The sequence below is a fragment of the Microbacterium sp. SLBN-154 genome (genome assembly GCF_006715565.1).
In the GTDB taxonomy this organism is placed as follows: Bacteria; Actinomycetota; Actinomycetes; order Actinomycetales; family Microbacteriaceae; genus Microbacterium.
Window position 1 is genome coordinate 279286 of record NZ_VFNL01000001.1, and the last position, 56551, is coordinate 335836.

At 70.6% G+C, this 56551-nt stretch carries 50 protein-coding genes and 3 tRNA genes (1 of these 53 cut by a window edge); 28 read left to right on the forward strand and 25 right to left on the reverse strand.

All coding sequences use genetic code 11. From position 1 onward, the window contains the following. Together FBY40_RS01430 and FBY40_RS01435 are read right to left on the reverse strand one after the other, a co-directional pair. A protein-coding gene (locus FBY40_RS01430; protein ID WP_141935827.1) for a cytochrome P450 crosses the window boundary here: on the reverse strand, positions 1-760 show its 5' portion. It extends 521 nt beyond the left edge of the window; the window shows 760 of its 1281 coding nt (coding positions 1-760); its start codon is at positions 758-760; its stop codon lies off the left edge, out of view. A 127-nt stretch (positions 761-887) separates the two neighbouring features. After that, positions 888-1697: an IclR family transcriptional regulator gene (locus FBY40_RS01435; protein WP_235014418.1), complete on the reverse strand. Its 810-nt coding sequence runs from the start codon at positions 1695-1697 to the stop codon at positions 888-890. Between the two features lie 76 nt (positions 1698-1773). On the opposite strand from FBY40_RS01435, the gene FBY40_RS01440 reads away from it, so the two are divergent. Then, entirely contained in the window at positions 1774-2448 is a 675-nt protein-coding gene (locus FBY40_RS01440; protein WP_141935829.1) for an HD domain-containing protein, read from the forward strand. A gap of 4 nt (positions 2449-2452) precedes the next feature. Here the strand turns inward: FBY40_RS01440 and hpt are convergent, their stop codons facing one another. Then, positions 2453-3004, reverse strand: a complete 552-nt coding sequence (gene hpt, locus FBY40_RS01445) for a hypoxanthine phosphoribosyltransferase (protein WP_141935830.1) — start codon at positions 3002-3004, stop codon at positions 2453-2455. A gap of 56 nt (positions 3005-3060) precedes the next feature. Next, on the reverse strand, positions 3061-4053 hold the full coding sequence (gene tilS, locus FBY40_RS01450; RefSeq protein WP_141935832.1) for a tRNA lysidine(34) synthetase TilS: 993 nt from the start codon (positions 4051-4053) through the stop codon (positions 3061-3063). A gap of 69 nt (positions 4054-4122) precedes the next feature. Here tilS and FBY40_RS01455 point away from each other — a divergent pair, with 69 nt between their 5' ends. The 3 genes from FBY40_RS01455 to FBY40_RS01465 all read left to right on the forward strand — a co-directional run bounded on the left by FBY40_RS01455 (position 4123) and on the right by FBY40_RS01465 (position 6262). Further along, a complete protein-coding gene (locus tag FBY40_RS01455) occupies positions 4123-4317 on the forward strand; it encodes a hypothetical protein (protein ID WP_141935835.1) in 195 nt (64 codons plus the stop codon). Between the two features lie 62 nt (positions 4318-4379). After that, the gene (gene ppa, locus FBY40_RS01460; protein WP_141935837.1) at positions 4380-4916 is read left to right on the forward strand and encodes an inorganic diphosphatase; all 537 of its coding nucleotides are present in this window, start codon (positions 4380-4382) and stop codon (positions 4914-4916) included. 14 nt (positions 4917-4930) lie between these two features. Continuing rightward, positions 4931-6262, forward strand: coding sequence for a DUF2254 domain-containing protein (locus tag FBY40_RS01465; RefSeq protein ID WP_160141325.1), 1332 nt, complete (start codon positions 4931-4933; stop codon positions 6260-6262). A 25-nt stretch (positions 6263-6287) separates the two neighbouring features. On the opposite strand, the gene FBY40_RS01470 is transcribed toward FBY40_RS01465, so the two are convergent. After that, positions 6288-7709, reverse strand: coding sequence for a M23 family metallopeptidase (locus FBY40_RS01470; protein ID WP_200830022.1), 1422 nt, complete (start codon positions 7707-7709; stop codon positions 6288-6290). Positions 7710-7976: 267 nt separating this feature from the next. On the opposite strand from FBY40_RS01470, the gene FBY40_RS01475 reads away from it, so the two are divergent. From FBY40_RS01475 to FBY40_RS01490, 4 genes are all read left to right on the forward strand, one after another. Next, positions 7977-8049: transfer RNA gene (locus tag FBY40_RS01475), tRNA-Glu, on the forward strand. Between the two features lie 27 nt (positions 8050-8076). Next, positions 8077-8150: transfer RNA gene (locus tag FBY40_RS01480), tRNA-Asp, on the forward strand. 80 nt (positions 8151-8230) lie between these two features. Beyond that, a tRNA-Phe gene (locus tag FBY40_RS01485) sits at positions 8231-8303 on the forward strand. Between the two features lie 189 nt (positions 8304-8492). Further along, positions 8493-8843 (forward strand): hypothetical protein, encoded by a 351-nt coding sequence (locus tag FBY40_RS01490; RefSeq protein ID WP_141935843.1) that lies wholly within the window; start codon positions 8493-8495, stop codon positions 8841-8843. A gap of 16 nt (positions 8844-8859) precedes the next feature. On the opposite strand, the gene FBY40_RS01495 is transcribed toward FBY40_RS01490, so the two are convergent. Beyond that, positions 8860-9294, reverse strand: a complete 435-nt coding sequence (locus tag FBY40_RS01495; protein ID WP_235014421.1) for a MarR family winged helix-turn-helix transcriptional regulator — start codon at positions 9292-9294, stop codon at positions 8860-8862. A gap of 172 nt (positions 9295-9466) precedes the next feature. On the opposite strand from FBY40_RS01495, the gene FBY40_RS01500 reads away from it, so the two are divergent. The 3 genes from FBY40_RS01500 to FBY40_RS01510 all read left to right on the forward strand — a co-directional run bounded on the left by FBY40_RS01500 (position 9467) and on the right by FBY40_RS01510 (position 11592). Next, positions 9467-9820 (forward strand): DUF7882 family protein, encoded by a 354-nt coding sequence (locus FBY40_RS01500; protein ID WP_141935847.1) that lies wholly within the window; start codon positions 9467-9469, stop codon positions 9818-9820. Between the two features lie 63 nt (positions 9821-9883). Next, the gene (locus FBY40_RS01505; protein WP_141935849.1) at positions 9884-10726 is read left to right on the forward strand and encodes a hypothetical protein; all 843 of its coding nucleotides are present in this window, start codon (positions 9884-9886) and stop codon (positions 10724-10726) included. Continuing rightward, complete coding sequence (locus FBY40_RS01510; protein ID WP_141935851.1) at positions 10723-11592, forward strand: hypothetical protein; 870 nt, start codon at positions 10723-10725, stop codon at positions 11590-11592. Before FBY40_RS01505 ends, FBY40_RS01510 begins: the two co-directional genes overlap by 4 nt. On the opposite strand, the gene FBY40_RS01515 is transcribed toward FBY40_RS01510, so the two are convergent. Genes FBY40_RS01515 through FBY40_RS01525 form a run of 3 tightly spaced genes read right to left on the reverse strand, consistent with a single transcriptional unit; the run spans position 11550 to position 14157 of the window. After that, positions 11550-12467, reverse strand: coding sequence for a metal ABC transporter permease (locus FBY40_RS01515; protein ID WP_141935854.1), 918 nt, complete (start codon positions 12465-12467; stop codon positions 11550-11552). The genes FBY40_RS01510 and FBY40_RS01515 overlap by 43 nt on opposite strands. Beyond that, positions 12464-13225 carry a metal ABC transporter ATP-binding protein gene (locus tag FBY40_RS01520; protein ID WP_141935856.1) on the reverse strand — a complete coding sequence of 254 codons (762 nt, stop codon included), beginning with the start codon at positions 13223-13225 and terminating at the stop codon, positions 12464-12466. The genes FBY40_RS01515 and FBY40_RS01520 overlap by 4 nt, the downstream gene beginning before the upstream one ends. After that, on the reverse strand, positions 13222-14157 hold the full coding sequence (locus FBY40_RS01525) for a metal ABC transporter substrate-binding protein (RefSeq protein ID WP_160141326.1): 936 nt from the start codon (positions 14155-14157) through the stop codon (positions 13222-13224). The genes FBY40_RS01520 and FBY40_RS01525 overlap by 4 nt, the downstream gene beginning before the upstream one ends. A 131-nt stretch (positions 14158-14288) precedes the next feature. Between FBY40_RS01525 and FBY40_RS01530 the strand changes: the two genes are divergently transcribed. Further along, entirely contained in the window at positions 14289-15455 is a 1167-nt protein-coding gene (locus FBY40_RS01530; RefSeq protein WP_141935858.1) for a polysaccharide deacetylase family protein, read from the forward strand. A gap of 299 nt (positions 15456-15754) precedes the next feature. Here the strand turns inward: FBY40_RS01530 and FBY40_RS01535 are convergent, their stop codons facing one another. Further along, complete coding sequence (locus tag FBY40_RS01535) at positions 15755-16897, reverse strand: glycosyltransferase (RefSeq protein WP_141935860.1); 1143 nt, start codon at positions 16895-16897, stop codon at positions 15755-15757. 102 nt (positions 16898-16999) lie between these two features. On the opposite strand from FBY40_RS01535, the gene FBY40_RS01540 reads away from it, so the two are divergent. The 6 genes from FBY40_RS01540 to FBY40_RS01565 all read left to right on the forward strand — a co-directional run bounded on the left by FBY40_RS01540 (position 17000) and on the right by FBY40_RS01565 (position 24609). Next, positions 17000-17260 (forward strand): glutaredoxin family protein, encoded by a 261-nt coding sequence (locus FBY40_RS01540; protein WP_141935865.1) that lies wholly within the window; start codon positions 17000-17002, stop codon positions 17258-17260. 783 nt (positions 17261-18043) lie between these two features. Next, a complete protein-coding gene (locus tag FBY40_RS01545) occupies positions 18044-19654 on the forward strand; it encodes a molybdopterin-dependent oxidoreductase (RefSeq protein ID WP_141935867.1) in 1611 nt (536 codons plus the stop codon). Positions 19655-19720: 66 nt separating this feature from the next. After that, on the forward strand, positions 19721-20584 hold the full coding sequence (gene kynA / locus FBY40_RS01550; RefSeq protein ID WP_141935870.1) for a tryptophan 2,3-dioxygenase: 864 nt from the start codon (positions 19721-19723) through the stop codon (positions 20582-20584). After that, positions 20571-21596 carry an amidohydrolase family protein gene (locus tag FBY40_RS01555; protein WP_141935873.1) on the forward strand — a complete coding sequence of 342 codons (1026 nt, stop codon included), beginning with the start codon at positions 20571-20573 and terminating at the stop codon, positions 21594-21596. The genes kynA and FBY40_RS01555 overlap by 14 nt, the downstream gene beginning before the upstream one ends. Then, positions 21583-22893 carry an aminotransferase class V-fold PLP-dependent enzyme gene (locus FBY40_RS01560; RefSeq protein WP_141935875.1) on the forward strand — a complete coding sequence of 437 codons (1311 nt, stop codon included), beginning with the start codon at positions 21583-21585 and terminating at the stop codon, positions 22891-22893. The genes FBY40_RS01555 and FBY40_RS01560 overlap by 14 nt, the downstream gene beginning before the upstream one ends. Positions 22894-22902: 9 nt before the next feature. Beyond that, positions 22903-24609, forward strand: coding sequence for an aldehyde dehydrogenase family protein (locus FBY40_RS01565; RefSeq protein WP_141935878.1), 1707 nt, complete (start codon positions 22903-22905; stop codon positions 24607-24609). Between the two features lie 36 nt (positions 24610-24645). On the opposite strand, the gene FBY40_RS01570 is transcribed toward FBY40_RS01565, so the two are convergent. The 5 genes from FBY40_RS01570 to FBY40_RS01590 form a co-directional block, all read right to left on the reverse strand. Further along, entirely contained in the window at positions 24646-25356 is a 711-nt protein-coding gene (locus tag FBY40_RS01570; protein ID WP_141935880.1) for a hypothetical protein, read from the reverse strand. A 687-nt stretch (positions 25357-26043) separates the two neighbouring features. Further along, positions 26044-27375 (reverse strand): ABC transporter substrate-binding protein, encoded by a 1332-nt coding sequence (locus FBY40_RS01575; protein ID WP_141935882.1) that lies wholly within the window; start codon positions 27373-27375, stop codon positions 26044-26046. A gap of 53 nt (positions 27376-27428) precedes the next feature. Further along, entirely contained in the window at positions 27429-28355 is a 927-nt protein-coding gene (locus FBY40_RS01580) for a carbohydrate ABC transporter permease (RefSeq protein WP_235014425.1), read from the reverse strand. Beyond that, the gene (locus tag FBY40_RS01585; protein ID WP_141935884.1) at positions 28352-29299 is read right to left on the reverse strand and encodes a carbohydrate ABC transporter permease; all 948 of its coding nucleotides are present in this window, start codon (positions 29297-29299) and stop codon (positions 28352-28354) included. The genes FBY40_RS01580 and FBY40_RS01585 overlap by 4 nt, the downstream gene beginning before the upstream one ends. Beyond that, complete coding sequence (locus FBY40_RS01590; protein WP_235015024.1) at positions 29296-31326, reverse strand: beta-galactosidase; 2031 nt, start codon at positions 31324-31326, stop codon at positions 29296-29298. Before FBY40_RS01590 ends, FBY40_RS01585 begins: the two co-directional genes overlap by 4 nt. Before the next feature lie 217 nt (positions 31327-31543). Here FBY40_RS01590 and FBY40_RS01595 point away from each other — a divergent pair, with 217 nt between their 5' ends. Together FBY40_RS01595 and FBY40_RS01600 are read left to right on the forward strand one after the other, a co-directional pair. Beyond that, positions 31544-32563 (forward strand): LacI family DNA-binding transcriptional regulator, encoded by a 1020-nt coding sequence (locus FBY40_RS01595; protein WP_141935889.1) that lies wholly within the window; start codon positions 31544-31546, stop codon positions 32561-32563. Then, positions 32560-32871, forward strand: coding sequence for a hypothetical protein (locus tag FBY40_RS01600; RefSeq protein WP_124292171.1), 312 nt, complete (start codon positions 32560-32562; stop codon positions 32869-32871). The genes FBY40_RS01595 and FBY40_RS01600 overlap by 4 nt, the downstream gene beginning before the upstream one ends. A 114-nt stretch (positions 32872-32985) precedes the next feature. On the opposite strand, the gene FBY40_RS01605 is transcribed toward FBY40_RS01600, so the two are convergent. Further along, a complete protein-coding gene (locus FBY40_RS01605) occupies positions 32986-33795 on the reverse strand; it encodes a helix-turn-helix domain-containing protein (protein ID WP_141939954.1) in 810 nt (269 codons plus the stop codon). Positions 33796-33861: 66 nt separating this feature from the next. Between FBY40_RS01605 and FBY40_RS17245 the strand changes: the two genes are divergently transcribed. Beyond that, positions 33862-34803 carry a phytanoyl-CoA dioxygenase family protein gene (locus FBY40_RS17245; protein ID WP_160141327.1) on the forward strand — a complete coding sequence of 314 codons (942 nt, stop codon included), beginning with the start codon at positions 33862-33864 and terminating at the stop codon, positions 34801-34803. A 3-nt stretch (positions 34804-34806) separates the two neighbouring features. On the opposite strand, the gene pip is transcribed toward FBY40_RS17245, so the two are convergent. Together pip and ypfJ are read right to left on the reverse strand one after the other, a co-directional pair. Next, positions 34807-35820, reverse strand: a complete 1014-nt coding sequence (pip, locus tag FBY40_RS01615; protein ID WP_200829907.1) for a prolyl aminopeptidase — start codon at positions 35818-35820, stop codon at positions 34807-34809. Beyond that, positions 35817-36692 (reverse strand): KPN_02809 family neutral zinc metallopeptidase, encoded by an 876-nt coding sequence (gene ypfJ / locus FBY40_RS01620; protein ID WP_141935892.1) that lies wholly within the window; start codon positions 36690-36692, stop codon positions 35817-35819. Before ypfJ ends, pip begins: the two co-directional genes overlap by 4 nt. Positions 36693-36759: 67 nt before the next feature. Between ypfJ and FBY40_RS01625 the strand changes: the two genes are divergently transcribed. The 4 genes from FBY40_RS01625 (at position 36760) to FBY40_RS01640 (ending at position 40594) form a co-directional block, all read left to right on the forward strand. Continuing rightward, positions 36760-37761, forward strand: coding sequence for a malate dehydrogenase (locus FBY40_RS01625; protein ID WP_141935894.1), 1002 nt, complete (start codon positions 36760-36762; stop codon positions 37759-37761). Beyond that, a complete protein-coding gene (locus FBY40_RS01630; RefSeq protein ID WP_235014427.1) occupies positions 37758-39425 on the forward strand; it encodes a cation:proton antiporter in 1668 nt (555 codons plus the stop codon). Before FBY40_RS01625 ends, FBY40_RS01630 begins: the two co-directional genes overlap by 4 nt. Positions 39426-39478: 53 nt before the next feature. Next, the gene (locus FBY40_RS01635; protein ID WP_235014429.1) at positions 39479-39925 is read left to right on the forward strand and encodes a recombinase family protein; all 447 of its coding nucleotides are present in this window, start codon (positions 39479-39481) and stop codon (positions 39923-39925) included. 111 nt (positions 39926-40036) lie between these two features. After that, complete coding sequence (locus FBY40_RS01640) at positions 40037-40594, forward strand: flavin reductase family protein (RefSeq protein ID WP_141935898.1); 558 nt, start codon at positions 40037-40039, stop codon at positions 40592-40594. A 922-nt stretch (positions 40595-41516) separates the two neighbouring features. Here FBY40_RS01640 and FBY40_RS01645 read toward each other — a convergent pair. The 6 genes from FBY40_RS01645 to FBY40_RS01670 all read right to left on the reverse strand — a co-directional run bounded on the left by FBY40_RS01645 (position 41517) and on the right by FBY40_RS01670 (position 51139). Next, entirely contained in the window at positions 41517-43790 is a 2274-nt protein-coding gene (locus FBY40_RS01645; RefSeq protein ID WP_141935900.1) for an ATP-binding cassette domain-containing protein, read from the reverse strand. A gap of 73 nt (positions 43791-43863) precedes the next feature. Beyond that, complete coding sequence (locus FBY40_RS01650; protein WP_141935902.1) at positions 43864-44448, reverse strand: DNA-3-methyladenine glycosylase I; 585 nt, start codon at positions 44446-44448, stop codon at positions 43864-43866. A gap of 39 nt (positions 44449-44487) precedes the next feature. Further along, entirely contained in the window at positions 44488-46611 is a 2124-nt protein-coding gene (locus FBY40_RS01655; RefSeq protein ID WP_141935904.1) for an acyl-CoA dehydrogenase family protein, read from the reverse strand. 163 nt (positions 46612-46774) lie between these two features. Next, the gene (locus tag FBY40_RS01660) at positions 46775-48442 is read right to left on the reverse strand and encodes a formate--tetrahydrofolate ligase (RefSeq protein WP_141935907.1); all 1668 of its coding nucleotides are present in this window, start codon (positions 48440-48442) and stop codon (positions 46775-46777) included. A 149-nt stretch (positions 48443-48591) separates the two neighbouring features. Next, complete coding sequence (recQ, locus tag FBY40_RS01665; RefSeq protein ID WP_141935909.1) at positions 48592-50568, reverse strand: DNA helicase RecQ; 1977 nt, start codon at positions 50566-50568, stop codon at positions 48592-48594. Between the two features lie 34 nt (positions 50569-50602). Beyond that, positions 50603-51139, reverse strand: a complete 537-nt coding sequence (locus FBY40_RS01670; protein ID WP_141935911.1) for a DUF1697 domain-containing protein — start codon at positions 51137-51139, stop codon at positions 50603-50605. A 188-nt stretch (positions 51140-51327) separates the two neighbouring features. On the opposite strand from FBY40_RS01670, the gene FBY40_RS01675 reads away from it, so the two are divergent. Then, positions 51328-51849, forward strand: a complete 522-nt coding sequence (locus tag FBY40_RS01675) for a DUF4262 domain-containing protein (RefSeq protein ID WP_141935913.1) — start codon at positions 51328-51330, stop codon at positions 51847-51849. Between the two features lie 13 nt (positions 51850-51862). On the opposite strand, the gene FBY40_RS01680 is transcribed toward FBY40_RS01675, so the two are convergent. Continuing rightward, a complete protein-coding gene (locus FBY40_RS01680) occupies positions 51863-54421 on the reverse strand; it encodes a DEAD/DEAH box helicase (RefSeq protein ID WP_141935914.1) in 2559 nt (852 codons plus the stop codon). A 110-nt stretch (positions 54422-54531) separates the two neighbouring features. On the opposite strand from FBY40_RS01680, the gene FBY40_RS01685 reads away from it, so the two are divergent. Continuing rightward, a complete protein-coding gene (locus FBY40_RS01685) occupies positions 54532-54852 on the forward strand; it encodes a GNAT family N-acetyltransferase (RefSeq protein ID WP_141935916.1) in 321 nt (106 codons plus the stop codon). Next, positions 54849-55877 (forward strand): pirin family protein, encoded by a 1029-nt coding sequence (locus tag FBY40_RS01690; protein WP_141935919.1) that lies wholly within the window; start codon positions 54849-54851, stop codon positions 55875-55877. Before FBY40_RS01685 ends, FBY40_RS01690 begins: the two co-directional genes overlap by 4 nt. The last annotated feature ends 674 nt before the right edge of the window (positions 55878-56551 follow it).

Consider the following 56551-nt stretch of genomic DNA (forward strand, 5'->3'; position numbering starts at 1 on the left):
CGATCTCGTGGTCGGTGATCTCGGCCCCGGCGCCCTGCGCCTCGACGAGGTCGGCGATGAGGTGATCGCCGCCCTTCTCGTGGGCCTCGGCGACGAGACGCTGACACTCCTGCCAGTACTCGACGAGGTTGTGCGCGTGCGGCACCTGCTCATCGTCGTCGAGGTCACCCCAGGTCATCGCCGCCCGCGAATCGGACCACCTCTTGTACGTCGGCACCATCGAGGGGTCGACGCCGAGCAGCGTCAGGATCGTGACGGTCGGGATGTCGTAGGCGACGTCGCGGAGGAAGTCACCGGTGTGATCGGCCGAGGCGAGCATCGCGCGGAGGGCAGCTCGGGTGTTCTCGCGGATGGTCGGCTCGAGGGCCTTGAAGCGGCGCGGGGTGAAGGCCCGCTGTGCGATGGCGCGGATGCGGGTGTGATCGGGCGGGATACGCGCCGACAGCCCCGAGTAGGCGGTGAACCCGCCATCCTTCATGATCCTCGTCGCCGCCGGACCGCGCTGACGCACCGGCGCCTGTGCATTCTCGCTCGAGAAGGTCTCCCAGTCCTCGAACACGGCGCGGACGTCCGCCCATCGCGACACGACCCAGTAGCCGATGCGCTCGTCGTACATGACCGGCTCGTCTCGGCGCAGTCGCGCATACGCGTCGAACGGATCATCCATCTCGAAGGGCTGGTACCCGTGGTGATCGACCGGGCAGCCGACCGCCGTCGATGCGGCGTCGCTCTCGGTCAGTTCGGTCGGCGTCGGACCCATGCCCACTCCTTCGTCAGCGGGTGCCGTGACGGCTTCGTCATCAGGCACCGGAACTGGGATCATTCAAACCCCGGATGCCGCGGACCTGCGCCAGAACTTCCACTGGACGGAAGTGACTTCCCAGTCCTCAGCCCGGCGGGCCGCTGGCCCTCACCCGCGCCGAGGGCCGGAGAGTGCGGAGCGGGAAGGGGCCGACGCTGGCCTCGATGCGGCGGGAGATTCCTCGCATCGCCGGCAGGTGACGTTCGAGCGCCCCGGCATCCTCCGCCGGCGCCACCAGCCCCAGGGCGGCGCCGATGCCGCCCTCCCGCTGGAAGATCGGCACGGCGATCGATGACGCTCCCAGACGTGCCTCATTCAAAGCGAGTGCGAAACCGCGCTCGCGGATCCTCGTCAGCTCCGCCCGCAGCGCGTCGGGGTCGACGTGCGTCTGACTGGTGCGGCTCTCCAGAGGTTGAGCGAGCACGGCGTCGCGCACCCACGATTCCTCGAAGGCCAGGAGCACCTTGCCCACCGCCGTCGCGTGCAGCGGGAGGCGGCCACCCACCCGGGATGCCTGCGGCACCCGCCGCGTGCCGTAAACGCGATCGATGTACAGCGCGTCGGTGTCTTCGCGGATGGCGATGTGAACGGTCTCCTGGGTCAGGCTGTAGAGGTCCTGCAGGAGCGGCCGCGCGATGTCGCGGACTTGGCGGCCGGCGTGCTGCCCGAGCTCCCACAGCCGGATCCCGATCTGGTAGCGGCCCTGATCATCCCGCTGCAACGCCTCCCACGCCTCGAGCTCGGCGAGGAGGCGATGGGTCGTGCTGAGCGGGAGCCCCGTCTCGGCGCTGATCTCGCTGAGGCTCCGGGGCGCGAGGCTCTTCTCGAAGACCGCGAGGATCGACAGCACCCGGCCCGTCACCGTCTGCCCCGGCATCGAGACTCTTCCCGCCACGGCCGCCTCCTCGCATCCGTTTCCGGTCAGTGGAAGCTTAGTTCCCCGCGGCGCCTCTCGGTGAGACCCTCGGCGCATGCCAGGTTCGAGCACGCGCTACGGCCGAGACGTCCGTCGCCACCTCCCCGACGCGCACGAGGTGCCGGGGCTTGTGACCCTCCCTCCGGAGGACGACGAGGTGTGGATGCGCGCCGCGCCCCACCTGCGCGTTCGCAACAACGACTCGCACTCGCTGTACGCGTACGCGATCGCCCGGGCGCTGCTGCGACGCCTTCCGGAGGCCGACCCCGCGATCGTCCGCCCCGCGATCCTGCTCCACGACACCGGGTGGTCGACCGTCCCCGACGACGAGATCCTCGAGGCGATCGCGCCCGGCGGCGGTCGCCCAGATCTCGTGCGGCACCACGAGATCGAGGGTGCGCGCATCGCGCGGGAGGCACTGACCGGGCTCGGTCGCCCCGAGACCGTCGTCGGACGCGTGACCGACATCATCGACGGCCACGATTCCCGGCTGGAGGCGCTCTCGGTCGAGGACGCGATCGTCAAGGACGCCGACAAGATCTGGCGGGTGACCCCGCACGGACTGACCGTCGTCTGCGGCTGGTTCGGCCTCGACCGCGACGAGGCTCTGCGACTCTGCGCGAGCCGCGTCGAGTCGAGCCTTCACACCGATGCCGGCCGGGCGATGGCCGGCGCGCTGATCGCCGTGGCGTCGATGGACCTCGCGCCCCAGCGCAAGGGCTTGGCGTAGCGCGTCAGGCGTACACGTGCGGTGCGAGCACCGCGACATCGCGCAGGTTGCGATACTTCTCCGCGAAGTCGAGACCGTATCCGATGACGAAGTCATTCGGGATGTCGAATCCGACGTACTTGCAGTCCACGTGCACCTTCGCGGCGTCCGGCTTGCGGAAGAGCGCGAAGACCTCCACGGAGGCGACCCCGCGGGACGCGAAGTTGTCCAGCAGCCAGCGGAGCGTCAGGCCGGAATCGATGATGTCCTCGACGATCAGCACGTGCTTGTCGTGCAGGTCGGTGTCGAGGTCCTTCCGGATCTGCACCACGCCGCTGGAGCGGGTTCCGGCGCCGTAGGACGACACCGCCATCCAGTCCATCGGATACGACACCGGCAGAGCGCGGGAGAAGTCCGCCATCACCATGATCGCGCCCTTGAGCACCCCGACGAGGACCACGTCTTTGCCCGCGTAATCCACGGCGACCTGCGCCGCGATCTCATCGAGCTTGATGCGGATCTCCTCCTCGGTGACGAGAACCCGGGTGATGTCGCCTTCGATGTCAGCCGCGCGCATGCCCTCCAGCTTACGTCGCCGTGTGTGAACGCCCGAGCGGCGGGAGGACTGATCGGTCAGCGTGCGGTGAAGACCACGCGACCACCGACGCGCGCGGCGCGGCACGCGGGGAGGTCGATGGGTCCCTGCCCCGACCAGTCGGTGACCAGGCGCGCGACCTCGAGTGTCTGCACGCGGGTGAGGCTCGCACCGAACTCGGCGGCCACGACGTGGCGGATGATGCGGTGCCGGAGCGCCGGTGGGTTGGCGGCGAGGGCCGCGACCGACACCGCGATGCCGGCCTCGGCGTGCTCGACGATGTCTTCGATCGTCTCGTCGATCATCTCGTCGAAGGCCTCCGCGTCCTCGCGCAGCTGTTCGGCGGTGCGCGCGAGCGCCTCGGCGATACCCGGGCCGAGCTCGGCCTCGAGCACTGGCAGCACCCGCTCCCGCACCCGCACGCGCGCGAAGCGCGGATCGGCGTTGTGCGGGTCGTCCCACGGCACCAACCGGAGCGCCGCGCACGCCGCCCGGGTGGTCTCGCGCCGCAGAGCCAGGAGGGGCCGCAGCAGCGGCACGCCCTCGAGATCGGATGCCGCGGCCATGCCCTGCAGGCTCGCCGCGCCCGAGCCGCGGGCGAGCCCGAGCAGCACCGTCTCGGCCTGGTCGTCGAGGGTGTGGCCGATGAGGATCGCCGTGGCGGCCTCCTCGCGAGCGGCCGCCCGGAGCGCCGCGTAGCGCGCATCGCGCGCCGCGGCCTCCGGCCCGCCGGTGGCCCCCACCTCCACCCGCACCACCCGGGCCGTGGCACCCGAGGCCTCTGCGGCGCGTCGGGCCGCATCCGCGGCATCCTCCGACCTGTGCTGGAGACCGTGGTCGACCGTGATCGCGACCACCCTGATCCCGCGCCGTGCGGCCTCGAAGACCGTCGCAGCGGTGAGGGCGAGCGAGTCGGCGCCGCCGGAGAGACCGATGATCACAGAATGACCGTCGGTCACCACCTCGAGGCTTTTGCGTACGGCGAGCCGCACCGCGGCCACCGCCGGGTCGAGCGAGGGTCGCAGCGTCACGCCTCCACGCTACCCATCGACGGCGTGGCGACCGTCGACAGCGCGCACGCGGGGCTCTACGTTGTGGCCATGGAATCCGAATCCGAGATGGGTCGCACCCGTTACCGGCTGTACATGATCATCGGCTTCGTCGTCTCGCTGCTCTTCGCCATCGTCGGCGTCGCCGCGCTCCTCACCAACGGCGGACCGGTGCTCGGGTGGGTCATGATCATCGCCGGCCTCGCCATCGCCGTCGTCTCGATCGTGCAGCTGCGACGATCCTGAGCGCAGAGGGTGCCGCGACTAGGCTGGTCGCCGGCCACCCACCGTTCTGAAGGAGCACAGGCATGGGCGCATACGACGCCGTCATCGAGATCCCGCGCAACAGCAAGATCAAGTACGAGGTCGACCACGGCACCGGACGGGTCTTCCTCGACCGCATCCTCTTCACCCCGATGGGGTACCCGACCAACTACGGGTTCTTCGAGAACACCCTCGGCGAAGACGGCGACCCGCTCGACGTGCTGGTGCTGCTCGACCAGGACCTCATGCCCGGCATCCTCGCGAAGGTCCGCCCCGTCGGCGTGCTGAAGATGGTCGATGAGGCCGGCGGCGACGACAAGGTCGTCGCGGTGCTCGCGAAAGACCCGCGCTGGGCGCACATCCAGGACGTCGACGACATCCCCGAGTACACCAAGAACGAGATCGGGCACTTCTTCGAGCACTACAAGGACCTCGAGCCGAACAAGTGGGTCACGGTCGACCAGTGGGCGAATGCCGCCGAGGCCGAGCGCCTGGTGAGTGAGGCCTTCGTGCGCTTCGAAGAGCACGAGGGCGAGACCCGCACCCAGGGTGAGGGCGAGTCGCCGAACACGCTGGACTGAGGACGGGGGCGACGGTGGCGCGGAACGGGTTCGGGCCACGCGCCGCCGCGCTCTCCGAAGCCATCGCCTCGCGGTTGTGGCCGATCCCCCTCGCCGCGACCGTTCTCGCCGTCCTCCTCGGCGTCGTCCTGCCCGAGATCGATCGTGCGATCGACCAGGACCTGCCGGCCACCTTCACCGCGCTGCTGTTCGGGGGCGGGGTCGATGCGGCACGCGCCGTGCTCTCGGCGATCGCCGGGTCGGTCATCACCGTCACGTCACTGACGTTCTCGCTGACCGTCGTCGCCCTGCAGCTCGCGAGCAGTCAGGGGTCGCCGCGCCTCCTGCGCATGTTCGCCGCCGACCGGATGGTGCATGCGACCCTCGCCATCTTCATCGGCACCTTCGCCTACTCGTTGACGGTACTGCGCACGGTGGAGGATGCCACGGGAGATGCGGGGGCCTTCGTCCCTCGGATCGCGGTCACCGTGGCATCCGTCCTCACGCTCACCAGCGTGGTGATGCTGACCTTCTTCCTCGGGCATCTGGCGCGGCAGCTCCGGCTCGAGACGATGATGCGCGACGCCCATCGGGAAGCGTCGCGCACGATCGGGATGGTGTGGGATGCGGCGCCGGGGCGCCCGGCTGCCGTCGCCCCCCGCTCGCCGCAGGAGGCACGGGAGGTTCGCTCGGAGTCCTCCGGGTTCCTCACCGAGGTCGACCGATCCAGGCTGGTGGAGATCGCCCGCGAGCACGACGTCGTCGTCGAGGAGATCTCGCCCACGGGCACGAATGTGGTCACCGGATCGCCGTTGCTCCGGTGGTGGCCGCGCTCGGGCGAACCGACGCGTGCCGACGCCGGCCTCGACTCTCGTCTTCGCGATCAGTTCAGCCTGTCGTACGAGCCCACTCCCTCGCAGGATGTGAGCTTCGGTCTCCGTCAGATCACCGACGTCGCGATGAAGGCCCTGTCCCCCGGAGTCAACGACCCGACGACGGCTGAGTACGCGGTGGGGCATCTGGCCGACCTGCTCGCCGACATCGCCGCCCGTGGTCCTTTGCCGGCATCCTTCACGGATGACGAAGGCACCGCGCGTCTCGTCCCCGCACAGCCTTCGTTCGAATCGCTCGTCGCGTTGAGCCTCGGTCGCGTCCGACACTATGGAGCCGGAGACCCGCTCGTCAGCGGCCGTCTGCTGCGCGCCTATGGCGAGGTCGGCCGTCGAACCGTGGATCAGGGCCAGCGGGAGGTCTTGCGATCAGAGCTCGCGCGCACGCTGCGCGCGATCGACACGCACGCCGCCGACGACACCGACATCCGGGCTGCCCGGCACGTCGCAGACGAGGTGCGGACGACCCTGGGCTGACCCCCAGGTCAGGCGCCTGGGTGTGTCAGACGCCGATACCGCGATCTGCCATGAAATAGATGGGGTTCACCGTGGCACCGTTGACGTAGCACTCGAAGTGGAGGTGGCAGCCGAACGATCGCCCGGTGTTGCCCTCGGCGCCGATGAGCTGGCCGGCATTGACCCACTGGCCGTAACCGACGTAAATCGAACTCAGATGCGCGTATCCGGTAGCGATGCCACCGCCGTGGTCGATGCGGATGAAGTTGCCGTAGCCGCCGTTCCAGCCGGAGTACGTGACGCGCCCAGCGGATGCGGCGAAGATGCCCGCGCCACATCCGGCGGCAAGGTCGACACCGTAGTGGAAGGAGCTCGAGCATCCCTGGGATCCGCATTGGGATGCTCGCGCGCCGTACCCGGAGGACCGCCAGCCGGACGAGGGACGAGCCCAGCCGGTTCCGACGACGCCGCCGCCGTTTCCTCCGCTGCCGCCTCCGCCTCCGCCTCCGCCTCCACCGCCGCCACCGCCGCCACCGCCACCGCCGCTGTTCTGCTGGGCTTCGCGACGCTTGCGCTCCTCCTCAGCGAGGCGGGCAGCCTCGGCCGCGCGGGCGCGGGCCTCTTCCTCTTCGCGGCGTCGGCGCTCTTCTTCGGCCTTGCGACGGGCCTCGACGCCGGCCTGGTAGTCGGCGATCGTCTTGGCGGTCGTGTCGCGGAGGGCCGCCAGCTGGGCCTCGAGCTCGACGCGGTGCGTCTGCTGCGCAGCGAGTGCCGCCTCAGCGGCGGCGGCCGCCTCCTGCGCGGCCACCATCTTCTGCTCCGCCTCTTTCTGCAGGCGGTCGCGCTCTGCGCGCTGCACGGCAGCCTGGTCGCTGAGACTCTGCGCTGAGTCGCGAGCGGTGATCGCCTCGGCGTAGGCCCCACGGTTGCGCTCGACGAGCTTGTCCATCGTGCCGAGCTTGGCGAGCAGGTCATCGGCCGTGGCGGCGGAGCCGGCGAAGAACAGCTCGAGCGAGGTGTCGTCTCCGCCGTTCCGGTAGAGCTCGGCGGCGACGCGGCCGGCCTTGTTGGCCGCATCCGTGGCCTTCACGGCCTGCTCGTCCGCCTGTCGCTGCAGTTCGTCAGCGCGGTAGGCGGCCTCGAAGAAGGCCTGCTGCGCCTCGTAGTACTCGTCGCCGGCCCGGACCGCTTCGGCCTGCTTGGCGGCGACATCCGCGGCGAGACCGGCGATGAGGCCTTCGATGCGGGTGATCTCGGCGGCCTTGGCACCCTCGTTCTGCTTGGCGCGCTCGACGTCGTCCCATGTCGGGTAGTCGACGGCGAAGGCCGGAGCGAGGGTCGGACCCGCCAACGCGCTCGCCGCAGCGAGGCCGACGATTCCGAGACCGAGGAGGCCGCGACGACTGAGGTCGGGCCAGAGCATCGCCTTCTCGCGCGCCGTGGGCGCACAGCCGCAGTCGTCATGCATCGCGTCGGAGTCCACAGGCCCTCTCCTTCGCACACAGGCAGAAGTAGACGTGCATCACATTAGCAACATCAGTCACAATCGCAACGGTGATCACCGGAATCGTGCTCCTCGATTCCGGTGCGACCGTCCGCCCAGTGTCGTCGCGAACCCCGCTTCTCACCTGCGCGACGCGCGGGGCGACACCGCATCGGAGAGCTCGATTGGCGCAAGCGCCGGGGATTGCGTATGCTTGGGCGTCGGCGAGTGAGCCTCCGGGTTCGTTCATCCGGCCCCATCGTTTAGCGGCCTAGGACGCCGCCCTTTCACGGCGGTAGCACGGGTTCGAATCCCGTTGGGGTCACTCCGTAAGGCACAATTGAATAAGCATGGCCCTGTAGCGCAGTTGGTTAGCGTGCCGCCCTGTCACGGCGGAGGTCGCGGGTTCAAGTCCCGTCAGGGTCGCTCCAAGCGGCGGGCCTTCTTTCGAGAGGGCCCTTCGTCTAGGACGTGGCATCGCGTCGTTCGCGATACGGATGCCGCGCGGCTCTGTAGCTCAGTTGGTAGAGCGCACGACTGAAAATCGTGAGGTCACGGGATCGACGCCCGTCGGAGCCACTGGGACCCTCGTGTGGCTTCTACGCACGGGGGTTTCTTCATTCCCCCTCACGGGCCACCGCGGTCGCAGAATCGCACGGATGTCGCAGACGACCGCCGCTCCGCTGCGACTTCGACAGTTTTCTGCGACGCCGCGGCACGACATGACGCATAATCCTGGTAGCGCGTCCCTGACCCGAACGGTTCCCCATGCCCTTCCGCAACGCCGCCACCCTCCAGGCATGGTTGGAGGAGTTCCTCGCCTCCGGCGACCACGCCGGCTTCGCGGGCACGGTGCGCGTGATCCCGCAGGACGGGGCCGACGGAGCAGACACCGGGCTCGTCGGGGTGAAGTTCGAGCGACTTTCCACGACGACCGCGATCCGACCCGAGCAACCCGGCTCGGCGCGCTGGCTGGTGAGCTTCGAACCGCGCGACACTCCTGTGTCGATGCCCCCCGAACAGGTGAGCGCCCTCGCCGAGGATCTCACCTACGTCGCGCGACTCTGCCGATTCCTCGAGCAGAAGTCAGCGCAATACCTCGAGGGCGACCAGCCCTAACCTGACGGCCGCGGTCTCAGCGTGAGGTGACCGCGGCGGTGAGGTCTTCGAGGAGCGTCGACAGCTCCTCGACATGCGCCACGTCGCGAAGCGCCACCGCCTCGTCGAAGTCGTCGTCGAAGCGGCAGAGCGACGACCACGGGGCATCCGAGAGATCGATGGCGGGATTGATCCGGATGACGCGGCGATCGTCCGGGTCGTAGTCGCGGGTCGCGACGCCGCGCTCGACCAGTCGGTCGATGAGGGCCGTGGCCCCCGCAGCGGTGATGCCGAGGTATGCCGCGATGTCGGCTGCGCGAACGCCCGGGCGCTCGCAGATGAACATCAGTGCGCGCGCATCGCCGTCGCCCATGTTGAGATCGCGACGGGCCTGCGAGAAAGCGGCGGAGCGCGCGTCGGCATACCCGGAAAGGGCCCGGCGCAGAGCGGATGGCTGTCGTGCGATCGTCATCGCCTCCATCCTGTTACCCACACTCGTGCGGTGTGGCTCACACCCTGAGTATTACACTGATTTAACTAAATCGGTGAATCATTGTGTTAGCGTTGCCCTGTTGCCACTGGCTCGCTCCCGGTGTCGATACCTCGATCCCAAACGCTGGGTGGGCCTGGCGAAGGAGTGGACCATGGGTTACTTGTATTACGGCAGCGACACACAGGCCATCTCGATGCCTGACCGCATGCTCGCGCACGTGAAGGTGCTGGCGGCGACGAAGCTCCGACGGAACGAATCCTTCACGATCACGTGGCGCCATACCGACGACGAAGCTCCGGGGCGTACGACGCTCTGGCTGCATCCGGCGATCCCGCTGCGCTTCACCTTCAGCACGGTCGACGCCGAGAAGATCGACGGGCCTCTCCTGCAGCGGCTCGCAGCCGAAGCCAGTTCTTCCGGCGGCCTCAATCTCGACGCACGCATGTTCGCCACGAGCCCCGAGCCCGAGCCGCAGCCCGCGCTGACCCTCGCCGCCGCCGTCTGACAGGTCGTCACGCGGTTCTCATCCGCCGCCCCGACCCCTTCCACGCCGCCGTAGGCTGACGGCATGGAGGACGGTCCGCGACGGGGCGCCGCGCCGCTCGACGCCGGCGAGGCGGAGGAACTCCGCTCACTCCGCCGGCGCGCCTTCAGCCCCGACGCCGACATCCATCTCGACGCGGCAGCGTCAGCACGCCTCGACGAACTCGAGGCACGTGCCCTGCCGAGCCCCCCTCCTCCCCCGCCCGCACCGCCGCCGGCGTCGCCGGCCGGCCCGGGCGCCGCGGCGCGGCATCCCTCCGCAACGGGCGCGGCCACCGACATCCTGCTGATTCCCGCCGATGAGGATGACGCCGATCCGGCCGCCACCGCGGGAGACGACGTCGAGCCGCGGCGCGTGCGGCGACCCCGGCCGGCCGCGACCTGGGCGGCCTCGCTCGTGGGCGCCCTCGTCATCGGGGCGGGCATCACGGCGGGGGTGATGGGCGCCGCCGCCGACAGCGGCGGCATCCGCCAGGTCGCGACCCTGAACGTCGACGAGGAGTTCCAGGCGCCGATGTTCATGGATCCTGAAGCCTCCTCGGTCCGAGGCTTCGAGGACTTCTACGGCATGGTCGTCATGGCAAGCGACCAGAAGTGGCTCGGGCCGGGATCGGACCAGTGTCTCGTCATCACTGCGGGCGGCGACATCAGCTACCAGTCGCAGGCGTTCCAGGGACGGCTGTTCGTCGGGTGCGGCGCGGGCGAGTTCCCCGCCTCGGCGCAATTCACCGTGTCGCCGGGTCTTCCCCGCGACCTCATCGCGGCGTTCCCGGTCGGCACCCCGCTCCAATTCGTGCTCGACGGGTCGCGGGTCGGGGTGTTCGTCGGGCAGGAGACGACCGTCGAAGCGAGCGGAGCCGGCCGATGACCCTCGACGCCACCCGCGAAGAGCTCCGACGCCTCCGAGAACGCGCGTGGGGTCCCGACGCCGATCTCGCCCACGATCCGGCCGCCGTCGAACGACTGCGTGCGCTCGAGTCCGCCCTCCGGAGGAACAACGAGCGGACGGATGACGCGGGCCCGCCGACGCACGGATCCGCACCGCCCGCGGCCGAGGCCGCCCCGGCGCCCGCCGCCCCCGCCCCCGTACCCGCCGCACCCGGCGCACCCGGAGCGCCCGGCGCACCCGGAGCGCCCGAGGCGAGCGGGGCGCCCGAGCGGCCCGGCACGTCCGGCTCGACGTCCGAGAACCGGCCCTCGACCGATGCCGACGAGCCCGCGGCATCCCCCCTCCCCCCGGCCGACGAGCGACCGCCGCTTCGCGCCTGGTTCCCCCGGCGACGCGCGCCCTGGGCCGCCTCGCTCATCGCGGCGGCGGCGATCGGCGCCGTCATCGTCGTCGCCGGCGCGACCACCGTCGAGCGCACCGGCGGCGGTCAGCAGGTCGGCACCCTCGCCCGAGACCCCGGCTTCACTCCGCCGGACTTCCTCGGCATTCCGGCGGACTCGCTGCGGGGCTTCGACGAGTTCTACGGCCTCACCGTGTTCAGCAGCAACGAGGAGTGGATCGGCGGCGGCACCGACGAATGCCTCCTGGTGGTCGGCGACGGCGGCGGCGAGGCGCAGCGGCAGGTCTTCCTCGGCTGCGGCGTGGGCGCCTTCGCCGCATCGGTGTCGTTCCGGGTGCAGCCGAGGATGCCCGCCGCCCTTCTCGAGCGCTTCCCGGAAGGAACGCCGCTGAAGTTCGTGCGTCAGGGCTCCGACGTGCGGGTGCTCGCGGGCGACGCGCCCTGACCACCGAGCGGGCGGACCTCTCCGCTCGTTCGGCGCGCCCCCAGGCGGCGGCCGATGATGCCCTGCCGCGGGGCGAAGAGGTAGGCGAGCGTGAAGAACGCCCCCTGCACGAGGACGACGAGCCCCCCGGATGCCGCGTCGAACCAGTAGCTCAGGTAGATGCCGATGACCGACGCGGCCGCCGAGACGACCGGGGCGATCACGAGCATGCGACCGAACCGGTCGGTGAGGAGGTAGGCCGTCGCGCCGGGGATGATGAGCATCGCCACGACGAGGATCACGCCCACCACCTGCAGTGCGACGACCGCGGTGAGCGCGAGCACCCCGAGAAGGAGGGCGCCGAGAACCCGCGGCGACAGTCCGATCGCGAAGGCGTGCGTCGGGTCGAAGGCGTAGAGCGTCAGGTCGCGGCGCTTGACGATGAGCACCGCGAACGCGACGACGGCGAGGATCAGGATCTGCACGAACTCGGCATCGGAGATCCCGAGGATGTTGCCGAAGATGATGTGGCTGAGATCGGTCTGGCTGGGTGTGACCGAGATCAGCACGAGCCCCAGGGCGAAGAGGGTGGTGAAGACGATGCCGATCGCGGCATCCTCTTTGACACGACTGGTGCCGCGGATGAGTCCGATGAGCGCGACGGCGAGGAGGCCGAATACCAGCGCCCCGAGGGCGAAGGGCGCCCCCACGACGTAGGCGAGCACCACACCCGGCAGCACCGCGTGCGAGACCGCGTCGCCCATGAGCGACCAGCCCACGAGCACCAGCCAGCACGACAGCAGCGCGCACACGATCGCAGCGACGACGGTGGTGGCCAGCGCGCGCACCATGAAGTCGTACTGCAGGGGCTCGAGGAGGATGTCGATCGGGGTCACGGGGTGTCCTCCTCCGCGCGGGGCCACCGCTGTGCGGGCTGCTCCTCGAGCCCGAAAGCACGCGCCAGGGTCGCGGGTTCGAGGGCCTGCGCGACCGGCCCGTGGAAGAGCACGCGATTCATCAGCAGCACGGCCTCGTCAGCGAGATCGGGAAGCGCGTGCAGGTCGTGGGTGGAGACCAGGACGGTCCGGCCCGCCCCCGCGAGGTCGCGGAGGAGACCGACGATGGTCGCCTCCGAGCGCTTGTCGACGCCGGCGAAGGGTTCGTCCAGAAGCAGGATGCCGGCATCCTGCGCGATCGCCCGAGCGACGAACGCGCGCTTTCGCTGACCGCCCGAGAGGCGACCGATCTGCCGGTCGGCGAGCCCGTCGAGCTCGACGCGCGCGAGCGCCTCGTCGACCGCGCGGCGGTCGGCGGCGCCCGGGCGGCGCATCGGGCCGAGTCGGCCGTAACGGCCCATCATGACCACGTCGCGCACCGAGACCGGGAAGGTCCAGTCGACCGCCTCCGACTGCGGGACGTAGCCGACGAGCCCGCGACGGCGGGCCGGCGCCGGGTCGGCGCCGTCGATGCGCACCGTGCCGCGGTCGGGCCGCAGGCGCCCCACGATCACAGCGAACAGGGTCGACTTCCCCGACCCGTTCATCCCGATGAGGCCGGTGACGCGGCCGGCGGCGACCTCGAGCGAGACGTCGCGGAGCGCGACGACGTCGCCGTAGCGGACGGTGACATCCGAGACCTCGATGGGGTGCGTCATCCGCTCTCCCCTCGAAGCCCCGCGGCGACCAGCTCGGCGTCGTGGCGGAGGAGATCGAGGTAGGTCGGCACGGGGCCGTCGGGTTCGGAGAGGGAGTCGACGTAGAGGGTGCCGCCGAAGGCGGCGTCCGTCGCCTCGACGACCTGCTGCATCGGACGATCCGACACCGTGGACTCGCAGAAGACCGCGGGGATGCCGTCGGCCCGGACCCTCTCGATGACCGCGGCGATCCGCTGCGGGGTCGACTGCTGCTCGGCGTTGACCGGCCAGATGTAGGCCTCCTCGAGCCCGGCGTCGCGCGCGAGGTACGAGAACGCCCCCTCGCAGGTGACCAGCACGCGCTCCGCCTCGGGGACGGCGTCGATCTCGGCCACGAGCTCGTCGTAGACCTCCTGCAGCTCGGCCTTGTACGCCTCGCCGTTCGCGGCAAAGTCGGCGGCGTTGTCGGGATCGAGTTCACCGAAGGCGGCGACCATGTTGTCGACGTAGACGGCCGCGTTCAGCGGACTCATCCACGCATGCGGGTTCGGCAGGCCCGCGTACGCGTCACCCGAGATGTCGATGGGCTCCACACCGTCGGAGACGACGACGTGGGGCACGTCCACCGACTCGACGAACTGAGCGAACCACGCCTCCAAGCCCAGCCCGTTGTCGAGGACCAGGTCGGCATCCGCCGCACGGCGGACGTCACCGGGGGTCGGCTCGTACCCGTGGATCTCGGCCCCGACCTTGGTGAGCGACTCGACGCGGAGGTGGTCTCCGGCGACGTTCTGCGCGATGTCGGCGAGCACGGTGAACGTCGTGAGCACGACGGGGCGATCGTCGTCGGCGGGGCTGCCCGCTCCGCCGGAGGCGCACCCCGCGAGCGCGACGGCGAGCGCCAGCATCCCCGTGAGGAGCGCACCGGTGAGCGCCGCACGATTTTTCGGCATACCGAAAAATATAGCGGGACGGGCACGTGCGCGACATCACGATCGGGATGCGGCGGCCCCGCGCTGCCGGCCGTGACGCGCCCGAAGGACTACGATGCCCTCGGCGCGGGGGCGCGGCGAAGGGGGATGTGATGTCGCAGGTGGGTCGATCCGGAAGGCGACGGGCCAGCGCCCGCGTGCGGCGCCGGAGGCGTCTGGTCGCGACGATCGCGGCCACGGTGCTCGTGGTCATCCTGGTCGCGACCGTCACGATCGCGGCACTCACGCGCGGTGCGCCGGCGCCCGCGGCCGACAGCGACACCTCGACGACGCCCGGGCCTTCGGCCGAGCCGACACCCGAACCCACCCCGCTGACGGCGGCCGAGACGCTCCTCGCGGGCACCGACGACCCCAACGCGTGCGCCGTGAGCTTCGCCGGCGACGGCATCGACCAGGCGCCGATCCTGCAGACGCAGGGGACGCTCTACGCGGGCCTACCCATCCCCGGGCGCGACGGCGCGGTCTTCGCCGGCTGGTACGCCACCCCGGAGGACGCCGCGGCCTTCACCGTGCCCGCACGGGTGAACGGGTCGGAGATGGTCGTCTGCACCGACCGGCAGGTGACGCTGCACGGGGCGTGGAAGACCCCCGAGGAGAACGCCGCCGAAGACGCGCGCATCCCCATCCTCATGTACCACCAGTTCACGACGAACCCCAAGGGCGAGAGCGGGTGGCTGCGCGGCAATTACGCCTACATCGGCGACTTCGACGCACACATGAACCACATCGCCACCGGAGGGTTCTACCTTCCGACGTGGGACGAGCTGAGCGCCTTCATCGACGGGCGGCTGTGGCTGCCGAACCGGTCGGTGATCGTCACCGACGATGACGCCGATCAGACCTGGTTCGACCTCGCCGTGCCGGTGGTGGACAAGTACCAGGTGCTCTCGACGTCGTTCATGATCACCGCCGACCGGCAGGACCCGGCACCCTCCCCCTACGTGCTGCGCCGCTCACACACGCACGACATGCATCAGGCCGGGGCGAACGGCGACGGGCGGATCACGAATTACGCGGTCCCTGAGATCATCGCCGACATGGAGGCATCCGCTCAGGTTCTGGGGGTGAAGGAGGTCATGGCGTACCCCTTCGGGCATTACAACGAGACCGCGAAAGAGGGCCTGCGCCAGGCCGGCTTCGAGATGGCGCGCACCATCGAGCCTGGCTATGTCACGATCGGCACCGACAAGCTCGCCCTCCCCACCATCCGCATCAATTACGGGATGGGGCTGGACGCACTGGTGAACCTCATCGGCTGAGGCGCGCGGGGTTTGACGCGCAGCGGGCGGCGCTTCGCGCTGCGGGCTCTTTCTGCGCTCATGCGGTCTTCTGCGCTCCCGCGGATTGCAGCGCTCCCGCGGGGTTCTGCGCTCCCGCGGATCGCTGAGCGCGGGCGATCCGCGGGAGCGTGGATCACCGCGCGAGCGTCTCGCGCGGAGGGCAACGAGGCGGACACGACAGCGCGGGCGACGCGCGAGCGTGTCACGCCGGGGGCCGACAGCGCGAACGCGACAGCGCGGGCGATCCGCGAGGTGCGGGGCGGCGCGGAGGGGATGCGTCAGAGCTCGCCGGGCGACATCGCCTGCGCGTCGAGCTCGTCGACGAACTGCCGCGCGCGGCTCGGAGCTCCCGCCCGTCGCGGGGCGTAGACGACGAGCGAGTGGAACATGAAGCGCACGAGGAAGGCGACGACGAGCGTCATCCCGGCGGCGATGACGCTGGAGATGTGCCACGTCTCGACGAGGAGCGCGATGACCGGGATGCGGATCAGCGCCTCGGCGTTGTTGAAGGCGAACGACTTCGCGAAGCGGGTCCAGACCCCGGATGCCTCGTGCTTCATGTCGTGGAAGACGAATCGCTCCTGCAGCAGGAAGTTGCCGATGATCGTCGCTTCGGCCGCGATGACGGCAGCGACGATGTAGCCGACCCCGAACTGGATGAGCACCCACATGATCGCGAGGTTCGCCACGGCCCCGAGCCCGCCGATGAGGGCGAAGAGCGACATCTTTCCGAAGCGCAGCGCCGTCAGCTGGGCGAGGAAGTGCAGGCCCTGACGAAACGACGCCTTCGATCGGCCGGCATGACGCTCGGCGAAGTCGAAGGGCACCTCGGCGATGCGCAGCGACCGGCGCGCGAGAATCTCGAGCAGGATCTTGAACCCGCGCGGCATCAGCGTGGAGGGGTCGACGGCGCGGCGGTCGATGAGGAAGAACCCCGTCATCGGGTCGGTCACGTCGTGCAGGCGAAGGGGGAACATCGCCTTGGTCAGCGCCGTCGAGGCGCTCGAGACGAGCACGCGGGTGCGATCGGCGAGGCCTCCCGAGGTGCCGCCGCCGGCATAGCGCGACGCGATGACGACGTCGACGTCGCCCTGAACGAATCGTCGGTAGAGCTCGGGGATCTTCTCGGGCGGATGCTGCAGGTCGGCGTCCATCACCAGACACGCGTCCGCCGCAGCGGCCTTCATGCCCGCCATGACCGCGCCGCCCAGGCCTCCGGTGCGCTTCGCGCGGTGGATCAGCCGTACCGGGAGGCCCGCGCTCCGCGCGACGTCCTCGACCACCGCGGGGGTGTCGTCGGTGCTGTCGTCGACCACGATGATCTCGGCCTCAATGCCCTCGACCGCCGCCGAGACGCGCGCGACCAGCTCCGGGATGTTCGGAGCCTCATTGAAGGTCGGGACGATGATCGAGAGCTGCACTGCCGACCATCGTCGCACGATCGCCCGAGGCTGCGCGCGGCCTTGGGGAATGCTTCGGGCGTGCTCAGGTGTTGTCCATGCTCGGCACGAAAGGATTGACGGATGACTGCCACCCCCACCCCCATCACGATGTTCGGCGCGGACTGGTGCCGCGACTGCATCCGCACCAAGAAGCAGCTCGACGAGCTGGGTGTCGCCTACACCTACGTCGACCTCGTCGCGCAGCCCGAGGCCGCGGACGTCGCCCGGGAGATCTCGGGCCGCACGAACATCCCCGTCGTCGTCTACCCCGACGCGTCGCACCACGTCGAGCCCTCGAACTCCGACGTCGAGGCGAAGCTGCGGGAGCTCGCGCTCCTCTGACGCGGGTCGCACTCCGGGGGCCGCGGAGTGTCGCCGAGTCGAGGTGACGCAGACGGTCGCCCGGCGCGGCCACATGCGCCACCCGGATCCACGCCGCGCCACGTCGCTCGGTCGAAGTGGCGCGAATGGTCGCCCCGCGGCACTCAACCTCGCGATATGCGCCACCCGAAGCGCGGGCGCGGGCGCTGAGGTGGCGCGAATGGTCGCCTTTCGGCGCTCAACCTCGCCAAATGCGCCACCCGAAGCCGGGCGGGCGCTGAGGGGGCGCAAATGGTCGCCTACGCCGCCCGACGCGGCGAAATGCGCCACCCGGATCCACGAAACTCCGCATCGCGCGGTCGAGGTGGCGCGAATGGTCGCCTTTCGGCGCTCAACCTCGCCACATTCGCCACCCGAAGCGCGGGCGCGGGCGCTGAGGTGGCGCAGATGGTCGCCTTTCGGCGCTCAACCTCGCCATATGCGCCACCTCGGGCGCGGGCGCGGGTGCTGAGGTGGCGTAGATGGTCGCCGACGCCGTCCCGCGGCCACATGCGCCAACCGGGTTCACGTCGCGCCACGTCGCGCGGTCGAGGTGGCGGAAATGGCCGCCTTTCGGCGCTCAACCTCGCTATATGCGCCAACCCGGTCCACGCAGCTCCGCGTCGCGCGGTCGAGGTGGCGCGAATGGTCGCCTTTCGGCGCTCAACCTCGCCACATTCGCCACCCGAACGCGACGCGCGCCATCCGATCCCCGCCCCGCGACGAACAGGTGAGGTCAGGCCGAGAAGCGGAAAGGGGAGCCGGATGTCCACGAAGACGGCACGCCGCCCGATCGGGTGGGCCGCGGCATCCGGAATCATCGCCGCCGCCGCCTTCCTCGCCGCCGCCGAACTCGTCGCCCTGATCGTCGCGCGCAGCGCGAGTCCGATCCTCGCGGTCGGGTCGTTCCTCATCGACATCGTTCCGCAGCCGATCAAGGAGTTCGCGATCTCGACCTTCGGCGATGCCGACAAGGTCGTGCTGCTGATCGGGATCGGCGTCGGCGTGGTCGTCGCCGCGGCGGTCGCGGGCATCCTGCAGTACCTCCGACCCCCGCTCGGCGTCGCCGCTCTCGCACTCGCGGGCATCCTCTCGGGAGCCGCGACGCTGACCCGCGCCGGAGCGACCCCGCTCAGCGTGCTGCCTCCGCTCGTGGGCACGATCGTCGGCATCCTCACCCTCATGCTGCTCGTCAACCGCCTCCGCCGGTGGCGCGGCCCGCGCACGATCACCGCACCCGCCACCACCGAGGGCCCCACCACCGAGCACACCACCGCCAACCCCGCGACCACCGAGCACCCCGCCGCCGTCGACCGCCGCGCGTTCCTCCGCGCGAGCCTCGTCACCGCCGCGGCGGCGGTCGTCGTCGGGGCGGGTTCCCGCGTCGTCAACGCCGCGACCTCGTCTCTCGCCGCCATCCGAGAAGAGCTGGCCCTCCCCGCACCCCGCACGACGGTGACCATCCCCGACGGGGCGAGCTTCGACATCCCGGGCCTGTCGCCGCTCATCACCCCCAACGACGACTTCTACCGCGTCGACACCGCGCTCACGGTCCCCTCGATCGACCCCGCCACCTGGCGGCTTCGGATCGACGGCATGGTCGACACCCCCGTCGAGCTGAGCTTCGACGACCTCGTCGCGATGGGGCTCGACGAGTACGCCGTGACCCTCACGTGCGTGTCGAACGAGGTCGGCGGAGGGCTGGTCGGCAACGCCGTCTGGCTGGGCGTGCCGCTCCGCGACGTCCTGCGCATGGCGGGCCCGCAGGCCGGTGCCGACATGGTGCTCTCGCGCAGCGTCGACGGCTACACCGCGTCCACGCCGCTCAGCGCCGTCATCGACGACGGCATCGACGCGATCCTCGCCGTCGGCATGAACGGCGAGCCGCTTCCGTTCGAGCACGGCTTCCCGGTGCGGATGGTGGTGCCCGGCCTCTACGGCTACGTCTCGGCGACCAAGTGGCTCACCCAGCTGACCGTGACCACCTTCGCGCAGGACGAGGCGTACTGGACGCCCCGCGGGTACAGCGCCGAGGCTCCGATCAAGTTTTCCTCGCGCATCGACACCCCGCGCGCCGGCACGCCCATCCCCGCCGGACGCACGCCGATCGCCGGAATGGCCTGGGCACAGACCGTCGGCATCGAGCGGGTCGAGGTCAGCATCGACGACGGCCCCTGGCAGCAGGCGACCCTGTCGACGCCGATCAACGACGACACCTGGGTGCAGTGGTTCCTCGACTGGGACGCCCCGGGCGGCACACACTACATCGCGGTCCGCGCGGTCAACCGCGACGGTGAGACCCAGATCCAGGAGCGCGCGCCGATCGCGCCCGACGGATCGACCGGATGGCAGCGGGTGCTGGTCACCGTCCGGTGACCGACAACCCCGGCCGCGCCATCGCCACCCCGCGGCCGGACCACCGCGACTGGCTAGGCTGACGGGGTGACGGTCGAGCGCAACACCCGACCACTGGAGCCCACGGTCGAGACGGATTTCTCCGACCGGATGAGCTACGGCGGCTATCTGCAACTTCCCACCCTGCTGTCGGCGCAGCTGCCGCTGAGCGACCCCGAGCACCACGATGAGCTGCTGTTCATCGTCCAGCACCAGACCACCGAGCTGTGGCTGAAGCTCGTGCTGCACGAGCTCGCCGAAGCGTGCCGCCTGCTGCGACAGGACGACCTCGCCCCGGCGCTGAAGTGCGTCGCGCGGGTCAAGCACATCCAGCGCACCCTGACCGAGCAGTGGTCGGTGCTGGCGACCCTGACCCCCACCGAGTACGCCCAGTTCCGCAGCGTCCTCGGCAAGGCGAGCGGCTTCCAGTCGGCGCAGTACCGGGCGGTGGAGTTCACGCTCGGCAACAAGAACGCCGCCGTCCTGCGGGTGTTCGACGCCGACCCGGCCGCGCACGACCTCGTGCGCACCGCGCTCGAGCAGCCGAGCCTCTACGACGAGTTCCTGCGGCTCCTCGCGCGCACCGGCTACGACATCCCCAGCGCGATCCTCGAGCGCGACGTTACCCAGGCGTGGACCTTCACCCCCGAGCTCGTCCCGGTCTTCACGAGCATCTACGCCGACACCGCGACGCACTGGGCCGCCTACGAGACGTGCGAAGAGCTCGTCGACCTGGAGGAGAACTTCCAGTTCTGGCGCTTCCGTCACCTGAAGACCGTGGAGCGCATCATCGGCGGCAAGACCGGCACGGGCGGATCGAGCGGCGTGCCGTTCCTTCGCCGCGCCCTCGACCTGACCTTCTTCCCGGAGCTCTGGGCGGTGCGCACCGAGGTGCCCGATGCCGCATCCTGAGCCGCTGCGCGCCCTGCTCGGACCCGACGCCGCCGCGGTCCGCCGCGCCCTCACCGACGAAGCGGGGGTCTCGCTCCCCGCGTTCGTCGATCACCACGTGCACCTGCACCTCGTCGACGGCGAGCGTCTGCCGCTCGGCGGGGTCGCAGCGGTGGTCGACCTCGGCGGCGATCCCGCGATCCTGGCTGACCGCGCCGCGGGCACGCTCCCGCAGGTGACCTATGCCGGGGCCTTCCTCACCACCCTCGGCGGCTACCCCGCCGGTCGCGAGTGGGCCCCGCCGGCCATCGTCCGTCAGATCACCGACGCCTCCCCGCAGATCGGGCGCCGCGGGGGCGCGGCGACGGCGGTCGACGAGCAACGGCTCGCCGGAGCATCGGTCATCAAAGTCGTCCTCCATCACGACCGCCCCCTCCCCGAGGATGCCGTGGCGACGATCGTCGAGACGGCGCACGCCGCCGGACTTCCGGTGGTCGCTCACGTCGAAGGAGAGGGGATGACCCGCCGCGCCCTCGACGCCGGAATCGACGCCCTCGCCCACACCCCGTTCACCGAGCGGCTCGACGAGGGCCTCGTCGCCCGGGCGGCCGCCGCACAGGTGTGGATCTCGACCCTCGACATCCACCGCGACGACGAACAGGCGGCCGACGTCGCCCGCGAGAACCTCCGGGCCTTCCGCGCGGCCGGCGGCCGCGTCGTCTACGGCACCGACCTCGGCAACGGCGATCTGCCGCTGGGGGTGAATCCGCGCGAGCTCCGCGCCCTCCTCGCCGCCGGGTGCGACGTTCCCGCCCTCGTCACCGCCCTGACCGATCCCTGGCCGGGCACCGCTCCGCTGCCGGAGGTGCGCACGTTCCTGCGCGGCCGGCCGCCTCGGGGCGCGGGTGGCGTCGACGACGCGAACGCCCTCGCCGACTGGCTCGCCTCGGCGAGCGTGGTTCCGGCCGAAGACCTGCTCCCCGACCTCGACGACGAGGCCGGGAACGTCGACAGTGAGGATGACGATGACTGACCCCCGTGAGCGTGGCGATACGCAGGACTGGGATGCCGCGGCATCCGCTCTCGACGCCGCCGATCCGCTCCGCGGCTTCCGCGACCGGTTCGTCGGAGCCGAGACGTCGCTGGTCTACTTCGACGGCAACTCGCTCGGCCGGCCTCCGCGCGCGACCGCCGACCGCCTCGCCCGCTTCGTCACCGACGAGTGGGGCGGCCGACTCATCCGCGGCTGGGACGAGTCGTGGATGCGCCTGCCGTACGCCATCGGCGACGAGATCGGCCGGATCGCACTGGGAGCGGCGGCCGGGCAGACGGTCGTCGGCGACTCGACCACGGTGCTGCTGTACAAGCTGATGCGCGCCGCCGTCGATCACCAGCGCCGTCGCGACCCCGCCCGGGTCGAGATCGTCATCGACACCGACAACTTCCCCACCGACCGGTTCCTCGTCGAAGGGATCGCCGCCGAGCGGGGCGCGACGATCCGCTGGATCGAGGTCGACACCGCCGCCGGAGTCACCCCCGACCAGCTGCGGGCCGTCGTGGGACCGGCGACCGCACTCGTCGTGCTGTCGCACGTGGCCTACCGCTCGGGGCACCTGGCCGATGCGCCCGCGCTCACCGCGGTCGCCCGCGACGCCGGCGCGCTGCTGCTGTGGGATGTCTGCCACTCGGCCGGTTCGGTGCCCGTCGAGCTCGACGCGTGGGGCGCCGACCTTGCCGTGGGCTGCACGTACAAGTACCTCAACGGCGGGCCGGGTTCCCCCGCCTTCGCGTACGTCGCGTCGCGGCTGCAGTCCGAGCTCACCCAGCCGATCCAGGGATGGATGGGCGCGGCCGACGTGTTCTCGATGGGGCCGCGATACGAGCCCGCCGCGGGTATGGGCCGCTTCCTCTCTGGAACCCCGCCGATCGTCGGGATGCTCGCGATGCAGGACACCCTCGCGATGATCGATGAGGCGGGCATCGGGCCGATCCGCGACAAGTCGCGCGCGCTCACCGGCTTCGCCGTCGACCTCGCCGACGACCTGCTCGCGCGCTACGGCGTCACCCTCGGATCGCCCCGCGACGCGGCAGAACGAGGCGGTCACGTGACGCTGCGGCATCCGCAGATGCGCGCCGTGACGGCACGGCTCTGGGAAAGTGACGTCATCCCCGACTATCGCGACCCCGGGGGCCTTCGCATCGGCCTGTCGCCGCTGTCGACCAGCTTCGCCGAGACGCTGTCGGGCATGCGGGCCGTCGCCGACGCGCTCGCGGCACAGGACGGGGACGGGGACGGGGCCCGCGGAACGACGTCCGGCACCGCGGCTTAGGCTGAGCGCGTGCCCGCACCTGACATCGACGTCGCCCTCCGAGACCTCCGCGAGGGATCGCGCGCCTGGGTCGCGCTGACCCTCTCGCAGCGGGCGCGCCTGCTCGACCGGGTGCATGCGAGCATCAGCGACGCCGCCCCCGAGTGGGCTGCTGCGGCGGCGCGCTCGAAGGGCCTCGACGCCCGGCATCCGCTCCGTGGAGAGGAGTGGCTCTCGGGCCCGTACGGCGCGATCGAGCTCGTCGACGCCCTGGCGACGACGCTCCGCCGGCTGGCGCGGGGCAGCAGTCCGCTCGACGGGGTGCGCGTCACCTCGGCGCCCGGGGGCCGGGTGCGGATCGACGCCTTCCCGCTTCGCGCGATCGACTCGCTGCTGCTGTCGGGATTCACCGGCGAGGTATGGCTGAGGCCGGGCGTCACCGAGGCAGAAGCTCGCGAGAGGGCGGGTCTCGCGCAGCGCTCCCCCGGCACCCCCGGTGGGGTGGGGCTCGTCCTCGGCGCCGGCAACGTCACCTCGATCCCGGTCGCCGACGTGCTGTACGAGCTGTTCGCCCACAATCGCGTGGTGATGCTGAAGCTGAACCCGACGCAGGAGACGCTGCTGCCGGTGTTCACCCGCGCGCTCGCCCCGCTCATCGAGCCGGGGTTCCTGCGCGTGATCGCCGGCGGGCCCGAGGTGGGATCCGCCCTCACCACTCACCCCGGCGTCGATCACGTGCACATCACCGGTTCTGCGGCGACGTTCGAGCGGATCGTGTGGGGCGAGGGGCCGCAGGCCCGCCGCCGACGGCGCGAGAACCGCCCCGCGCTGAAGAAGCCGATCACGGCCGAGCTCGGCGGGGTCTCGCCGATCATCGTGGTGCCCGGCGAATGGTCGGCCGCCGACATCCGCTATCAGGCCGAGCACATCGTGACCATGCGGCTGCAGAACGCCGGGCACAACTGCATCGCCGGGCAGGTGGTGCTGATCAGTCGCGACTGGCCGCAGCGCGCGCAGTTCCGCGCGGCGCTCCGGCGCGCATACGACGAGGCGACGGCGCGGACGCCCTGGTACCCCGGCAGCGCGGAGCGGATGGATGCCGCCGCGGCGGCGTATCCCGACGCCGTCTGGTGCGCCGACGGCACCCGGTTGCTCGTCGAGGCCGACGCCGGGGGCGCGCCCGGGCCCATCGAGGAGACCGAGTACTTCGCCCCGGTCCTCGGCGTGATCGCCCTCCCGGGTCTCGGTCAGGAGTTCCTCGACGCCGCCGTCGCGCACGCGAACGAGCGGCTGACCGGCACGCTCGGCGCCAACATCCTCATCGACCCCCCGACCGAGGCGGCGCTCGGTGCCGGGTTCGAGCGCGCGGTGGCCGACCTGCGATACGGGGCGATCGCGATCAACGCGTGGACGGCCTTCGTCTTCCTCACCCCGACGCTGACCTGGAGCGCGTTCCCCGGGAGCACCCTGCAGGACGTCGGCAGCGGCATCGGCGTCGTGCACAACGCGCTGCTGCTCGACGACGTCGAACGCTCGGTCGCCCGCGGGCCGTTCCGGCCCTTCCCGCGCTCGCTCACCGCGCTCGTGCGCGGTGGCCGGTTCTCGGTGCTGCCGAAGCCGCCGTGGTTCGTGTCGTCGCGCACGGGCGCGACGGTGAGCGAGGGGTTCACCCGGTTCCGGATGCACCGGCGGTGGCCGTCGCTCGGCAGGACCCTGCTGCGGGCGTTCCGGGCGTAGGCGGCTCTGGCGCCCGCTCGGGTTGAAGACGCGGATTCAGCCGACGGCGAGCATCGCTCCCCACGCGAGCGCGGTCGTCGCCAGGAGGGGGAGGATGCCGGGGGCGTCGGCGTCCGCCGGGCGGAACCAGCCCCGGAACCACACCGCGATCGAGAGGGCCAGCACGACGAGGGTGACGATCCGCGTCGCAAGCCCGACGGGATCGCCGACCAGGCCTCCGCCGATTTGCGCGAACGCGATCAAGCCCCAGGGCACGATGCCGATGACCGCCGCCAGCGCGGCGGGGCGCCGGAGACCCCGGATGACGAGGCCGGCGCTTGCGGTGTCGGCGGCCTCGGCGGGTGCGAGGTCGTCGAGGCGCGGGGCGACGAGGGTGCCGTCGAGGGCGAGGAGCATCACGGCTCCGGCCGTGAGCGCGTAGAGCGCGACGAGGGACGTCAGTTCGGTGACGCCGTTGAGCTGGGCGATGAGGAAGACCGCGACACCCGACAGCTGCGACCACCCGATCCAGGTGACCAGGCGCGCGCGCGTGGCGAGCGCGTCGATGCGCGCGACGGCGGCGTCGACGAGCCCGCCGAAGGCGAGCAGCACCACCGCGGCCCATCCGGCGTGGACGGTCGCGATCGCGACATCCGCTCCCCCCAGTCGGGCCGTGACCTCGCCGGTGGCCGGCATTCCGGTCAGCGTGATGACGACGCCGGCGATGATCGCCTGCACCAGGTACAGTCCTGCGCGAACCAGCCTCATGGGCTCATTCTGCCCGGCCGCGGTCGCCGCGATGCGGGGGTTGCGGCGCCCGGGTTCACGACCGCGCATTCCGCCACGACGATCGAAGCGCCGCCGGACCCGGCCAAGACCGCTGCGTCGATCGCCGGGCACGGATCGGGGCACGAATCGGAGTGGCGCAAATGGTCGCCGAGCGCCGCCAACCCCGACCAGTCACGCCACCTCGATCGACCGCCGCGGATCGAGGTGGCGCAAATGGTCGCCCATCGACGCCGAACCCGACCGATTGCGCCACCCCGAACCAGGGATGGGCATCGCGGTGGCACGAACGGTCGCCGCGAGTGCATGTGGGCGACCAGCTCCGCGACCTCGCCGCTCCGCGGCATCCACCCTCAGATCGAGGTGTCGCAGATGGCGACCTTCAGCGGGTCAAGCTCGCCATTCGCGCCACCTTCGTGGTCGGCCTCGAGATCGAGGTGTCGCAGATGGCGACCTTCAGCGGGTCAAGCTCGCCCTTCGCGCCACCTGAACGCCACGCACCACCGCACGAAGCCACACGCGAACGAGCCCACCCGATCCGCCCTGCCACCACGCCCTCGTGAGAGGACGGGCGACGAAGAGGAAAGGGTGGGCTCGACCGGCCGGGACCCCCGGCGAGAGGGGCCCCGGCCCGGCGCGGATTGGGCCGCGCCGGTGGTTTACCGCGTGTTACTCGGCGACGGGGATCGACTGCGCCTCGAGCGTCGAGATCGTGGCCGCCTGGCCCTCCTCGAGCGCCTCGAGCAGCGTGCCGTTGCCCTGCGCGGCGGCCTTGAAGCCGTCGGACACGTCACCGTAGGTCTGCGTCATGGTCGGGCCCCACGTGAAGTTGGGGTCGACCTGGGTCGCGGCCTCGGCGAAGACGTCATAGATGGGCTGGCCGCCGTAGAACTCCACGCCCTCCTTCAGCACCGGCAGCTCCAGTCCCGCGGTGGTGGCGGGGTAGATCTGCGCGGTCTCGTTGAGCGAGGTGAGGGCCTCTTCCGAGGTGTTCAGCCACAGCGCGAACTTCGCCGCCTCGTAGAGGTGGTCGGTGCCGTTGAAGACCGCGATGGACGAGCCACCCCAGTTGCCGGCCTTCTGGTCACCGGCGTTCCACTGCGGGGCCAGGGCCACCGACCAGTTGCCGGAGGTGTCGGGGGCACCCGAGAGGATCGAGTTGGCACCCCACACGGCCGAGTTCCAGGTCCAGACCTCACCGGAGTTGTAGGCGTTGTTCCACTCGTCGGTCCAGGCCGGGTAGGTCGAGACGAGGTCGTTCTCGATGAGGTCCTGCCAGTAGTCGGCGACCGTCGTCGACTCCTCGCCGGTGAGGTTCACCGTCCAGGCGTCGCCGTCGTTCTCGAACCACTGACCGCCGGCCTGCCAGACGAACCCGGCGAACTGGTTGATGTCGCTGTCCGAGAAGTTGGTGATGTAGCCGCCGGCCTCGCGGACCTGCACCGCAGCCTCGCGGTACTCCTCCCACGTGGTCGGAACCTCGATGCCGTTCTGCTCGAACAGGTCGCTGCGGTAGAACAGCGCCATGGGGCCCTGGTCCTGCGGGATGCCGTAGACCTCGTCCTCGGTGCCGAGCGTGACCTGACCCCAGGTCCAGTCGAGGAACTGGTCCTCGGCGGCGAGCACGTCCTCACATGCACCGAGGTCGACGAGGCCATCCTGCACGCGGAAATTCGGCAGCGCGTCGTACTCGATCTGGCCGAGGTCGGGGGCGTTGCCGGCCTCGAGCTGGTTGAAGAAGTTCTGGTAGGTGCCGGCGTTGCCCGAAGGGCCCGTCTGCACCTCGACCTGGATGTCGGGGTTCTCCTCGTTCCACATCGCGACGGCATCCTCGATGCCGGGAATCCACGAGGTGAACGTGAGAGTGACATCCTCGCCGGCCGGCTCGCAGGAGGCGGCGTCGCCTCCACTGCCCGACCCTCCGCCGGCCGCACAGCCGGCGACGGCGAGCGCGGACACGGTGAGCAGGGCTGCGGCGGCCGCTCGTTTCGTTGAACGCATTGTTTCCTTCTCTCGGTGGTGGGTGCCCGGGTTGCTGCCCGGGCGGGGGGTTGTCACTTCAGCGCGCCGGTGCCGAGGCCCGTGCGCCAGTACCGCTGAAGCAGCAGGAACGTGATGATCAGGGGGACGATCGACAGCAGCGACCCGACGAGCACGAACGTGCGCAGCTCGGGGAACTGGTTGATCGTGGAGTTCCAGGCGTAGAGCCCGTAGGTCACCGGGAACAGCTCTTCGCTGCGCAGCATGATCAGCGGCAGGAAGAAGTTGTTCCAGATGGAGACGAACTGGAAGAGGAAGACCGTCACCAGCGCCGGGAACATCAGGCGGATCGACACCGTGAAGAAGGTGCGGACCTCGCCCGCTCCGTCGAGGCGGCTCGCTTCGAGCAGTTCGTCGGGAACGGATGCCTCGGCGAAGACCCGGCTCAGATAGACCCCGAACGGGCTGACGATGCTGGGGAGGAAGACCGCCCAGAAGGTGTTGGTCAGCTGCACCTGGCTGAAGAGCAGGAACAGCGGCAGCGCGAGCGCGGTGGCGGGCACGAGCACCCCGCCGAGGACGACGTTGAAGAGCGTCTCGCGGCCCGGGAACCGGTACTTCGCCAGGGCGTATCCGCACATGGACGCCAGCAGGGTCGCCACGACGGCGCCGACCCCGGCGTACAGCAGGCTGTTCAGCAGCCACCGGAGGTACACCCCGTCGCGGTAGGCCACGAGGGCGCCGACGTTCTCGAAGAACCGGAAGTCGGCGAACCACAGCGGGTTGGTGCTGAACAGGTCGCCGCGGTCTTTCGTGGAGGCGATGAGCAGCCACCAGATGGGCGTGAGGAAGTAGAGGGTGAAGACCCCCATGACGAGGAAGGCGGCGGTGCGGGGGATGACGCCCTCGCGGGGTCCGCGGCCCACGGCATCCTGTCCGCCGCCCTTCCGCCGGCGCGACGCCGTCGGGTTGACGGCCGTCATCGTGGTCGTCGTGGTCATGACGCCGCCGCCTTCCGTCGGGTGATGCGCAGGAACGTGAACGACAGCACGAAGGTCGCAAGCGCCAGCACCACCGAGAACGCCGCGGCAAGCGACACGTTCGGGATGGAACTCGTGGCGTAGATCGTCATGTTCGGGGTGTACGTGCTCGTCACCGCCGAGCTGAACGACCGGAAGGTCTGGGGCTCGGCGAGCAGCTGCAGGGTGCCGATGATCGACAGCACCCCGGTGAGGACGAGGGCGGGGCGGATGAGCGGGATCTTGATCGACCACGCGATCCGCGCCTGCCCGGCGCCGTCCAGGCGCGCGGCCTCGTAGATGTCGCCGGGGATCGCCAGGAGCGTGGAGTAGATGATCAGCATGTTGTAGCCGACGAACACCCAGGTCACGACGTTCGCGATCGACCACAGCACCAGATCGGAGGAGAGGAAGTCGACCTGGCTGGTCACCGCCTCGAACGGCGACAAGTTCGGCGAGTAAAGGAAGCCCCACATGATCGCGGCGATGACGCCGGGCACGGCGTAGGGCACGAAGAACGCCAGGCGGAAGAACTTCTTCCCCCGCAAGAGCGGCGAGTCCAAGAGCAGGGCGAACAGCAGCGCAAGCCCCAGCATGACCGGCACCTGAACGATGCCGAAGAGGAAGACCCGACCCACGGATGACCAGAACGCGGTGTTCTGGAACACCAGCGCGTACTGTGCGAACCCGCCGAAGACCTCACGGGCCTCACCGAATGTGCCCTCGCGCTCGACGACGAGCATCGACTGCCACACGGCGTAGCCGATGGGGATCACGTAGAAGAGCGTGAAGACCAGCGCGAACGGCGCCACGAAGGCGACGATCGCCCACGGGTTCTGCACGCGCGGACGTTTCCGCTTCTGCACCGGCGCGTCGGGCGCCGCGGCCGCGCCGGCGATACCGGCGATGGATGGCGAAGTGGTCATGCCGTCTCCTCTGTCGGCTGCTCACGGATGACACGGACGCCGCCGGCGGGAACGACGATCGTTCCGGTCACGCGGCTCTGGGTCACGAGGTCATCGCCGACCGCGTCGATCTCGACGGGTCGATCGGTGTTGTTGATGACGAAACGGTAGGCGCGGTCGTCGCCGTGGCGGCGGATGACCTCGACCCCGCGTCCCGCACCGGGCTCGGCGGCGACGCCTGCCGCCGCGGCGGCGGTCTCGAGCAGGTCGCGCAGCGCCGGTGCCTCCAGCAGTGTTGCGACGTACCAGGCATCCCCGGTGCCGGCAGACCCGGCGGTGCGCCGGGTGATCGCCGGCAGACCCGCCGACGGCCCGTCCGCGAAACGTGCCACGACCGCGGCGTCGGTCACCGACATCCGCTCGGTCCACATCGTCGCCGTCGCACCGCTGTCGAGGGTCACCGTGGTTCCCGGAAGGACCGGGGCGAACTCCTCGACGCGGACGCCGAGCAGGTCGCGCCACGCACCGGGGTGACCGCCCGGGCGGACCCGGTCGTTCTCGTCGACGATGCCGCTGTAGAACGTCACGACAACGTGGGTTCCGGTGGCGGCGGCGCCGTCGAGGGCACGCGCGTCGGCGTCGGAGACGAGGTGCAGACCCGGCACGACCACGAGGCGGTAGCGCGAGAGGTCGGCCCCGGGGCGGACGACGTCGACGGTGTAGCCCAGGTCGCGGAGCGCTGCGTACATCGCGTGCACCTGGTCGAGGTAGCCGAGCGCGTGGTTCGGGCGGTTCTCGGCGTCGCCGGCCCACCACGATTCCCAGCTGAAGAGCATCGCGACCTCGGCGGTGACGGTGGTGCCCGCGACCTCGTCGAGGCGCGAGATCAGCGCGCCCAGCTCTCGCACCTCGCGCCACAGGACGCTGTCGGTGCCGGCGTGGGGAAGGAGCGCCGAGTGGAACTTCTCCGATCCCTGGAGCGAGGCGCGCCACTGGAAGTAGCAGACGGCGTCGGCGCCGCGCGCGACGTGCGAAAGCGAGTCGCGGGTCATCTGCCCGGGCGCCTTGGCGAGGTTCACCGGCTGCCAGTTCACCGCACCGGTGGAGTGCTCCATGAGCAGCCACGGCTCGCCCCCCGCCAGCCCGCGGGTGAGGTCGGCGGTGAAGGCGAGCTCCGCGAGCGGGTCGGCCAGCCGCGAGTCGAGGTAGTGGTCGTTGGCGATGACATCCATCTCGGGCGCCCAGGTCCAGTAGTCGAGGGCGTCGATGTGGGCGGTGACCATGAAGTTGGTGGTGACGGGGATGTCGCTGTGGCGACGGATCACGTCGCGCTCGGCCCGGTAGTGGGCGAGCACCTCGTCGCTGCAGAACCGGCGGTAGTCCAGGACCTGACCGGGGTTGCGCGTGGAGACGGTGCGAAGCGGGGTGAGGATCTCGTCGAAGTCGCTGTAGCGCTGGCTCCAGAAGCTCGTCCCCCAGGCGGCGTTCAGCGCGTCGATGGTGCGGTATCTGGCTCGCAGCCACCGGCGGAAGGCGCGGGTCGACTCGGCGCAGTGGCATTCGGCGTTGTGGCAGCCGAGCTCGTTCGAGACGTGCCACAGGGCGACGGCGGGGTGCGCGCCGTAGCGCGCGGCGACGGCCTCGACCAGGGCGAGCGCGTAGCGGCGGAACACCGGGGAGCTCGGGCACCAGGCCTGGCGGCCACCGGGATAACGGGTGGTGCCGTCATCCATCACCGGCAGGATCTCGGGATGCCGCGTGGTCAGCCACGGCGGAGGAGACGAGGTGCCGGTGCCGAGGTTCACGCGGATGCCGTTCTCGTGCAGCAGCGAGACGACCTCGTCGAGCTCATCGAACCGGAAGCTGCCGTCGGGCCCCTGGAGGGCCGACCAGCCGAAGACGTTGATCGCGACCAGGTCGACCCCGGCTTCGCGCATCAGGGCGACGTCTTCGCGCCACACCTCGGGCGTCCACTGCTCGGGGTTGTAGTCGCAGCCGAAGGCGACACCCTGGTGCGCGAAGCGCGGGTGAGCCGGCGACGCATCGATCTCGGTGAGAAGCGCGTCGTCGCTCTGCGGGGGGAGCGTCGTTGCGAGGTGGTCCACGGATCTCCAGAAGTGAGGGTGTTGTCCGACGTGCTGTGTGAACGTGCACAGTTTCTCGGACGACAACTCCTCGTCGAGAGTCTGTGAACGTACACACACTGACATTCACGCGGCCCGACTGTCAAGCAGAAAAGTGAACGGTGAAGGCTACAGTGGCCTCGTGACCACTCCGCCCGTCCGCCCCAAGCGTGCGACCGTGCACGATGTGGCGCAGGAGGCCGGGGTGTCGCGCGGCACGGTCAGCCGGTACGTCAACGGCGACCGCTACGTCTCCGCCACCGCGCGCGAGGCGATCGAGGCGGCCATCGCCAAGGTCGGCTACGTGCCGAACACCGCGGCGCGCAACCTCGTGATGCAGCGGAGCCAGGCGGTCGGCTTCATCGTGCACGAACCGCACTCGCTGTTCATCGAGGATCCGAACATCGGCGAGATCCTGCTGGGGGCCAACGCCGCCCTCTCGGAGGCCGATCACCAGATGGCCGTGCTCATCGCCGACACCGGCCGCGACACCGACCGTGTCGCCCGCTACCTCTCCGGTGGCTTCGTCGACGGCGTCATCATCGTCTCGGCGCGAGCGAACGACCCCATCACCCGGGTCGTGGAGCGGCTCCAGCTGCCGGCGGCGTACGTGGGCCACCCTCCCGGGGCGTCTTCAGCCTCGTTCGTGGTCATCGACAATCGCGGTTCGGCCCGCGCGATCACCTCGCGCCTGAGTAAGACGGGTCGCCGACGCATCGGGATGATCGCCGCGGCACTGGACCGCGACTCGGGGTCCGACCGCCTCGCGGGTTTCCGCGAAGCCCTCGGCGAGCAGTTCGACGAACGCCTCGTCGAGCCGGTGCCGCTGTACTCGTACTCGGCGGGGAGAGAGGGCATGCAGGCGCTGCTGGAGCGCGCACCCGACATCGACGGGATCTTCGCGGCATCCGATGCCGTGGCCGCCGGAGCGGTGGAAGCCCTGCGCGCGGCCGGACGCCGGGTGCCCGAGGATGTCGGCGTGGTCGGCTTCGACGATTCGGCGTGGGCGCGACGCACCCTGCCGGCGCTGTCGACCGTGCGCCAGCCCGCGGCACGGCTCGGCGCCGAGGCGGCGCGCCTGGTTCTGGATCGCATCGGCGGCGCCCCCGGGGGCGCCGAGGTGATGCTCGAGTGCGAGACGGTGTGGCGGGAATCGGCATGAACCTCGACGACAGCACCCTCGCGGCACGCGTGCTCGAAGCACGCCTGGAAGTGCGGCATCCATCCCCGCTGAAGCGCGCGGCGAAATACGTCGGCGCGTTCGCGCTGGCCGTCATGGGCGGCGGCGACGACCTCGCCGCCCCGACGTTCGACCTGGTGGTGGTGCGCTCCGACAGCGACGCACCGGTGCTGCGCGTGAACGCCGGAACCGATGCCGAGGCGAGCCGCCTGCTCGAGACGGTGCGGCGCGACCTGGGCGAGAAGACCGTGCGCGACTTCTTCGCCGAGTGGCGGCTGCTCGACGCCTGACCGCCGCACTGCAGTGGACTCGCCGCCGGGCGGCATCCCACCTTCGGATGACCGCGCGAGATCCGGACGGCGAGCGCGGGATGCTCCGAACTCGGCGCAGATCTCCGAAGCGCCTCAGACGCCCGCCAACCGGCGCCGGTAGGCGGCGGGCGGCGCGCCGCAGCGGTCGCGGAACCGCGCATAGAACTGGCTCTGCGACCGGAAGCCCGCGGCGAAGCCGACCTCGGCGATCGGCAGGTCGGTGGTCAGCAGCAGCCGCTGGGCCCGCGCAACCCGGCACTGCAGCAGGTATTCGCCGACCGTGATGCCGAGCGCCCGCCGGAACAGCGTCATCGCATACTGCGGGTGCAGATGCACGTGGCGGGCCACGTCGTCCACCCGGATGTCGTCAGCGGCGCGTTCGGAGATGAATGCCGCCATCGCGCCGGCGGCGCCCTTGACCCCCGGATGCCCCGGGGCGACCTCCGTACGACGCGCCGCGATCCGACGCAGGAGCGCCTCGACTTCGAGCTCGGCCGCGCGTCGCTCGGCGTCGGCGGGGTCGCGCGCGAGCGCGTCCGTCCACAGCTCCGCGCGCGGGGCGAGCGCGAGCCCCGCCTGCTCCGAGACGAGCACGAGGTCACCGGCCAGGAGCGATCCGATGAACCCGCCCGGCAACGACCAGCCGAGCGCCACCCCGAGCGGCACGGTCACCCAGCTCACCTCGTCGACGGCGGTGACGAGCCGATGCGGCCGGGCCGCCCAGAACAGCCCGAGGCTTCCCGCCGGGATCGTGGCCTGCCTCCCGTCGATGAGGTAGGTCAGCGGCGAGGGCGAGGCGTTGACCTCGAGGTCGTCGTGGCGATGCGCGGCGAACATCGCCGGCACCGCTCCTCGGAACGACGCCAACCCGAACCACTCCGGCCGGTCGTCTGGCATGCTCATGATCCCGGAATTCTCCCATGCAACTCGGGAAGTACTGCGGTGGACTCCTCCCGTAGCGTCCCTTGCATGACCGACACCACACTGACCGCCGCCCCCGTCGCGCCGACGCGCACGTGGCACCTCACCCCGGAAGAGATCGCCTTCTTCGACGCGAACGGCTACCTGATCCTCCGCGACCGGATCCCCGCTCCCCTGCTGGAGCGCCTTCGCGCGGCATCCGATGCCTGGATGGCCCAGGGCCGCGCTCTGGGTCCCGATCACCCCGACGCGGGGGACTACGCGTGGGCGAACCGGGGCGGGCAGAAGCGCATGTTCCGCGTGGACTACCTCCACAACAAGGCCGAGTCCGCATCGCTGGAACTTCTGGGCAGCCCCGCCGTGCTCGGAATCGCCGAGAGTCTCGCAGGCGAGAACTTCGTGCCGACCTACGAGTCGCTGGTGTTCAAAGACGCCGGAGACGGCGCCGCGATCGACTGGCACCAGGACGCGGTTCACCCCCGCACCCATCGCATCTTCAACATCGACGTCTACCTCGACGCCTCGCGCGCCGGGGAGGGCGCCCTGCGGGTGGCTCCCGGTTCGCACCGCGCTCCCGTCGACGTCTGCCAGCTGCAGGAGGAGTACGGCTGGGATGCGCCCGGCGTGATTCAGGTCGAGCTCAACCCCGGCGACGTGCTGGTGCACGACGTGATGATCGTCCACGGGTCGGAGGCCGTGACCGGGAATCGCCTGCGCCGGACGATCTACTACGAGTTCCGCGCCGCAGAGCAGATCCTCAGCGAAGGGCCCTGGGACGCCGAGTGGGTCGACCGGCGCCTGCGCCTCGTGCCGCTGGGCCTGCGCGAGCACGCCCGGCAGAATCCCGACACCGAGGCCTTCGACTGGCGGATCTCCCCCGAGCTCGCCCCCGCGGTCGGCGACGACGACGCCGCCGAGCTGCGCATCGCGCACGTGGTGCACTCGCCGGGGTCGTACTGCAGCGCCGGGAGCGTGCCCTTCACCGCGTGAGGTTCAGTCAGTGACGTCTGTCGATGCGGGCACGTCGTCCGTCGCGAACCGGTCGGTCGCCGCGCGCAGCGCGGCGGCGATCCCCGGCTCCGAGGCGGCGTGCCCCGCGTCGTCGACGATCACCAGCTCCGCCTCCGGCCACGACCGGTGAAGGTCCCACGCCGTCATGACCGGCGTGCAGACGTCGTACCGGCCCTGGACGATCACGCCCGGGATGTCGCGGAGTGCCGTCGCACCGCGGATCAGCTGTTCTTCGGTGAACCATCCGCCGTGCATGAAGAAGTGATTCTCGATGCGGGCGAAGGCGGTCGCCGCGACCTCGTCCGTCATCGTGTCGACGAGGTCGGCGTCGGGTCGGAGGGTGAGGGTCGCCGCCTCCCAGCGGGTCCACGCCTTGGCCGCCGGCACGTGGACGGCCGGGTCGGGGTCGGAGAGCCGGCGGCAGTACGCCTCGATCATGCGGGAGCGCTCGAGCACCGGGATGGGCGCGAGGTAGTCCTCCCAGAGGTCGGGGAAGATCGCCGCCGCCCCACCCTCGTAGAACCACTCCAGTTCGTGCGGGCGCAGGGTGAAGACACCTCGCAGGACCACCTCGGTGACCGCCTCGGGGTGGGTCTCGGCATACGCCAGGGCCAGCGCGCTCCCCCACGATCCGCCGAAGACCTGCCACCGTGCGATCCCGAGGTTGCGGCGCAGCAGCTCGATGTCGGCGACGAGATGCCAGGTGGTGTTGAAGCGCAGGTCGGCCTCGGGCGCCGACGCGTGCGGGGTGCTGCGGCCGCAGCCGCGCTGGTCGAAGAGCACGATGCGGTAGCGCTCGGGGTCGAAGAACCGGCGGTGCCACGGGGATGTCCCGGCGCCCGGTCCCCCGTGGAGGAAGACGACGGGCTTGCCCTCGGGGTTGCCGCTCTCCTCCCAGTACACGCGGTTGCCGTCGCCGACGAGGAGCTCGCCGGTCGCGTAGGGCTCGATCGCCGGATAGAGGATGTCGTCGAGGTGCGCCGGACCGCTGCTCACAGTTCGCTCCCCGAGACCGCGAACGTGTCGCAGGCGCCGACCCCACCCTGGTAGCCGGCGGCGAACCACCGCTGCCGCTGCTCGCTCGATCCGTGCGTCCAGCTCTCGGGATTGACCGGTGCCCCGGCCTCCTGCTGGATGTGGTCGTCGCCGACCGTGGCCGCGGCGTTCAGGGCGTCGGTGACCTGGGTGCCGGTCGGCTCGAGGAGGAACGGCACCCCGTTCTCGTCGACGTAATCGGTCATCGCCGCCACCCAGGCCCCGGCGAAGCAATCGGCCTGCAGCTCGATCCGCACGCCGTTGCTGTCGGGGCCGGTGCCGTTGTCGGGGTTCTGCTGCGTGATGCCGGTGATGTTCTGCACGTGATGGCCGTATTCGTGCGCGAGCACGTAGAGCTGGGCAAGCTCGCCGGCGCTCGCGCCGAAACGCTCCCGCAGGAGCCCGAAGAAGGTGGGGTCGATGTACACCGTCTCCTCGGGCGGGCAGTAGAACGGCCCCGTCGCGTTCGAGGCGGTGCCGCACGCCGACGACGTGGACTGGTCGACGATGATCAGCTGCGGCTGACGGTAGCCCTCGACCTGCTCGGCCCAGTACTGGTCGAGCACGAGCGATCCCGCCGCCAGGCGGCATTCGTCGTTGCGGTTGGCGTCGGCGCCGGTCTCGCACGAGGCGATCTCACTGCCCTCGCCGCCGGAGACTCCGGGCACGCCGCCACCGCCGAGGAGACCCGAGAAGTCTCCCCCCGTGAACAGGTTCAGCAGCAGGACGGCGATCGCACCGATGCCGGCCACGCCGCCTCCGGCGAGAACGAGTCCACTGCCGCGTCGTCGCGCCGTGTTCCCGCCGACCTGGGCGTTCTCATTGAACGTCATCTGCTCACGGTACCGCCCCCGACGTCTTCCTCACGGGACGACGCCGCCCGGCCCTATGCTCGGAGCCATGCGCGCGACGACGATCACCCTCACCGGCGCCGGAGGGCAGATCGGCTACGCCCTGCTCTTCCGCATCGCCGCCGGCGACATGCTCGGCCCCGATCGTCCCGTGCGGCTCCGCCTGCTGGAGATCCCCGCCGGCCTCCGCGCCGCCGAGGGCGCGGCGCTGGAACTGCAGGACTGCGCCTTCCCCCTCCTGGCCGGGGTGGAGATCTCGGATGACCCGCGCACGGCCTTCGACGGCTGCGAGATCGCCTTGCTCGTCGGCGCCCGCCCTCGCGGGCCGGGCATGGAGCGCGCCGACCTGCTCGCCGCGAACGCCGGGATCTTCGGCCCGCAGGGTGCGGCGCTGAACGATGTCGCCGACGACGCCGTCCGCGTGGTGACGGTGGGCAACCCCGCCAACACCAACGCCCTCATCGCGCAGTCGTCGGCCCCCGACATCCCTCCCGAGCGCTTCACCGCCCTCACCCGCCTCGATCACAACCGCGCCGTCGGTCAGCTCGCCGCCGCCCTCGAGGTGAACCCCCGCGACATCGACGGCGTCATCGTGTGGGGCAACCATTCGGCCACCCAGTATCCCGACGTCTCGCATGCCACGGTCGCCGGCCGCCCCGTCATCGACGTCCTCGCCGAGCGACAGGGGGGCGTGGACGCCGCGATCGCCTGGCTCGATGAGGAGTTCGTCCCCCGCGTCGCGCGCCGGGGCGCCGAGATCATCGAGGTGCGCGGCTCGTCGTCGATCGCCTCGGCCGCTCACGCCACGATCGAGCACGTCCGCAGCGACGTGCTCGGCGGTTTCCGCACGTCGGCGGCCGTCGTCTCCCACGGCGAGTACGGCGTGCCCGAGGGCCTCATCTGCTCCTTCCCCGTCACCTCCGACGGTTCGGGATATCGGATCGTCGCCGATCTGGGGGTCGACGACCGGTCACGGAAGCTCATCGACGCCTCGGTCGACGAGCTCGTCGCCGAGCGCGACGCCGTGCGGAGCCTGGGCATCCTGCCGTGATCGAGGTCATCGTCATCGCCACGGTGACGGTGCTCGTCATCGCCGGCGCGACCGCACTCGGTCCGCGCCTGCGGCTCGCAGGGCCCCTGCTGCTCGTGCTCCTCGGGCTCGGGGTCAGCCTGCTGCCGTTCGTGCCGGCGTTCGAGCTCGACCCCGAGGTCATCCTCGTCGGGGTCCTGCCGCCCCTTCTGTACTCGGCGGCGGTCTCGCTTCCGGCCATCGAGTTCCGCCGCGACGTGCGGCCGATCTCGGGGCTCGCCGTGCTGCTCGTGGTCGTGAGCGCCGTCGCGCTCGGATTCTTCTTCCACGCCGTCATCCCGGGACTCGATCTGTATCTGGCGATCGCACTCGGGGCCATCCTCAGCCCCACCGACGCGGTGGCGACCTCGATCGCGAAGCGGCTCGGCATCTCCCGGCGCGTCACCACCTGGCTCGACGGCGAGAGCCTGCTCAACGACGCCACCTCGCTCGTGATCCTTCGCACGATGGTGGCCGCGGCGGTGACCGGGTCCATTCCCGAGGGCGGGATCGTCGGGGCGTTCCTGTGGGGCGTGGTCGTCGCGATCGTCGTCGGCTCGATCATCGGCTACGTCAACCTGCGGGTGCGCGCGCTCGTGCGCAACCCCGCCGCGAACACCGCGATCGGGTTCGTGGTGCCGTTCGTGGCGTACATCCCCACCGAGGCGCTCGGCGGCTCGGGCCTCGTCGCCGCCGTCGTCGCCGGCATCGTCACGGGGCAGGGCGCCGCTCGCCGATTCACCCCCGAGCAGCGCCTGTCCGACGAGCTGAACTGGCGCACGGTCGAGCTGGTCCTCGAGGGTGCGGTGTTCCTGGTGATGGGGCTCGAGGTGAAGGACCTGTGGGACTCGGTGGCCGCCGACGGTGCCGGCGGTCTCGAGCGGGCGGTCTTCCTCGCCGCGACGGCGCTGCTGATCATCCTCGCTGCGCGCGCGGTCTTCGTCTCCCTCCTCGTGTGGGGCGAGTCGCGGCGCGCGCGACGCGCGGCCACCCACCTCCCGCGGGTGCGCACCTGGCCCGACAGGGTGCCCGAGCGCGCCCGCCCACGGGTGCTCCGTTTCATCGAAGACCTCGAGTACCACCGCACCACCCCGCTCGGGTGGCGGCACGGCACCGTGATGGTGTGGGCCGGCATGCGAGGCGTCGTCACCCTCGCGGCGGCGCAGACCCTTCCGGCCGAGACGCCGTCACGCGATCTGCTCGTCTTCGTCGCCTTCCTCGTCGCCGTCGGCAGCCTCCTTCTGCAGGGCTCGACGCTCCCGTGGGTCGTGCGCATGCTCGGCCTCGACGGCGAAGGCGACGAGACCGTCGATCGCGAGGAACGGATGCGACTGGATCGGGAGCTGCGGGATGCCGCGGCCGCGGCCCTCACCGATGAGAACCTCTCCCGGCGAGACGGCGAGAGCTTCCCGCCGGAGCTCATCGCCCGCGTCGGCGACCGGTACACCAGACCGCCCGACGACGACACCACCGCCCTCGTGCGCGACGCGCTCGAGCTGCGCCTCGTGCTCATCCGCGCGATGCGTCGGCGGCTCACCGAGCTGTCTTCGGGCGGGGCGTACAGCACCGCCGTGCTCCGGCACACCCTCGCCGAGCTGGACGCCGATGAGCTGAGCCTGGAACTCCGCCTCGACGGCGAGGACTGACAGCCGATCGAAAGAGGTCGCGGCACCCGTCATCCCGGGAGAGAATGGATGCCATGAGTGCGGGATTCGGCGAGGCGATGGAGACCAGCCCCGTCCCGGTCCCCCACGCCGCCGCCGACTGCCCGAAGTGCTTCACCGAACTGCAGCGCGATCGTGATTGGTGGGCCGCCCGCCCATCGGGCGCACGCCTGGTCGGACTCGTCATCGCCCGCGACGACATGCCGTCGGTGGTCGAGCAGCGTGATCTGCTCACCCGCTTCGGGGTGCCCATCGAGGGGTTCCGTCATCCCTCGCCCGAGACGCTCGAGAGCTGGGAGGAGCGTCTGGTGCGCCTGTTCGGCACGCTCCGCCACGGTGACGTGCTCGTCGTGGCGAACGTCCACGCGCTCGGACGCGACATCGAAGAGGAGACGCGCACCGTCGCCGCCCTCCGCCGCCGCGGCGTGGTCGTGAAGGTGCTCAGTCACGGCGCCCGGCACCTCTACGACGCCGGCCGGTGAGCCGTGGGGAATCGTTCGCGGGCCCGCGCGGTTTCCTCTGTCGTGGCCAGCTCTGAAACATCACGAAACGCGATGACGGCGAACGATCTGTCGCGGGCTAGCCTGCCGCCCATGACTCGTTCCGCCGTTGGCACCCACCCCGCGTCGTTCCCGACCGCCTCGCTCAGCGCCGAGGAGTTCAAGACCGTCTTCCGCGGACACCCCGGCGGCGTCGCCGTCATCACCGCCGACGCCGGCGACGGACCTGTCGCGCTGACGGCGACCTCGGTGTCGTCCGTGAGCGCCGAGCCGCCGCTGCTGATCTTCTCGCTCTCGGCCATCTCGTCGGCTGCCCCTACGATCGCCGCCGCCGACACGGTGGTCGTGCACCTGCTCGACGCGCACGACCTCGAGCTCGCCAAGCTCGCTGCCACGAGCGGCGTCGACCGCTTCGCCGACACGTCGCTGTGGGCGCGGCTTCCCACGGGCGAGCCGGTCTTCCCCGGCGCGCGGGCGTGGCTGCGCTGCGCGATCATCAACCGGATGGATGCCGGCGCCTCGACCGTCATCGCCGCGCAGGCGTTGCAGCACCAGATCACCCGCGACGTCGAGCCGGGCGAGCCCGCCGACGCGCTGGTCTACCACAACCGCAGCTGGCACCGCCTCGGCGAGCACTCGCAGCTCGGCTGACCGCGCGACGCGCGCGCCGCCGCCCGCCCACGCCACCGCCCTCCCACGCGCCCGACCCGCGCGACGCGACCCGCGCGACGCGCCCGACCCGCGCGACGCGACCCGTCAAGAAACGTCGCCTGCCCACACCCCGAGCCGCACATTCTGACGGGTCGCGAAGAAGGGGCGGCGCGCCGCCCGCCCACGCCACACGCAGCCCCGAGCCGCGCGACCCGACCCGTCAAGAAACGTCGCCTGCCCGCACCCCGAGCCGCACAATCTGACGGGGCGCAAGGAGCGCGCGACGCGCCGTCCGCCCCGCCTCACCCCCGCGCCCGACCGGCGCGACGCGACCCCGCGATTCATCCGCGCGACCTGATCCCATGCCACCCGCATCGCGGCCCGTCAAGAAACGTCGCCCGCCCGCACCCCGAGCCACACTTTCTGACGGGTCGCGAAGAAAGGGCGGCGCGCCGCCCACGCCCCACGCCGCGCCCGACCCGTCAAGAAACGTCGCCTGCCCGCATCCCGAGCCGCACATTTTGACGGGTCGCGAGGAGCGCGCGGCGCGCCTGCCCAGGCCACACGCAGCCCTGAGCCGCGCGACCCCACCCGCGATTCATCCGCGCGACCTGACCCCACGCCACGCCCGACCCGCGCGACGCGACACGTCAAGAAACGTCGCCTGCCCGCATCCCGAGCCGCACATTTTGACGGGTCGCGAGGAGCGCGCGACGCGACACGTCAAGAAACGTCGCCCGCCCGCACCCCGAGCCGCACATTCGGACGGGTCGCGAGGAGCGCGCGGCGCGCCGCACGCCCGGGGCCGCCCCCGCGCCCGACCCCCGCGACGCGACCCGTCAAGAAACGTCGCCCGCTCGCATCCCGAGCCGCACAATCTGACGGGTCGCGAGGAGCGCGCGGCGCGGCGCGAGGCGCGCGGTCAGGCGCCGACGTAGGTGCGCAGATGCTGCGCGGTGAGCGTGTCGGCCGTCGCCACGAGGTCGCCCGGTGTGCCCTCGAAGACGATGCGCCCACCGTCGTGGCCTGCTCCCGGTCCGAGGTCGATGATCCAGTCGGCGTGCGCCATCACCGCCTGGTGGTGCTCGATGACGATGACGCTGTTGCCGGCGTCGACGAGCCGGTCGAGCAGGCGCAGCAGATTGTCGACGTCGGCGAGGTGAAGCCCCGTCGTGGGTTCGTCGAGAACGTAGATCGCGCCCTTCTTCGCCATCGAGATCGCCAGCTTCAGCCGCTGCCGCTCCCCGCCCGACAGCGTATTGAGCGCCTGCCCGAGGGTGATGTACCCCAGCCCGACGTCGATGAGCCGCGCGAGCGTGGTGTGCGCCGGTCCGGTGGGGAAGAACTCCGCCGCCTCGGCCGCCGACATCGCCAGCACCTCGGCGATGTTCTTGCCGTTCAGGAGGTATTCGCGCACCTCGGCGCTGAAGCCCGTTCCCTCGCACACCTCGCAGAGCGTCTCGACGCTCTGCGTGTAGCCGAGGGTGGTGATGATGACGCCGAGCCCCTTGCAGACCGGGCAGGCGCCCGCCGAGTTCGCGCTGAACAGCGACGCCTTGACGCCGTTGGCCTTCGCGAACGCGGTGCGCACCGTGTCGAGGATGCCGGTGTAGGTCGCCGGACTCGAACGGCGCGAACCCTTGATCGGCGACTGGTCGACGACGACGACGTCGTCGAAAGACGGCACGTTCCCGTGGATGAGCGAAGACTTCCCCGACCCCGCCACACCCGTGACGACGGTGAGGATGCCCAGCGGGATGTCCACGTCGACCCCGGTGAGGTTGTGCTGCCGCGCTCCGCGGATCTCGAGGGCTCCGCGCCCGCTGCGGGGCGCCGCCTTGAGCGTTGCGCGATGGTCGAGATGCCGGCCGGTGAGGGTCTGCGAGGCGCGGAGCCCCGCGACATCACCGGTGTACTGGATCTCGCCACCCGCGCGGCCCGCACCGGGTCCGAGGTCGACGATGTGGTCGGCGATCTGGATGACCTCGGGCTTGTGCTCGACGACCAGCACGGTGTTGCCCTTGTCTCGCAGGCGCTGCAGCAGGTCGTTCATGCGCTGGATGTCGTGCGGGTGAAGGCCCGCCGTCGGCTCGTCGAAGACGTAGGTGATGTCGGTGAGCGATGACCCGAGGTGACGCACCATCTTGGTGCGCTGCGCCTCGCCCCCCGACAGCGTGCCCGACGACCGGTCGAGCGAGAGATAGCCGAGACCCACCTCGACGAAGGTCGCGGTGAGGTGCTTCAGACCCGACATCAGCGGCCCGACCTCGCGATCGTCGACGGTGTCGAGCCAGGCGGCCAGGTCGGAGATCTGCATCGCGGCGGCATCGGCGATCGAGATGCCGTCGATGAGGGATGCCCGCGCCGCCTCGTTCAGGCGCGAGCCGCCGCACTCGGGGCACGCGGTGAACATCACGGCACGGTCGACGAAGGCCCGCACGTGGGGCTGCAGCGCGTCGCGGTCCTTCTGGAGGAACGACTTCGTGACCTTGGGGACGAGTCCCTCGTAGGTCATGTTGATGCCGGTGACCTTGATCTTCGTCGGCTCCTTGTACAGCAGGGCGTCGAGCTCGTCGTCGGAGTAATCGCGGATCTTCTTGTCGGGGTCGACGAAGCCCGACTCGGTGAAGATGCGCACCATCCACCCGTCGACGCTGTACCCCGGGATGGTCAGCGCGCCTTCGGCGAGCGACTTGTCGCGGTCGAAGAGCTGCTCGAGGTTGATGTCGCTCACCTCGCCGAGACCCTCGCAGCGCGGGCACCAGCCCTGCGGCAGGTTGAAGCTGTAGTGGAAGCTCGCACCCGCGCTCGGCTCCCCTCGCCGGCTGAAGAGGATGCGCAGCATGGCCTGCGCGTCGGTCGCGGTGCCGACCGTCGATCGCGAGTTCGCGCCCATGCGCTCCTGATCGACGACGATCGAGGCGCTGACATTCTCGAGCGCGTCGACCTCGGGGCGGCTGAGCTGCTCCATGAACTGCTGCACGAAGGTCGGATAGGTCTCGTTGATGAGGCGCTGCGACTCGTTCGCGATCGTGCCGAACACCAGCGACGACTTCCCCGATCCGCTGACGCCGGTGAAGACGGTGAGCCGACGCTTGGGAATGTCGACGGTGACGTTCTTCAGGTTGTTCTCGCGGGCGCCGACGACACGGATGAGCCCGTGCGAATCGGCGATGTGAGCGGATGCAGCGGTCATGCGTTTCCCGTCTGTCGAGGCGCCTAGACGATACAGCGTGCCAGCGACTGCGGACAGGGGGTGTCCGCAGTGGTCACTCGCGCGGGTCCGCCGCGCGCCAGCATCCCTCGAGGTGGTCGTCGACCATGCCGGAGGACTGCATCAGCGCGTACATCGTCGTCGAGCCGACGAAGCGGAAGCCGCGCTTCTTCAGGTCGCGGCTGAGCGCATCGGACTCGCGGGTCGTCGCCGGCACATCGGCGAACGTGCGGGGGCGCGGCCGGTCCGCGGCATCCGGAGCGTACGCCCACATCAGGGCGTCGAGCGCACCGTCGGGCATCTCGGCGACGATCCGGGCGTTGCCGATCGTGGCGAGGATCTTCGCGCGGTTGCGGACGATGCCCGCGTCGGCCATCAGCCGCTCGACGTCGTCGTCTCCGAAGGCCGCGATGACGACGGGGTCGAATCCGGAGAAGGCGTGACGGAACGCCGGGCGCTTGCGGAGGATCGTGATCCACGACAGTCCCGCTTGGAACCCTTCGAGGCTCATCTTCTCGAAGAGCGGCCGGTCGCCGTGCAGCGGCCGGCCCCACTCCTCGTCGTGGTAGCGCCGATACTCGGAGTCGTCGCCGACCCACGCGCAGCGGTCGCGCCCGTCGGGCCCGGTGACCACACTCATGGGGTCAGTATGCCCGGGCCCGCCGACACCGGGCGCGCGCTACTTCTTCTGCAGCGTCTTGCCCTTCTGCAGCGACTTCTCCGAGATCGGCTCGTTGCCCGCGGCAACGCGCGCACGGTAGTACTCGCGAGCCTCCTCCTGGCGCACGCGCTCCTCGCCCGACGCGATGGGGGCGCGCACATGCTCGGGCGCGAAACCGTAGGCGTCGACGAGGTCCTGGGCGTGGGGCCGCAGCCGCGCGCAGAGCCGGTCGATGTAGCGCGACACCGCAGCGGCGCGCTGCGTGGAGAGGCGCCCGTTGATGAGGTACCACGCGAGGTGCTTCTCGATGAGGTGCAGACCGAACAGGTCGCGCAGCCACGTCAGCACCTGGCGGGTGCCGGGATCGGCCACCGCCTTTACCCCGTCGGAGAAGGCCTCCCACTGCAGCAGCTCGCCGTGAGCGCGGGCCGCTTCGATCAGCTCGGCCTGGTGGCTGTTGAACAGCGCCGCCGCCTCGGCCTTGTCGAGCTTGGAGGCGGGGCGGAGCGCCCCGGCGAGGTCGGCGACCATCTGCTCGACCCGCCCCGAGAGGATCTCGTGCTGCTGCTCGGCGCGAAGCCCCAGCTCCACCGAGCGCGCCGTCGACCCGAAGTCGGCGACGGCCTGCCCGAGCTGGCGGAGGCCCGCGCCGTGGAAGACCTTGCCCGCCGTCTGAGCCGCCGCGAACCGTGCGAGCGCAGCGGCATCCTTGCCCTTGAACTGCTTGGCGTAGTCCGACAGCAGCCGCTTGCCGACGAGCTGCAGGAGCACGTTGTTGTCGCCCTCGAACGTGACGTAGACGTCGAGGTCGTGGCGGAGCCCCGTCATCCTGTTCTCGGCCAGGAACCCCTGGCCGCCGCACGCCTCACGGCTCTCCTGGATGGTGTCCAGCGCATTCCACGTCGACAGCGCCTTGAGCGCAGCCGCGAGGGTCTCGAGGTCCTCGCGCTCCTCGGAGGTGTCGGCGCGGCCCGAGAAGACCCCGTCGAACTTGCGCAGCAGCTCGTCGTGAGCGAAGAACTGCGCGTAGTTCTGGGCGAGGAGGGGCAGCAGGCGCCGCTGGTGCTTGCCGTAGTCGAGCAGCGTGACCTCGTCGGTGCCGGCGCCGGAGTCGAACTGGCGGCGCTGGTTGCCGTAGGTGGTGGCGATGTAGAGAGCCAGAGCGGATGCCGTCGTGGCGGCCCCGTCGAGAGAGACGCGTCCCTGCACGAGGGCGCCGAGCATCGTGAAGAAGCGGCGTCCGGGGCTGTCGATCGGGCTCGAGTACGAGCCGTCGGGCGCGACGTCGCCGTAGCGGTTGAGGAGGTTCTCGCGCGGGACGCGCACCTGGTCGAAGTGCAGGCGGCCGTTGTCGATGCCGTTCAGGCCGCCCTTGGGGCCGTCGTCCTCGCCGCCGATGCCGGGGAGGAATCTCCCCTCGTCGTCGCGGATCGGCACGAAGAAGCAGTGCACGCCGTAGTTGACGCCGCCGGTGATCAGCTGCGCGAACACCGTCGCGGCCTTGCCGTGCAGGGCGGCGTTGCCGAGGTAGTCCTTCCACGCCGCGCGGAACGGCGTGTGGATCACGAACTCCTCGGTGTCGGGGTCGTAGGTCGCGGTGGTGCCGATGGCGGCGACGTCGGAACCGTGCCCGGTCTCGGTCATCGCGAACGCTCCGGGCAGCTCCATCGAGATGACGGGGCGCAGCCACTTGTCCCAGTGCTGCTTGGTGCCCAGCTGATAGATCGCCGAGGCGAAGAGCCCCCACTGCACGCCCGACTTGATCTGGAGGCTCGGGTCGGCGAGCACGAGCTCCTCGAAACCGGCGAGGTTCGCGCCGTTGTCGTCGGCGCCGCCGTACTCGGCGGGGAACGCGCGGCGCCCGCCGCCGTTGTCGGCGAGGAGGTGCAGCTGCGTCAGGGTGCGCTCGCGGTGCTCGGCGACCGTCAGGTCGTTGACCTGCCAGAACGCGGAGTCCTTGATCAGCTCGCGCGCCTCACGGCGGGTGTCGGCCCAGGTGCCGAGCAGCAGGTTCGTGACGGCATCGATGTCGATGCGGGCCTCGGATGCCTCGGCCGCCGTGTGGGCAGCGGTCGGCGCTCCGCCGGCGGGCGTGCGGGAGTCGGATGCGGGGGTTTCAGGACGAACGGCGGCGTCGGCCATTTCTCACCTCTCCAGAAGGAGTCGAAGGAAGTCACCTAAACCGTAGGTGTCCCACAACGCGCTTCCAAGTGCGTTGTGCATTCAGCACAAGCAGGCGCGGCGATGTCGCCGGGGCCGATTGTGCCCAAGCGACATCCGGACCCGCAGCGGCCCCGCGGGGAGGTCAGAAGAGCCCGACAATCCGCCCGTCGTCGGTGACGTCGATCGTGTTCGCCGCGGGCACCGCCGGCAGGCCGGGCATCGTCATGATGTCGCCGCAGATCATCACGACGAACCGGGCCCCGGCGGCCAGGCGCACCTCGCGGATGTCGACGACGTGCCCGGTCGGTGCACCGCGGAGCCGCGGGTCGGTCGAGAACGAGTACTGCGTCTTGGCCACACACACGGGATACCCGCCGTACCCCTCCTCCTGCAGGCGTCGGATCTGTGTGCGCACGGCGCTGGAAGCGGTGACATCGGATGCTCCGTAGATGCGTGTGGCGATGGCGCGCATCTTGTCCCACAGGGTCGCGTCATCGGGATAGGTGAGCGCCGGCTCCGCCGGCTCTTCGCAGAGGCGCACGACCTCGCGGGCGAGATCCTCGGCTCCCCTCCCGCCTTCGGCGAAGTGACGGGCGACCACGGCGGTGACTCCGGCAGCCGCCGCCTCCTCCTGCAGCGCCGCGACCTCGGCATCGGTGTCCTCCGCCCGGTGGTTGATCGCCACGACCACGGGAAGGCCGAGCACACCGTGCACGATCTCGATGTGGCGCCGGAGGTTGACCGCGCCGCGGCGGAGCGCCGCGACATCCTCCGTCGCCAGGTCCGCCACCTCGACGCCGCCGTGGTACTTCATCGCCCGCACGGTGGCGACGATGACGGCGGCGGAGGGACGCAGCCCCGTGGAGCGGCAGAGGATGTCGACGAACTTCTCGGCGCCGAGGTCGGATCCGAATCCGGCCTCGGTGACGACGTAGTCGGCCAGGTGCAGCGCCGTGTCGGTGGCGAGGTACGAGTTGCAGCCGTGCGCGATGTTCGCGAACGGACCACCGTGGACGAACGCCGGGGTGTGCTCGAGCGTCTGGACGAGGTTGGGCGCCAGCGCATCCCGCAGCAGCGCCGCCATGGCTCCGTGCGCGTCGAGGTCACGGGCGCGCACCGGCTGCCGCTCGCGCGTGTGACCGATGACGATCTCGCCCAGCCGCGCCTTCAGGTCGGCGAGGTCGGTGGCGAGGCAGAAGATGGCCATCACCTCGCTCGCCACGACGATGTCGAACCCGCTCTCACGCGGATAGCCGTTCCCCGGGCCGCCCAGGCCCGCGACCACGTCGCGCAGGGCGCGGTCGTTGACATCGAGCACCCGCCGCCACGTGACCCGGCGGACGTCGATGCCGAGGGCGTTGCCGTGATGGATGTGGTTGTCGATGAGGGCTGCGAGGAGGTTCGTCGCCACACCGATCGCGGCGAAGTCGCCGGTGAAGTGCAGGTTGATGTCCTCCATCGGCACCACCTGCGCATACCCGCCGCCGGCCGCGCCGCCCTTCATCCCGAACACCGGACCGAGCGCCGGCTCGCGCAGGCAGATCGCGGCACGCGCCCCCACCCGGTTCAGCGCGTCGCCGAGGCCGACCGTCGTCGTGGTCTTCCCCTCGCCCGCCGGCGTCGGGGAGACGGCGGTCACCAGGACGAGGTGGCCGCGCGGGCGATCCCGGATGCTGCGGGCGAACGACAACGCCACTTTCGCCTTGTGCCGACCGTAGGGTTCGAGGGCCTCGGCGGGGATGCCGAGCTTGTCGGCGATCACGCCGATGGGCTCGAGCTGCGCCGCCTGGGCGATGTCGATGTTGCTCATTGCTGGGTCAGACCTCCCGGGCCTCATCGCCCGATGTCTCCACGGGCGCTGTCGCCCGTCGTCTCGTGGGCACCGTCGCCCCACGTTGCGGGGCGCCGCCCGGTGTCGGGGGCGCCATCGCCCCTGACAGGAGCCTAGAGGACGCGTGTTCAGCCGGCCCGGACCACATCGAGGACGGCCTCGCCGTACGCCTCGCGCTTCTTCGCACCGATCCCGGGGATGCCTTCGAGGTCGGCGGCGCTCTCGGGGCGGCGCTCGGCGAGCGCGCGCAGGGTCGCGTCGCCGAACACGATGTACGCGGGCACACCCTGCTCGCGTGCGACGCCCGCACGCCACGCCCGCAACGCCTCGAACAGCGGCCTGTCACCGGCATCCAGCGTCTCGCTCGCCGCGGCTTTGCGGACGCGGCCAACGCCGCCCGACCGACCCAGCACGTCGCGCCGGAGCGGCACCTCGCTTGCTCCGCGCAGCACGTCGGGCGCCGCCTCACCGAGTGCGAGGGTGCCGTACTCGCCGCGGGCCACGAGGATGCCGCGGGCGAGCAGCTGCCGGATGACGCTGCGCCAGTCCTGATCGGTCAGGTCGGCGCCGATGCCGAAGGTGGCCAGCTGATCGTGTCGTTGCTGACGCACCCGCTCGGTGCTGTTGCCGCGAAGGATGTCGATGAGCTGGCCGGCGCCGAATGACTGATTCCGCTCGCGCTGGAGCCGCACGATCGTGGAGAGGAGCTTCTGCGCGGCCACCGTGCCCTCCCATGTCTCGGGAGGCTCGAGGCAGGTGTCGCAGTTGCCGCAGGGATCGGAGGGCTGACCGAAGTAGGCGAGGAGGTTCTGTCGGCGGCATCCGACGGTCTCGCACAGCGCGAGCATCGCGTCGAGATGCTGGCCGAGCCGCGTCTTGAACAGCCGGTCACCCGGGGAGGCGTCGATCAGGCGCCGCTGCTGGACCACATCTCCCAGTCCGTAGGCCATCCACGCGATGCTCGGCTCGCCGTCGCGGCCGGCGCGCCCAGTCTCCTGGTAGTACCCCTCGACCGACTTCGGCAGGTCGATGTGCGCGACGAAGCGCACGTCGGGCTTGTCGATCCCCATCCCGAACGCGATGGTGGCCACCATCACCACACCGTCCTCGCGCAGGAAGCGGGCTTGGTGGGCGGCGCGCATCTCTGCCGGAAGCCCGGCGTGGTACGGCAGCGCATCGATCCCCTGGGCTCGGAGGTGATCGGCGGTCTGCTCGACGGTCTTGCGGCTGAGGGCGTAGACGATCCCGGCCGAGCCCTCGGGCTGGGCGCGGATGAACGAGACCAGCTGCTTGCGCGGCTCGACCTTCGGCTCGATGCGGTACTGGATGTTGGGGCGGTCGAAGCTCGCGACGAAGTGGCGGGCGTCGGGCAGGCGGAGCCGCTCGGTGAGCTCGCGATGGGTCTCGCGGGTGGCGGTGGCGGTCAGGGCCAGCCGCGGAACGCCCGGGAACCGCTCGGCGAGATCGCCGAGGGCGAGGTAGTCGGGCCGGAAGTCGTGTCCCCACTGCGACACGCAGTGGGCCTCGTCGACGGCGATCACGCTCAGCCGGCCGCGCTGGAGGAGCGCGGTGGTCGCAGCATGGGAGAGTCGCTCGGGCGCGACGTAGAGGAGGTCGATCTCGCCGGCGAGGTACGCGCGCTCGGTGGCGGCGCGCTCGGGCTGCGACTGCGTCGAATTGAGGTACGCCGCACGCACGCCGTTGGCGACGAGCGCGTCGACCTGGTCGTGCATGAGGGCGATGAGGGGAGAGATCACCAGGCCCGTGCCCGGTCGCACGAGGGCGGGCACCTGATAGGTCACGCTCTTGCCGGCGCCGGTCGGCATCAGCACCACCGCGTCACCGCCGGCGATGACGTGCTCGACCACCGCGGCCTGATCGCCGCGGAACGTGTCGTAGCCGTAGACCTCCTTCAGTACCGCCCGCGGGTCAGCGCCGGTGAAGTCGCGACGCGCGACGCTCGGCGCTGCGGCCGGCGTTCTCGGGACGTCCGCCGGGGGCAGCCAGGCGTCCTCCGGTGGATACCACTCGTCGTCATCGGGCGGGATGTCGAAGGCGGGCGCTTCGTCGAGGGGGTATCGGTTCACGTGCGCCACGGCGGCCATGCTACGCGGTGGCGCCGACACCGGCTTCCCTCTGTCAACACCACCGCTCGGCGAGGGCGGTGACGACGGTGTGCGTGCGGTTGGTCGCGATGCCCAGCATCTTCGTCGCGGCGAGCGGGTCGACCTGGCCCGCCTCGTAGCCGTCGCCGAGCAGGGCGTGGGCCGCGCGCCCGCGGACCACCATCCGCCCCTTGTCGCTGGAGGTCGCCTCGACGGCCGCCGCCTGAGGAGGTGTCGGGCTGCTCTTGAGCAGGTAGACGTAGTGGCGCGCGAGCCCCGGGTGCGCGGCGGAGAGCTCCGCGACATCCCCCGCCACGCGGCGGAACTCGTCCTGCGAGAACACGATCGTCGGAACCTCGAAGCCCCGATCGGCGGCGAAAGCGGCCTCGAGCGCCGACGCGATGCGGGCCTGCGAACGCATCATCGTGGTGAACCGGACGTTGCCGGTGTTGATGTACGTCTCCACGCCGGTGAAGCCCCGGCTCTCCACGACGCGGCGGATGTCATCCTTCGGGAACACCCGCTTCGCGCCGAGGTTGACGGCGCGAAGGAAGGCGAGATAGGTCGGCACGTTCTCGTTCTACCCGATGTCACCCTCCCGGTCACCGGTTCAGGTGGCGCGATCGGTGGCTTACGGAGAGCGAAGTCGAAGAAGTGCGCCACCTCGATGCGGGGTTCGCCCCAGACGATGGACGATGTCTGATGCACCCTCTATCCTCGAACACATATACGCATATACGATCGAAGGAGTGGGAACTCATGTTCGAAGAGACACCGCTGGCCATTTCCGCCTGGCTCGACCAGGAAGACGCGCACGTGGCCGACATGATCCGCCGCCACGGCGTGCACATCACCTACGTCGGAGGGGCCTGCGGAGCGCCCGGCTGCTCCTGCGAGGGCAGCGGAGAGGGGCCGTCTTTCGCATACACGACCGGCCTGTTCGGTATCGGGCATCCGGAACTCGCCATCGTCAACGTGAAGCCGGGGACGGCTCAGGCGGTGCTCAACGACGTCGCCGGCCGAGTCCGCACGGGAGAAGGACTCATCCCCGGGATGCTGCTGACGTTCGGCGATCGGTGGGCACACAGGGTGATCGTCGAAACCATCCCCAATCCCGCCGAGATCGCCTTCACCGCCAACCGCCACTACCAGCGTCCCGACGTCGCGTCCGTCCCGCTGTTTCAACTGACCTACGACGATCTCGGCGGCCGGTTCCCCTGGGAGGACGGGTACAGGAACACCGCCGAGATGCAGCCGCGGCCAGGCAAGTGGAGCGCGTGAGGGTCGTGTGAGGTCAGAGGCGCAGGACCTCGGTGACCCGAACGATCGCGGTGCCTTCGGCCACGGATGCCTCGAGGTCGACCTCGGCGCGGATACGCCAGTCATGGTGGCCGGCTGGATCGTCGATCGTCTGCTCGACGATCCAGAGACCGTCGGCGGCGGTCTCGTCGATCTCGACGAGAGACGACGATCGAGCGGATCCCCCGGTGAGGATCTCGTCGTGCTCGTCGAAGTAGTCATCGAGCGCCGTGGGCCAATCCACGTCGGGGTCGAGCGCGACGAGATCGTCGTCGCGCTGCAGGGCGGCGAGCTGCACGCGACGGAAGAGCTCGTTGCGTACGAGGACGACGAAGGCACGCCGATTGGTGAGGATCGACGGGGGCGCCGGCGGAACGACCGGAGCGTCGGGGTCGGCGGCCGGGTTGATCAGCGCCTCCCACTCGTCGACGAGGCTCGAGTCCACCTGACGTACCAGCTCGCCGAGCCAGGCGACGAGATCGAGGAGATCCGGCGTCTGGGCTTCGGCCGGAACGGTCTGCCGGATCGCCCGATAGGCGTCGCTGAGGTAGCGGAGGACGAGGCCTTCGCTGCGGCCGAGCTGGTAGAAGGAGACGAACTCGGCGAAGGACAGCGCTCGTTCGAACATGTCGCGAACGATCGATTTCGGCGACAGGGCGAAATCGCGGACCCATGGCTGGCTCGAAGCGAACACCTCGAAGGTCTGCTCAAGCAGCTCAGCGAGCGGCTTGGGGTACGTGATCTCCTCGAGCGCGGCCATCCTGTCGTCGTACTCCACGCCCTCCCGCTTCATCGCCGCCACGGCCTCGCCGCGAGCGCGGAACTCCTGCTGCGACAGGATCGGCCGCGGATCGTCCAGGGTCGCCTCGATCACGCTGACGACATCGAGGGCGTAGTGGCCGCTCCCCGCGGTGCTGGACACCTCGTCACGGTCGGCGGCGGTGGCATCCCCACCGGGCGTCCGACCCCGCTCGACGCGGGGATCGAGCACCTCGATCGCCGCAAGCGCGAAGGGGGACAGCGGCTGGTTCAGCGCGAAGTTCGGCTGCAGGTCGACCGTGAGGCGGATCGCGCCGCCGGGCCGCTCCACCACGACGATCCCGGCGACGACGAGGGTGCGGAAGATGGCCAGCGCTCGACGGGCGAGCGCGAGTTGACGAGGGCGCGGCTCGTGGTTGTCGAAGACGAGGCTGCGCACATGCGCGAAGACGTCACCGCCTCGGGCGATGACGTTGATGAGCATCGCCGCGGTCAGCTGCAGGTGCGGGACGAGCGGCTCGGGTTCGGCGGCGACGAGCCGCTCGAACGACGCCTCTCCCCAGTTGACGAACCCTTGCGGAGCCTTCTTGCGAACGACCTTCCTCTGCTTCTTGGGATCGGACCCGGCCTTGGCGATGGCCGCTGCGTTCTCGATCTCATGCTCGGGCGCCATCACGAGCACGGTGCCGGCGGTGTCGAATCCGGCGCGACCTGCCCGACCCGCGATCTGGTGGAATTCACGGGCGGTGAGGTGCCGCATCCGCTGCCCGTCGTACTTGGTCAGAGCCGTCAGCACCACCGTGCGGATCGGCACGTTGATGCCGACGCCGAGCGTGTCGGTGCCGCAGATGACCCGCAGCAGCCCGCGCTGAGCGAGGGTCTCGACCAGTCGTCGGTATCGCGGCAGCATCCCGGCGTGGTGCACACCGATGCCCGCACGGACCAGGCGGGAGAGAGTTTTGCCGAACCCGGTCGTGAACCGGAACCCGCCGATCGCCTCGGCGATCTCGTCGCGACGCTCCCGGGAGACGATCCGGACGCTCGACAGCGCCTGAGCGCGCTCCATCGCCGCCGCCTGCGAGAAGTGCACGATGTAGATCGGCGCCTTCTGATCCGACAACAGCTCTTCGACGATCTCGTGCGCCGCCGAGCGCGAGTAGGCGTAGTCGAGGGGAACCGGCCGGTCGACCCCGGTGATCTCGGCCACCTCGCGTCCGGTGCGTCGGCGAAGGTCGGCGGAGATGTCGGAGGTGTCGCCGAGGGTGGCCGACATGAGGACGAACTGGGCGCGTGGCAGCAGCAGCAGAGGCACCTGCCACGCCCAGCCCCGATCGGGATCGCCGTAGTAGTGGAACTCATCCATCACGACCTGGTCCACCGCGGCATCCGAACCCTGCCGCAGGGCGAGGTTGGCGAGGATCTCCGCCGTGCAGCACACGATCGGGGCGTCGGGATTCACCGAGGAGTCGCCGGTCACCATGCCGACCTTCTCGGCGCCGAAGATGTCCACCAGCGCGAAGAACTTCTCGCTCACCAGGGCCTTGATCGGAGCGGTGTAATAGGTCCGGCCACCGCGGGCGAGCGCGATCGCGTGGGCGGCGACAGCGACGAGTGACTTCCCTGTGCCCGTCGGCGTGGACAGGATCACGTGGGCACCCGACACCAGCTCGATCGCCGCCTCCTCCTGGGCGGGGTAGAGGGCCAGCCCGCGATCGGCCGCCCACGAGGCGAACCCTTCGTATGCCGCATCCGGGTCTGCACCGGGCGGGACGGCGTCGAGCAGCGAGAGGGGCATCCAGCGAGTCTGCCTGATACGCGCGCCGCGTGGCGCCTCGCGGCGCGGCGTCGTCCTCGCGGAATGCCCACGACGCGGCATAGGTTGAGAGGCACAACGGAAGGACACCCGTGGGCAACGAGACCGACACCGACAGCATCAGCGTCACCCGCAACGACGAGGCCGGCCGCTACGAGATCCACGTCGGCGACGCGCTCGGCGGGTTCTCGCAGTACATCACCGACTCCCGTGGTCGCGAGCTGTTCATCCACACCGAGATCGACGAGGCCTTCGCCGGGCGCGGTCTGGGCGGCACCCTGGTCGGACAGGCGATGGCGGATGTCGCGGCGCGCGGTGTCACGGTGGTGCCCCGCTGCCCGTTCGTCGCCCGCTGGCTCGGCAAGCACGAGGTTTCCGACCTTCAGGTCGACTGGCCGGAACCCCGACCATGACACGCCTCGACGCATCGGCGCCGGGGACGGCCGGCGGTCTCGATGCCTCCGCCGAGCTGTCGGCGGCAGTGGAGTGCGACGGGCCCAGGGCCCTGCTGCTCGAGGCGCGCGAGGTGCCGCTCGGCGGCGTGCGAGGAATGGAGGTCCACCGGGCACTCCCCCAGCGCGACCTGCCTCTCGTCGGGGCGTGGTGCTTCCTGGATCGGTTCGGACCTCAGGAGACCACGATGCGGGTCGAGCCCCACCCGCACATCGGACTGCAGACGGTGACGTGGCCGCTCGTCGGCGAGGTGCGCCACCGCGACTCCGTCGGAAGCGACGTCGTGGTCCGCCGCGGCGCGTTGAACCTCATGACGAGCGGCGAGGGGATCTCGCACTCGGAGTACTCCCTCGGCGACGGTCCGTCGGCGCTGGACGCCCTTCAGCTGTGGGTCGCGCTTCCCGAGTCACGCCGGCACGGCGCCCCCGACTTCGAGCGGCACGAGGCGCTGCCGACCCTTCGACTGGAAGCCACGACGGGCGCCGACGGCGAAGCGACCGTCGTGATGGGGAGCCTCGGCGGGGTGGCATCACCGGCGAGCGCCTTCACCCCGATCGTCGGCGCCGAGATCCGCATTCCCGCCGGGTCGCGGGTCCGGGTGCCCCTGCGCCCGGAATGGGAGCACGCCGTCCTCGGTCTCACGGGGGAGGTCGATGTGTTCGACGGCGTCGACGAGTCCGACGGCCGCCCCGCGGCATCCGTCGACGACCGCCACCTGCTCTATCTCGGAACCCGCCGGAGCGACGTAGAACTGTCGAGCACGGAGGACGCCACCGTCTTCCTCCTCGGAGGCGAGCCGTTCGAGGACGAGATCGTCATGTGGTGGAACTTCGTCGGCCGCTCGCACGAGGAGATCGTGGCGGCGCGCGAGGCCTGGCAGGCACGCGGTGACCGCTTCGGTCGGGTGATCGATCACGGCGACGAGTGGATCCCCGCTCCGCCGCTGCCGGCCGTGCGCCTGACACGCCGACGCCGTCGGGTCTGAGCCCCGCGCTGCGGTAGCTGCGCTCCGCCCGCCCGACCGCAGCAAGTGCGATAACGCTGGACCCCGGTGTGCCCGGTCCCGTGGTCCGGGTGTCACAGATGGCCCCCGGAACGGTCACCCACGACCACTTCCGCCACCCCGTTCCCGGCCCCCCTCGCACCCGCGACCCGGGTGTCACAAATGGTCCCCCCACGCCGCCCGAAACGACCATTGCCGCCACTCCGATCGCAGCCTGGGCATCGAGATGTCACAGATGGTCGCCCCACGACGCCCGAAACGACAATCTCCGCCACCCCGATCGCCGCCGCGGCATCGAGGTGTCACAGATGGTCCCCGGTACGGCCACCCACGACCACTTCCGCCACCCCGTTCCCGGCCCCCTCGCACCCGCGACCCGGGTGTCACAAATGGTCCCCCCACGCCGCCCGAAACGACCATTCGCGCCACTCCGATCGCGGCCGGGGCATCGGGCGTGTCACAGATGGTCGCCCCGCGCCGCCCGAAGCGACCATCTCCGCCACCCCGATCGCCGCCGGGGCATCCAGGTGTCACAGATGGTCCCCGGTACGGCCACCCACGACCACTTCTGCCACCCCGTTCCCGGCCCCCTCGCGCCCGCGACCCGGGTGTCACAAATGGTCGCCCCGCGCCGCCCGAAGCGACCATTCGCGCCA

Excerpts from the sequence above, each read along its gene's own strand:
- FBY40_RS01440 (WP_141935829.1), top strand. The coding sequence starts at position 1,774 with ATGCCAGGTTCGAGCACGCGCTACGGCCGAGACGTCCGTCGCCACCTC.
- hpt (WP_141935830.1), bottom strand. The coding sequence starts at position 3,004 with ATGCGCGCGGCTGACATCGAAGGCGACATCACCCGGGTTCTCGTCACC.
- FBY40_RS01455 (WP_141935835.1), top strand. The coding sequence starts at position 4,123 with ATGGAATCCGAATCCGAGATGGGTCGCACCCGTTACCGGCTGTACATG.
- ppa (WP_141935837.1), top strand. The coding sequence starts at position 4,380 with ATGGGCGCATACGACGCCGTCATCGAGATCCCGCGCAACAGCAAGATC.
- FBY40_RS01470 (WP_200830022.1), bottom strand. The coding sequence starts at position 7,709 with ATGCATGACGACTGCGGCTGTGCGCCCACGGCGCGCGAGAAGGCGATG.
- FBY40_RS01490 (WP_141935843.1), top strand. The coding sequence starts at position 8,493 with ATGCCCTTCCGCAACGCCGCCACCCTCCAGGCATGGTTGGAGGAGTTC.
- FBY40_RS01495 (WP_235014421.1), bottom strand. The coding sequence starts at position 9,294 with ATGACGATCGCACGACAGCCATCCGCTCTGCGCCGGGCCCTTTCCGGG.
- FBY40_RS01500 (WP_141935847.1), top strand. The coding sequence starts at position 9,467 with ATGGGTTACTTGTATTACGGCAGCGACACACAGGCCATCTCGATGCCT.
- FBY40_RS01505 (WP_141935849.1), top strand. The coding sequence starts at position 9,884 with ATGGAGGACGGTCCGCGACGGGGCGCCGCGCCGCTCGACGCCGGCGAG.
- FBY40_RS01510 (WP_141935851.1), top strand. The coding sequence starts at position 10,723 with ATGACCCTCGACGCCACCCGCGAAGAGCTCCGACGCCTCCGAGAACGC.
- FBY40_RS01520 (WP_141935856.1), bottom strand. The coding sequence starts at position 13,225 with ATGACGCACCCCATCGAGGTCTCGGATGTCACCGTCCGCTACGGCGAC.
- FBY40_RS01525 (WP_160141326.1), bottom strand. The coding sequence starts at position 14,157 with ATGCCGAAAAATCGTGCGGCGCTCACCGGTGCGCTCCTCACGGGGATG.
- FBY40_RS01530 (WP_141935858.1), top strand. The coding sequence starts at position 14,289 with ATGTCGCAGGTGGGTCGATCCGGAAGGCGACGGGCCAGCGCCCGCGTG.
- FBY40_RS01540 (WP_141935865.1), top strand. The coding sequence starts at position 17,000 with ATGACTGCCACCCCCACCCCCATCACGATGTTCGGCGCGGACTGGTGC.
- FBY40_RS01545 (WP_141935867.1), top strand. The coding sequence starts at position 18,044 with ATGTCCACGAAGACGGCACGCCGCCCGATCGGGTGGGCCGCGGCATCC.
- FBY40_RS01555 (WP_141935873.1), top strand. The coding sequence starts at position 20,571 with ATGCCGCATCCTGAGCCGCTGCGCGCCCTGCTCGGACCCGACGCCGCC.
- FBY40_RS01560 (WP_141935875.1), top strand. The coding sequence starts at position 21,583 with ATGACGATGACTGACCCCCGTGAGCGTGGCGATACGCAGGACTGGGAT.
- FBY40_RS01570 (WP_141935880.1), bottom strand. The coding sequence starts at position 25,356 with ATGAGGCTGGTTCGCGCAGGACTGTACCTGGTGCAGGCGATCATCGCC.
- FBY40_RS01575 (WP_141935882.1), bottom strand. The coding sequence starts at position 27,375 with ATGCGTTCAACGAAACGAGCGGCCGCCGCAGCCCTGCTCACCGTGTCC.
- FBY40_RS01580 (WP_235014425.1), bottom strand. The coding sequence starts at position 28,355 with ATGACCACGACGACCACGATGACGGCCGTCAACCCGACGGCGTCGCGC.
- FBY40_RS01585 (WP_141935884.1), bottom strand. The coding sequence starts at position 29,299 with ATGACCACTTCGCCATCCATCGCCGGTATCGCCGGCGCGGCCGCGGCG.
- FBY40_RS01600 (WP_124292171.1), top strand. The coding sequence starts at position 32,560 with ATGAACCTCGACGACAGCACCCTCGCGGCACGCGTGCTCGAAGCACGC.
- FBY40_RS01605 (WP_141939954.1), bottom strand. The coding sequence starts at position 33,795 with ATGAGCATGCCAGACGACCGGCCGGAGTGGTTCGGGTTGGCGTCGTTC.
- FBY40_RS17245 (WP_160141327.1), top strand. The coding sequence starts at position 33,862 with ATGACCGACACCACACTGACCGCCGCCCCCGTCGCGCCGACGCGCACG.
- ypfJ (WP_141935892.1), bottom strand. The coding sequence starts at position 36,692 with ATGACGTTCAATGAGAACGCCCAGGTCGGCGGGAACACGGCGCGACGA.
- FBY40_RS01625 (WP_141935894.1), top strand. The coding sequence starts at position 36,760 with ATGCGCGCGACGACGATCACCCTCACCGGCGCCGGAGGGCAGATCGGC.
- FBY40_RS01635 (WP_235014429.1), top strand. The coding sequence starts at position 39,479 with ATGAGTGCGGGATTCGGCGAGGCGATGGAGACCAGCCCCGTCCCGGTC.
- FBY40_RS01640 (WP_141935898.1), top strand. The coding sequence starts at position 40,037 with ATGACTCGTTCCGCCGTTGGCACCCACCCCGCGTCGTTCCCGACCGCC.
- FBY40_RS01645 (WP_141935900.1), bottom strand. The coding sequence starts at position 43,790 with ATGACCGCTGCATCCGCTCACATCGCCGATTCGCACGGGCTCATCCGT.
- FBY40_RS01650 (WP_141935902.1), bottom strand. The coding sequence starts at position 44,448 with ATGAGTGTGGTCACCGGGCCCGACGGGCGCGACCGCTGCGCGTGGGTC.
- FBY40_RS01655 (WP_141935904.1), bottom strand. The coding sequence starts at position 46,611 with ATGGCCGACGCCGCCGTTCGTCCTGAAACCCCCGCATCCGACTCCCGC.
- FBY40_RS01660 (WP_141935907.1), bottom strand. The coding sequence starts at position 48,442 with ATGAGCAACATCGACATCGCCCAGGCGGCGCAGCTCGAGCCCATCGGC.
- recQ (WP_141935909.1), bottom strand. The coding sequence starts at position 50,568 with ATGGCCGCCGTGGCGCACGTGAACCGATACCCCCTCGACGAAGCGCCC.
- FBY40_RS01675 (WP_141935913.1), top strand. The coding sequence starts at position 51,328 with ATGTTCGAAGAGACACCGCTGGCCATTTCCGCCTGGCTCGACCAGGAA.
- FBY40_RS01680 (WP_141935914.1), bottom strand. The coding sequence starts at position 54,421 with ATGCCCCTCTCGCTGCTCGACGCCGTCCCGCCCGGTGCAGACCCGGAT.
- FBY40_RS01690 (WP_141935919.1), top strand. The coding sequence starts at position 54,849 with ATGACACGCCTCGACGCATCGGCGCCGGGGACGGCCGGCGGTCTCGAT.